Here is a 55,279-nt window from a genome sequence, read left to right on the forward strand (position 1 = left end):
CTGCGCGGTCAGCGTCCAGCGCGCCTTCGACCGCGGTCACCGCGGCGGCAAGCCCGACCTCCGGGTCCGGATCGGCATCCACCACGGCGACGTCGTCCACCGCGACAACGACATCTTCGGCCGGCACGTCGCCCAGGCCGCCCGGGTCGCGGCCCAGGCCGCGGGCGCCGAGATCCTGGTCAGCGACACCGTCGTCGAGGCGCTCCGCGAGTACGACGACCTGGTGCTCGAGGAGCCCCGGACGGTGGAGCTGAAGGGGCTCAGCGGCGAGCACCTCGTGACGCCGGTCTTCTGGGGCGACCGCGGCGAGCCCGCCTGATCTCCGACCCTGTGGAGAGCCCCGCCGAGTCGGCGCACATGTGCGCCGACTCGGCGGAGTCATCCACAAGCGGTCAGGAGCGGCCCTCGCGCAGGGCGGCGACGAGCTCGTCGTGCCGCTCCTGGGACTCGACGACCTGGCGGAGCAGCCACAGGCGCATCAGCTGCGACAGTGCGCCGGCGACGTAGAGGCCGACGCCGAGCACGGCGAGGGCGAGGAAGGCGGTCGCGAGGATCTGGGCGGAGACGCTGTCGCGGGTGTCCTCGTAGCCGAGCGAGAGCTGGTAGGCGACGAAGGCGCCCACGACGCCGACGATCATCGCCACCAGGCCGCCGGCCCTGACGGCCCCGTCGCGGGAGCCGCTGCCGGTCTTGAGCTTCTTCTCGGCGACGGCGGTCGTGAAGGTCTCGCTGCGCTTGCCGGGTCGGGCGCTCACGGTGGACTCCTGATCAGCGGTGGTGGTCATGGGTCGTCATCCCCCCAGGTAGGTGGTGGACAGGTCGGCGTCGATCTCGGCCGGGGTGCCGACGGCGGCGATCCGACCGTGGAGCATCACGGCGGCCAGGTCGGCGATCGGCAGGACCGTCCGCGCGAACTGCTCGGCCACGAGCACGGAGATCCCCTCCTCCACCAGCTGGGCGACCGTGTCGTACATCTGGCTGACGATCATGGGCGCCAGGCCCATCGACAGCTCGTCGAGGAGCAGCACCGCGGGATCGGTGGCCAGGGCGCGCGAGAGCGCGAGCATCTGCTGCTCGCCGCCCGACATCGAGCCGGCGAGCTGGTTGCGGCGGTCCTGCAGGATCGGGAAGCGGAAGTAGGCCCGCTCCTCGATCTGCTCGCGGGAGGCGCCGGTGCCGGTCGCGAGCCAGAGGTTCTCGCGGACCGTGAGGTTCGCGAACACGCCGCGGCCCTCGGGGATCAGGCAGACGCCCATCCCGGCGGCGGTCTCGGCGCTGATCCCGTTGACCTTCTGGCCGGCGTAGCGCAGCTCCCCGCCGGCCATCGGCAGCAGCCCCGCCGCGACCTTGACGGTCGTGGTCTTGCCGCCGCCGTTCGGACCCAGGAGCGCGACGACCTGGCCGGGGTGGACGGTGAGGTCGACCCCGTGCAGGACCTGGATCGGCCCGTACGCCGCCCGTACGCCGACCAGCTCGAGCACCGGCGGGATCGGCTCCGGCTCCACGGGCCCGGTCGCGCGGTCGGTCACGACGGACGTCATGCGAGCACCTCCCCGCCGATGTAGGCCGCGACGACCTCGGGCGAGGCCTGGACCTCGGCCGGGGTGCCGGAGGCGATCAGCCGGCCCTGGTCGAGGACGTGGATGGTGCTGCAGAGCTTCATGACCAGCGGCAGGTCGTGCTCGACCAGGCAGATGCCGAGCCCGGTCGCGGCCAGGCCGGCGAGCATCTCGGCGAACTCGTCGGTCTCGTGCTCGGTCTGCCCCGAGGCGGGCTCGTCGAGGAGCAGCAGCCGGGGCTTGGTCATCAGCGCCCGGGCCACCTCGACCACGCGCGCCCGGCCGGTCGGGATGTCCGAGACCTCCCGGTCGGCGATCGGGGTCAGCCCGGTCAGCTCGAGGAGCCGGTCGGTCTCGGCCTCGACGTCGATCGAGCCGCCGCGGAAGCGCCGGCCCGCGTTCACGATGTCGCCCGCCACCCGCACGTTGTCGCGGACGCTGAGGGTCAGGAACAGCTCGAGCCGCTGGAAGGTCCGGGCGATCCCGAGCGCCGCGCGCTTGGCGACCGGCCGGCCGGTGATGTCGGTGCCGTCGAGCAGCACCCGGCCCGAGGTCGGCCGCTGCATCCCGGTGACGGTGTTGAAGAGCGTCGTCTTGCCGGCACCGTTCGGGCCGATCAGCCCGGTCACGCAGCCGGGCGCGACGCTCAGGCTGACGTCGTCGACGGCCGTGTTGCCGCCGAAGCGCACGGTGATGCCGCGGGTCTCCAGGAGCGGTGCGCCTCCGGATGGCTCAGACACGGGTCGCCTCCAGGTCGGACGGAGTCTCGTCGAGGGCGGGCAGGGCCCGGGCCGGCAGGCCCAGGTAGGTGTCGAGGTCGTAGCGCTCCTCGGGGTCCAGCGGACCGTCGAGCGCCCGCAGCTCCGGCGGTACGACGGCCGCGCGGGAGCGGTGCTCGGCGAGCTCGGACTCGGTCAGCACCCGCTCCGGCATCCAGATCCGGCCGAGCACCGGCAACAGCACGACCACACAGAAGATCCCGATCGCGAAGCTCCAGTCGCCGATCACCTCGACCCAGTTCAACCCCAGCAGCACCAGGCCCGCCGCGACGCCGACGTACAGCACCGGGCGGGCGTTGCGCAGCGGCCGGTAGGACTCGCAGATGTCGTTGACGATGCCGCTGGGGTTGCGGTTGACGCCGATGCCGGTCAGCGCGATGGCGATCGCGAAGACGTGGCTCAGCGAGCCGAACAGGCCGGCGTACATGTCGCTGCCGGCCTCGAGGTTGCCGAACGTGCCGTTGATCAGCGAGAAGCCCATGCCGACCATGAACCCGCCGAAGAGCGCCCCGCTGACGTAGCTGACCCCGCCGACCACGGTGAGCATCACCAGGGCCAGGCTGGCGACGATGAGGAAGTTGTCGGGCGCCACCGAGCCGACCGCGGAGGCCATCAGGATGCAGCCCAGGCCGGCGATCGCGGCGGAGAGCATGAAGACGCTGAGCTTGAGCCGGACCAGCGACTGGCCGAGCATCGCGGCCGCGGCCGGGCTGTCCTTCATCGCGGCCAGGCGCCGGCCGTAGCCGCTGTTGCGCAGCGCCACCAGGGCGACCCCGAGCACGGCGAACAGGACGGCGAGGGCCATCAGGAAGGTCGCCTCGTCGTCGAGGTCGAGCGGGCCGGCGTCGAGGTGCGGCATCGCGATGACCGCCGCCGGGAAGATCGTGTTCTCCCCCCAGATCGGCCAGTCCCGTGGGGTGACCTCACTGAGCACCAGCGTCGAGACCAGGCCGCCGAAGGCCATCGTGGCCAGCGCGAGGTAGAGGCCGCGCAGGCGCAGCGCGGGCAGCGCGACCAGCCCGCCCACCAGGGCGGCGGCGACGGTGCCGATGAGCAGGCCCTTCCAGGCCAGCGTGGCGTCGAGACCGGTGCCGGAGACGCCGGTGTGGTAGGCCACGATCACCGCGATCGCCCCGAAGCTCAGCGGGACCAGGTTGATCTCGCCGGCGTACCCGGTCAGCGGGACCAGGGACAGCGCGATGATCGAGAACGCGAGCGCGGCGGTCCAGGGCCCGAGCATCAGCGGGTTCGCGATCTTGGTGATCACGAACATGATGGCCACGAAGGCCACCGCCCAGCCGGCGGCGAACCGCACCGACGGCACCCGGGTCCGTTCCCGGGTGCGCTGCTGGGCGCCGCGGAGCCGGTCCTGGGGCAGCACCAGCAGCACCAGGAAGAGCACAATCATCGGCAGCGCGGTCTTGACGTTGCCGATCCAGTCCCAGTCGGTCGGCGCGTAGCCCAGCAGGTACGTCGAGGCGAGGCCCAGGAACAGCGCGCCCACGAAGGTGCGCGGGATGCTCCGCAGCCGGCCGAACATGGCGGCCGCGAAGGTGTCGATCACCAGCAGCGTCAGGGTGTTGGCCTCCAGCGAGCCGCCCGCGACGGGGGTGACCAGCACGCCCGCGAGGGCCGCCAGCGACGCGCCGACCGCCCAGGACGCCATCGCGACCCGGTCGGGGTTGTAGCCGTTGAGGCGCAGCAGGTCGGGGTCGTCGACGACCGCGCGCATGGTGACGCCGACCCGGCTGCGGGTGAACAGCAGCCGCAGGCCGATCGCGAGCGCCGCGGCCGCGACCAGGCAGAGCAGCTCGTGGTAGCGGATCCGCACCCCGAGCAGCTCGAACGACGTCGAGTTGCCCCACAGCATCGCCACGCTGCGGGCCTCGGTCGGGTTCCAGATCCACTGCGACAGCGAGACCATGCCGAGCAGCACGGCCACGGTCACGACGACCTTGGTCACCTCGGCGACGTCGCGAAGGCCGTGCATCAGCGTCTTGTGGAGCAGCACGCCGGTGAGCGGCCCGAAGACCAGCACCACCAGCACGAACGCGACCGGCACGGGCAGGCCCCAGCCCACGCTCAGCTGCCAGTACAGGAACGCCGACAGCATCGCCTGCGCGCCGTGCGCGAAGTTGAACACGCCGGACGTGGTGTAGGTGAGCACCAGTCCGGAGGCGGCGATCGCGTAGACCGCGCCCATCACCAGTCCGACCAGCGTGTAGGTCAGGAACAGGTCCACGACGTCCCTCCCCAGGAACTGCGGTGGTGGTGCGGGGCCCGGCCGCGTTCGCGACCGGGCCCCGCACCGTCGTACGACGGTCTCAGCTCGACGGCGTCAGCACGTCGTCGGTGAGGTACTTCGTGGCGATCCGGTCGTCGGTGAGCTCGATGCCGCCGAGCTCGGCCTCGGTGCCGGGACGCGCCTTGTCGACGCAGAAGTACTCGCCCTTGGCCTCCGGGACGATCTGCTCGTAGGTCTTGCCCTTGACCTCGGTGAGGATCCCGCAGATCGGCGTGCGGTTGTCACCGGGGTTGCTCTCCGCGTGCAGCCCGCCGCCGGTCCACGACGTGACCTTCGACAGACCGTCGACCATGCACTGACGGGTCAGGTCCGAACCGCAGTCCTTGGCGACCTGCGCCCAGAGCAGGAACGACGAGGCCGTCTGCATGCCGAGCAGCGCCTTGACGCCGCCGAACTCGTCCATGATCGAGAGGTAGTCGGCGACCGCCGGCACCTCGTCGGCGTTCTCGAACGGCTGGAACTGCATGCCGACCTTCACGCCCTCGGTCAGGTCGCCGACGTTGGCGTCGCTGACGGCCTCGTTGTACCAGGTCGCCTCGGTGGCGAAGGTCAGGTCGAGACCCTCGACCTTCGCGGCCTCCAGGAAGGAGTACAGCGGCGGCGACGGCGGCGTGAAGCTGAACAGCGCGGTCACCCCGCACTCCTTGTACTTCTGCACGATCGCGCGGTAGTTGTCGCCGCCCGCCGACTTCAGGCTGACACCGCAGTCGTCGGCGTCGGCGCCGACCGCCTCGAAGTTGCCGAAGTAGCGCAGCAGGCCCTGAGCCACGGCCGGCGAGTCGCTGTTGACCATGCCGGTCTTGGCGAACTCCGGGTAGTTGTCCATCAGGATCTGCTGGGTCGACGGGTTGAACTCGTCGACCGGACCCGGGACCGCCTGGTAGTGCATCGGCCCCATCGAGGCGGCCGGCGAGATGGTGAAGCCGGAGACCGTCGGCATCTTGCACTTGATGCGGTCGGGCTCGGCGTTCTCGTCGAGGCCGAAGCCCTGGCCGACGAGCATGAAGTCCTGGCTGCACGACTCCTTCATCACCTGCGCGGTGTTGAAGATGGCCGCGTCGTAGCGGTTGCCCACGATCTCGCGGCCGTTGATGCCGCCGAGGCCGTTGCACCACTGGATGAACGCGTCCATGGCGTCGCCCATCTCCTGGTTGAGGCCCGGCGTGGCCGAGAACCCCTTGTCGTCGCCGTACCCGATCGTGATCGAGTCGTCGGTGACGCCCTGTTCGGTGGCGCCCGATGCGTCACCCTCCCCGCACGGCGACTCCAGGTCGCCGAACGTGTCGGTCGGCAGCTCCGCCTTGGGCGCGGCGCTGCTGTCGTCCCCGCCCGGGTCTGCGCTGTCGCGGTCCGACGAGCAGGCCGGCACGAGCAGCAGGATGCTGGCGGCCGCGGCTCCCGCCCGGACCAGTCGCTGATGACGCATCAAAGTCTCCCCTCCCTAAAGAAACCTCGGTGTAGAACGCGGCACATCAAACCCTCATTGAGGGCACTATGGGAATAGTCATTGAGGTGCCGATGTGAAGATCGCACACGGGAGGTCCCACCCGCACGGGTTTGCGTGATCACGATCACACAACGACCATCCGGACAATGGTGGGCGTGATCCCGGAGACCGGGACGCGGGAGTGGCAAAGCCTGGGGGAGGGCCGATGGACGAGAGCACGACAGGAGCAGGCGGTGCGGTGCTCAGCGCCAAGGGCACGCGCCTGAACCGGCGCGGCCTGCAGACGCGGCGGCACCTGCTGCGCGTCGCGCTGCACTGCCTGGCCGAGGGCGGCCCCGAGTCGGTGAGCGCCAACCTGGTCGCGCGCCAGGCCGGCGTCACCTGGGGAACGGTGCAGCACCAGTTCGGCGACGTCGACGGGCTGTGGGCCGCGGTCTTCGAGTACGTCGCCGTCGAGGGCGGTCCGCTGTTCGCCGACCTCCCAGAGCAGGTCGATCTCGCGGAGCGGGTCGAGGCGGTGGTCGATCTTCTCTGGAACGCCCTCGAGCTGCCGGTCTCCCGGGCGATCTACCAGCTGCGCACCGCACTCCCGCAAGACCGGACCGAGCTTGAGACGGCCTTCCCGCGGACCGCGAAGGCGATCGCCGCGTGGGACCTGCACTGGGCCGGCGCGATCGAGCACGCCTTCGCCGGCCTCGACGTCGACCGGGACCGGCTGGCCCGGGTCCGGGCCATGCTGCCGGCCGCGATGCGGGGACTGCGCGTCGAGCAGGCGATGAGCACCTACGTCGACATCGACGCCGCCCGCCTCGGCCTGCGCGAGGCGATCACGGTCTATCTGGCCTCAGACGGCTGAGCGTCGGCCCCGGGTCGCGCCCCACAGGCCCACGCCGATCCCGACCACCGCACCCCCGAGCCCGATCAGCTGCTGGGAGCGCGACATCTCGTCGTGCACGCTGATCCCGCCCAGCAGGTCGGCGGCGTCGGCCCCGCCGGAGGCGAGGAACCAGCCGCCGGTGTCCCGGCCGCGCACCGCGGCGGTGACCAGGAGGCCGCCGATCAGCGCGTCGCGGTAGCCCATCGAGCGCAGCAGCAGCCGGGTCGTGGGATCCGGCTCGGAGTGGTCGCCCCACCAGCGGTTGGCCCGCTCGGGGGCCACCAGGAACGAGACGCCGGAGGCCAGCCGGATGCCGCCCGCGAGGAGCGCGGCCCGATCGAGGGTCATGCCGCCGGACTGTAGGACGAGCGGTGCGCCGCGGCCAGGGAGGAGGCCACGGCGCACCATCGACCCGCAAGGGTCACGACGAGCCTAGGAGGCGCACCGGCGTACCGACGGGTAGGTGACCCGGCCCACAGGGACCGGTACGGTCCGGTCCCGTGAGCGCGCCCGACCCGCTGGCCGACCGGCAGGAGATCCGCGACCGGCTGGCGTCGTACTGCCACGGGGTGGACCGGCTCGACCTCGACCTGGTCCGCTCGGTCTACGCCCGCGACGGCGTCGACCACCACACCGGGTTCAGCGGGACGGCCGACGAGTACGTCGCCTGGCTGGCCCGGGGCCTGCCGCGGCTGGACGGGACGATGCACATCCTGGGGACCCACCTCTGCGAGCTGTACGGCGACGTCGCGCTCAGCGAGACCAACGGGACCGCCGTGCACTGGGGCTCGCCCCCGGACGAGCCGGCGCTGAACTTCACCACCGGCTTCCGGTACGTCGACCGCTGGGTGCGCGAGGACGGCTCGTGGCGGATCGCGGAGCGGTTCGCGGTGCGCGAGTGGACCCGCTCGGACGCCGGCCGCCGCCGCTCGGCGGAGGCCGGTGGACCGACCGGTCACCGGGACCGCCGCGACCCCTGGTACGTCCAGCGGGCGGCGGTCCTCGGCGATCTCGGCCTCGCAGAGGACTAGCGGCCGCAGCCTTCGCTCTCGTCGGCGAAGGTGTCGCCGGCGCGGAACGGATTGCCCGGCAGGGCGTCGTTGAGCGAGCGCGCGCCGGCCCTGGTCAGCTCCAGATCGGAGCCGCGGCTCCCGCCGCGACGGTCGAGGCCGCGGTCGCGTTCGGTGCGCAGCACGGTCGCACGGTCGCCGCCGTTGACCTTGGCGCTGATGGTGCCCCTCGTCAGGTTGACCCGCAGCCCGGTCCAGCGCGCGTCGGCGCCGTCCCCGATCACCCCGATGCCGCCGGCGACCCGAACCACCTTGCGGTAGCCGTCACCGCCATGCCGGGCGCGGCTCCGGCCCTGATCCTTCCCGCGGTCGCGCAGCGGGAACGACAGCGTGACGTCGCCGTCGTCCACGTCCTTGTCGGCCGCGCCGAGCGCGCGGATCCGGTAGCTGCCGGCGGTGAGCCGGTCGGTCGTGCGGTCGGTGAGCTCGAGGCTGACCGAGCCGTCGCGGTCGCCGTGATGTCCACCGCCGCCGGCGACGGCGCTGGGAGCCAGGCCGCCCGCGCCGAGCGTGAGGGCCGAGACGGCCAGGCCGACGACGGCGAGGCGGACGGTTCGCGTGTTCCCGAGAGTGTGCATGGTGCGGGTTCCTCCAGGTGGTCGGTTGCCCCTTCCCGCCGCTCCCGGTGGCCAGGCCGACCCCGGCTCAAACCCGCGGCCGGCGTGCCAGACTCGCCCCATGGCCGAGGACGACCTGCTGCGCGCGCTGGGCGCGGAGCTGCTCCGGATCGGACGGCTGCGCGCGGCGTCGTACCCCGGGTCGCGCCTCGACAACTCCGCCTTCCGGATCCTGTGGCTGCTCGTCGAGCGCGGTCCGGCCACCCAGCGCGAGCTCTCGGAGGACCTCCAGCTGGAGCGTTCGACGGTGACCCGGCAGGTCGCGGCCGCGCTCGAGCGCGGCCTCCTCGAGCGGTACGACGACCCAGGCCGCAGCGGTCGGGTCCTGCGCCCGACGGCCGCGGGCGAGGAGGCCTACCGCCACGACGGGCAGCTCCGCGCCGACCGGCTCTCCGCGGCCCTGGACGCGCTCGGCCCGGAGCGCTCGACCCAGATGGTCGAGGCACTCCGAGAGTTCAACGACGCCCTTGATCGGAGCGGCGCCTAGCCGTGGCCTTCGCGATGCTGGCGGGCGTCGCCCCGATCCCGGCCAGCAGCTACCAAGTCACCTCCGGTACAGCCTCGACCACTACGGCGACCGACAAGTCGACCGCGACCTGCACACGACCGTGCTGTCCCTGATCCGCTACGACATCGGCCACTCGCGACCAGGTTGCCCGACGCACCACCGAGGGCAAAGACGACCCGAGAGATCAAGCGCTCCGCCCAGCGCTACATCGCCCGAAACCTTCACCAACGACTCGACAGTCGGTCGGTCGGCTTGACGATCCACAGGAGCGTCGCGGTCTTCGACGTGGGCTTTCGCCATCCCGCTACGCAAAGCACTTGTCTATCCGAAGTCCTACGCGATCTGAGCGACCGGTCCATCTCCGCGAGTGACCACGACGACGTGGTCGCGGAATCCCTTGGGACGGGGAGCGGGCATGGCACACCCCTCCAGCGGCGACACACGTCGCCGTGAGGCACATCAAGGGGATAACCCAACGTTCGACAGCCCCCGACGAACCCCGGGCCCTCCGCCCTTACCTGGGCACCACCGCCACCTGCCGGAGAGCCACGACCTCATCCGAAGCTCCGCGCACACGCTCCGGCCGACCTAGAGTGTCCACATCTCGGAGGGATTCGAAGGCCATGGGACCTACGCACGACACATCTGCACCCCAACCGCATGCGCCCGAATCACAGCATGCTCAACCCGCCGCCCAAGGCCCGTCGAGCCCGGTCCCACTCTCCCGAGGATCGGCCGACGGTGACACCAAACGGGCGACCTCCGCAGTCGGCAAGCCAACACCGCCGCAGCCGCGAGCCCACCCGGCGACCACCGCGACCCCCCTGGCAAATCTGGTCCGACGCACGCGCTGGAACTTTAATGGCGGCAATTGGGTCGTGGGCGATGGCGGCTCCCGGGACACAGACACACATCCCTTGCCAGCTACATTTGCGGCCGCACGAGGGATTGTGCCGGAAGAAGGCGATTGGTACGAGCGGAACACCGGGGCCTACCACGCGCGCCAAGCGGACCTTCGCGACCGCCTCATTAGTGCACGCGAGAGAACACAACGCCGCCGCGACGTAGGTCTTGTCACGAACAGAACCGAGCAGTTCTCTGGCGAGGACATGACAGTACGCACGGATCCGACCTCCAAAAAGAAGAAGGCTCAGAAAAGGAAACGAAGCGTCCCTCGACCAACGGGCATCGGCCCACTTCCAGTTGAGACGCCATGGGGAGGCATGAACTTCTGGTCAAGCCCCCACGTTCCAAAACAGGGATTTGCCCGTTTCCCAAAACGAGAAGGAGACCCCGAACCCAGGCCCAAGAAAGCTAGAGGGGCGAAGGCGCCCAAAAAGGCGCCGAGCAATCCAGAAACTACCTACAACGAACTTTCCAAACATTTGGACAAGCTTCCGAAGGACCAGCGGAAAGACGTCGCCCGGAGGATGCTCGAGTATATGCGTGCGACCGGACCGGTCGCGCCTGCGCCGGCGCTCGGCGACAATCTCGCTCAGAAGTCGGCCGCTGCAACGTCGTCCCTGCTGACAGTTGCCGAACCGCATGCCGAAAGGAACGACTTCGGCGGGAAGCCCGAACGCGCCGCCTTGCGGGCAATCCAAGCAATAGGTGACTTCAGAACTGTTCTGAACAACAAGAACGGATACTATCCACCATCCTGGTCGACTAAAGGTGGCGCCAAGCACGCAGGGACATCCGCCTTCGCCAAGATGGTTAGACACGAACTCGATTTCCCACGAGAAACGCTCAAGATGCTGGAGGACTACATGTCAGATTCCAGCGATGAGGAGCCGGACGAAGATGAGGAGTACGCGGTAGACCACACGGAGCACGAGGACGAACACAAAAGCGACGTACTTCCGAAGGACGAGGACGAGGACGAGCCGCCCGGTGCCGGGTTCGGGGGCTTTGCTCCGGCACCGATCTCCGTCTAGTGCGGCGCGATGCCTCAGATCACCGGGCAGCCGGACCTCGTCAGACCCGGATGCCCCGCCTCAAGACGACAACCTCATGAAGAACCACCCCTAGGTGCGGGTCCCGGCGTGCTCGACCGCCACCGGTACGACGTCCGTGACGGAGCCCCGACCGCGCGAGATGGTGCCCGCGATGATCACGCCGAGGAAGGCCGCGGCCGCACCGACGAGGAAGCAGAGCTGGAACGCGCGCTCGGTGGGGAGTCCGCCGACGGCGGAGCTGGTGAGCAGGGCGGCCATCACCGCGGAGGCGAGGGTGGTGCCGACCGAGCGCATCAGGGCGTTCAGGCCGACCGCGGCGCCGGCCTCGGAGGCAGGGACGTTGTCCATGATCAGGGTGGGCATCGCGGCGTACCCGATGCCGACGCCGGCGGAGGTCACGCACGAGGCGAGGAGCAGCTGCCAGGCGGCGTCCATCAGCCCGAAGGCGACGAGGTAGCCGGCGCCGAGGACGGCCGCGCCGATCATCAGGGTGCGCTGGGCGCCGAGGCGGCCCATCAGCTTGCTGGAGATCGGGGCGAAGACCATCATCATCAGCCCGGCCGGCGCCATCCACAGGCCCGCGTGGAGGATCGACTGGCCGAGGCCGTAGCCGGTGGCCTCGGGCAGCTGCAGCAGCTGGGGTACGACGACCGACTGGGCCATCATCCCGAAGCCGATCGCGACCGCGGCGATGTTGGTCATCAGCACCGGCAGCTGCGCGGTGGTGCGCAGGTCGACCAGCGGGTCGGGCTGGCGCAGCTCGAACCAGCCCCAGGCGGCGAGCACGGCCAGGCCGCCGACGATGCAGCCGAGGGTCTGCGCCGAGCCCCAGCCCCAGGCGTTGGCCTTCGAGACGCCGATCAGGAAGGTGACCAGGCCGGCCGCGAGCAGGGCGGCGCCGGGCAGGTCGATGCGCGCGGGGCGGGCGTCGTGGACGTGCGGGATCAGGACGACGACGGCGACCAGGATCACCGCGGCCAGGCCGGTGGCGACCCAGAACATCGCGTGCCAGTCGTGCGCGTCGGCGATCCAGGCCGACAGCGGCAGGCCGATCGCACCGCCCACGCCGAGGGTCGCGCTCATCGACGCGATGGCGGTGGAGGTCAGGTGGGGCGGGGTGATCTCGCGCAGCAGGGAGATGCCGACCGGGATGAAGCCCATGGCCAGGCCCTGCAGCGCCCGGCCGACGAGCATCGGCGCCAGCGAGCCGGCCAGCGCGCAGACCGCCGAGCCCACGACCAGGATCGCGGCACTGACGGCGAGCACCCGCTGCTTGCCGAGCAGGTCGGCCAGCCGGCCGGCGATCGGCATCGCGACCGCCGCGGCCAGCAGGGTGATGGTGATGACCCAGGCCGTGTTGTCGGCGGTGCTGTCGAGGAGGGTCGGCAGCTCGCTCTGGATCGGGATCACCATCGTCTGGGTCAGCGCAGCACTGAGACCGCCGAGGCACAGGACGACGACGGAGACGATCGGGTTAGCCGGCACGGGAGCAGAGGGAGACGCCACCCGTCATGTGTAACATGCACATACTTGCCCGGGTCAACGACCTGTGCCCGACGCCACACCGCGCAGCAGGGGTACGTCGAGCCGGTCCGCGAGCTCGTCGTACGACAGGCCGTGGGTCTCACGGACGACGACGCCGTCGGGCCCGAGGTCGAAGGTGGCGACGTCGGTGTAGACCCGGTCGACGCAGCCCACGCCCGTCAGCGGGTAGCTGCACTCCCCCACCAGCTTGGGCGTCCCGTCCTTGGCGAACAGGGTCATCATCACGAACACGCTCCGCGCCCCGATGGCCAGGTCCATCGCCCCGCCGACCGCCGGGATCGCGTCCGGCGCCCCGGTGTGCCAGTTGGCGATGTCGCCGCCGGCCGAGACCTGGAAGGCGCCGAGCACGCAGACGTCGAGGTGGCCGCCGCGCATCATCGCGAACGAGTCCGCCGAGTGGAAGTACGACGACCCCGGCAGCTCGGTGACCGGCTGCTTGCCGGCGTTGGTGAGGTCGGGGTCGGCCTCGCCGTCGGCGGGGGCCGGGCCCATGTCGAGCATGCCGTTCTCGGTGTGCAGCACGACTCCGGAGCCGGCGGGAAGGTGGTCGGCGACGAGGGTCGGCTGGCCGATGCCGAGGTTGACGTAGGCGCCCCGCGGGATGTCGCGGGCCACCAGGGCGGCCATCTCGTGCTTGGACAGGCTCATACGGCCACCACCCGGTCGACGTAGATGCTCGGGGTCACGACGGCCTCGGGGTCGAGCTCGCCGACCTCGACGAGCTCGGCGACCTGGACGACCGTGGTACGGGCGGCGGTCGCCATCACCGGGCCGAAGTTGCGGGCGGTCTTGCGGTAGACCAGGTTGCCCTGGCGGTCGGCCCGGTGGGCGCCGACCAGGGCCACGTCGCCCCGGATCGGCAGTTCGAGGACGTAGGTGCGTCCGTCGATCTCGCGGGTCTCCTTGCCCTCGGCCAGCGGGGTGCCGACGCCGGTGGGGCTGAAGAAGGCGCCGATGCCGGCACCGGCGGCGCGCATCCGCTCGGCCAGGTTTCCCTGGGGCACCAGCTCCAGCTCGATGCGGCCCGCGCGGTAGAGGCCGTCGAAGACCCAGGAGTCGGACTGGCGCGGGAACGAGCAGACCATCTTGCGGACCCGGCCCTTCGCCAGCAGCGCGGCCAGGCCGGTGTCGCCGTTCCCGGCGTTGTTGGAGACCACGGTCAGGTCGCTCGCGCCCTGCTCGATGAGGGCGTCGACCAGCGCGACCGGCATGCCGGCCATGCCGAAGCCGCCGATCAGCACGGTCGCGCCGTCCTGGACGACGTCGACCGCCTCGGCGGCGGTGTCGCAGATCGTCGCGGTCACGAGACGTTCTCCAGCACCACGGCCAGGCCCTGACCGACGCCGATGCAGATGGCGGCGACGCCGTACCGCTCGCCGCTCTGGGCGAGGCGCTTCGCCAGGGTGCCGAGGACCCGGGCGCCGGAGGCGCCGAGCGGGTGGCCGATGGCGATGGCGCCGCCTTGGGCGTTGACGATGTCGGGGTCGGCCTTCCAGGCGTCCAGGCAGGCGAGGGACTGGACGGCGAAGGCCTCGTTGAGCTCGATCGCGGCGACGTCGTCCCAGCCGATGCCGGCGCGGGCGAGGGCCTTCTCGGCGGCCTCGACCGGGGCCAGGCCGAACTCCTGCGGCGCCAGGGCGTGGGTGCCGCGGCCGGCGATCCGGGCGATCGGGTCGACGCCCAGGCCGGCGTCCGCGGAGCCGAGGACGAGCGCCGAGGCGCCGTCGTTGAGGGGCGAGGCGTTGCCGGGGGTGATCGTGCCGTCGGCCCGGAACGACGGCTTCAGCCCGGCCAGCTTCTCGGGGGTCGAGCCGGCGCGGATGCCCTCGTCGCGGGTCAGCTCGCCGACGGGGACCACGAGGTCGTCGTAGAAGCCGGCCTCCCAGGCGGCGTCGGCCAGCTGGTGGGAGCGGGCGGCGAACGCGTCCTGGCGCGCGCGGGAGATCGCGAACCGGTCGGCCAGCTGCTCGTTGGCCTCGCCGAGGGAGACGGTCCACTCGGCGGGCATCCGCTCGTTGACCAGCCGCCAGCCCAGGGTCGTCGAGACGGCGGTGACGTTGCCGGCCGGGAAGGCCCGCGACGGCTTGGGCAGCACCCAGGGCGCCCGGGTCATCGACTCGACGCCCCCGACCACGACGACGTCCGCGTCACCGGACTCCACGGTCCGGGAGCCGATCATCGCGGCGTCGAGCGAGGAGCCGCAGAGCCGGTTGACCGTGGTCGCGGGCACGCTCACCGGGAGCCCGGCGAGCAGCACGGCCATCCGGCCGACGTCGCGGTTGTCCTCGCCGGCCTGGTTGGCGCAGCCCCAGACCACATCGCCGATCCGAGCCGGGTCGAGGCCCGGCACCTTCTCGAGGACACCGGTCAGCGCGGTCGCAGCCAGGTCGTCGGGCCGGACGTCGGCGAGCGCGCCGCCGAAGCGGCCGAACGGCGTCCGCGCGCTGGCGTAGAGGTAGGAGGAGGTCACTCCTCGACGGTAGGCAGGGCGGATCGATCACGTCCAATACTCTTTGAGCGGCGATTGATAACTCACGACCTATGATGCGGTCGTGGAGATCCGGCACCTGCGCGCCTTCGTCGTGCTCGCCGAGGAGCGGCACTTCGGCCGGGCCGCCGCCCGCCTGCACGTCGCCCAGCCCGCGCTCTCCCAGCAGCTGCGCCGCCTCGAGGACGAGCTCGGCGTCACCCTGCTGGACCGGTCGACCCGCCGGGTCGACCTCACCGAGGCCGGGCGGCTGCTCCGGGACCGGGCGCTGCGGCTGATCGCCGACGTCGACCGGACCACCGGCGACCTGGCGGCGCTGGCCACCGGGCTGGCCGGGACCGTGCGGCTGGGCTTCGTCGGGACCGCGACGTACGACGTGCTGCCGCCGGTGGCGCGCCGGGTCCGGGCCGAGCTGCCCGACGTACGTCTCGAGCTGCACGGGGAGCTGCTCGGTCCCGCGCTGCTCGACGCGCTGGTCGCCGGCGAGCTCGACCTGGCCGTGCTGCGGCCCGGGTCGTCGACGCCCGACGGGGTCGTGGTCCGCGAGCTGCGCCGCGAGCCGCTGGTGGCGGTGCTGCCCGCGCACCATCCGCTCGCCGACGCCCCCGCGGTGTCGGTCGCCGACCTGGCGAGCGAGCCGCTGGTCACCCATCCCTCGGGCCACCGGTCGTCGATGCAGCCGCGGGTCCTGGAGGTCTACCGGCAGGCCGGGCTGGAGCCCGAGCTGGTCGAGGTCGGTGAGACCGGGACCCTGGTGGTCTTCGTCGCCGCGGGACTCGGGGTGGGGCTGGTGCCCGCGTCGGTCCGGGCGCTGCGGCTGGACGGCGTCGCCTACGTCCCGCTCGCCGGCGAGCCGGAGCTGGTGCCGCTCGCGCTCGCGCACCGGTCCTCGCCCGGGGTCGCGGTCGCGCGGGTGGCCGCGCTGGTGGCGGAGGTCGCGGGCGGCCACCCGGCGGGGTGAGGGTGCCGCGACGGACGCTCGGATACCGGTCGGGTTCCTGACCGAACAGCGAACCGAGGGAGAACCCGTGCCCAGCGTCGAGCGCACCATCGAGGTCGACCAGCCCATCGCCAAGGTCTGGGACTACGTCTCGGACTTCCGCAGCACCGAGGAGTGGGACCCGCCCACCGTCTCCACCGTGCGTACGTCGGGGGACGGCGGCGTCGGGACGACGTACGTGAACACGTCGGCGTTCCTCGGCCACGAGACGCAGGTGGAGTACCGCGTCACCGAGTTCGTCCCGCAGTCGCGCCTGCAGCTGGCCGGCGACGCCGGGAAGTCGCTCGACCTGCTGGACACCATCACCGTCGAGTCGACGGCGACCGGGACCCGGCTGACCTACCACGCCGAGTTCACCACCAGCGGCGCGGCGAAGCTCACCGAGCCGCTGCTGCCGCCCGCGCTGAAGATCCTCGGCGACCGCGTCGCCGAGAGCCTGCGCGACCACCTCACCCGGCTCTGAGCCGGACCACCGACCCCGAGGAGTGACCATGACCGACGACCGCACCAAGCTGATCGAGCTGATGGAAGAGCTCCCCATCGGCATGCTCACCACCACCGGCGCCGACGGCAGCCTGCGCAGCGTGCCGATGGCCCGCCAGGAGGTCGAGCCCTCCGCCGAGCTGTGGTTCATCACGGCTCGCGACACCAAGCACGTCGCGGACATCGCCGCGCGGCCGCACGTCGCGCTCACCTTCTCCAGCCGCAGCTCGTGGGTGGCGGTCGAGGGTCGCGCGGAGGTCGTGGACGACACCGCCAAGCTGCGCGACCTGTGGACCACCTTCGCCGAGGCCTGGCTCCCCGGGGGCCCCGAGGACCCGAACGCCGTACTCCTGCGCGTCGACGTGACCGGCGGCGAGTACTGGGACACCCCCGGCGGCAAGGTCACCAGCGTGCTCAGCCTGCTGAAGACCAAGCTGACCGGCGACACGTACGACGCCGACCACGGGTCGACCAGCCTGTAGGCCTCCCGGGATGGGACCATCGCGGCATGTCCCACGGTGACTACAAGGACTTCTTCCGCGCGGCCTGCGACGGCGACCTCGAGCTCGTCCGCTTCCACCTGGCCCGGGGCGTCGACGTCGACTTCATCCATCCCGAGGTGATGTCGACCGCCCTGGTCGCCACGATCGAGGCGGGACGCTCCGACGTCGCCCTCGCGCTCCTGGAACACGGCGCCGACCCCGCCCTGGTCTCCCCGCTGGAGGGGTGCGGTCCGCTCGCCGCCGCCGAGGCGGCCGGGTTGGGCGAGATCGTCGCGTGGCTGCGCTCGCGGCTGCCGGCCGCGTCCGGCTCCTGACGCTCCGGGGCCGATGAGTCCCGCGGCGGTGGCGGGTCGGTACGTCGTACCTGCCCTGCGATCGACCCGGGAGACGCCTTGAAGCTGCTGCTCACGTCCGGGGGCGTCACGAACGCCAGCATCCACGCGGCACTGGTCGGGATGCTGGGCAAGCCGATCAGCGAGTCCGACGCCCTCTGCATCCCCACGGCGATGTACGGCCACCCCCGGGTCGGTCCGGGCGACCGGGCCTGGCAGTTCATCAGCGGGGAGTCCGAGAACCCGATGGTCGGCCTGGGCTGGCGGTCGATGGGCGTCCTCGAGCTCACGGCGCTGCCCAGCATCGACGAGTCGCACTGGGTCCCGCGGGTCAGGGAGGCGGACGCCCTGCTGGTCGCGGGCGGCGACGTGCTCTACCTCTGCCACTGGATGCGGGAGTCCGGCCTCGCCGACCTCCTCCCGTCGCTGACCGAGACGGTGTGGGTGGGGCTGAGCGCCGGGAGCATGGTGCTGACCCCCGAGGTCGGGGACGACTTCATCCAGTGGCGGCCGCCGTACGACGACGACCGCACGCTGGGCCTCGTCGACTTCTCAATCTGCCCGCACCTCGCGCCGGACGGCCAGCCGGGCAACACGCTCGCCGAGGCAGAGCAGTGGGCGGCCGGGATCGCGGGGCCGGCGTACGCCATGGACGATCAGAGTGCGATCGCCGTGGTCGACGGGCACGTCGAGGTGGTGTCCGAGGGGCAGTGGACGCAGCTGAAAGGCTGACGAGCGGACACGGATCGCGACCGTGGCGAGCGCCTGCGCGGATGATGTGGGCATGACCTCGCTCTCGCTGATCGGCTATTGGCGCTCCGAGGGAGACTTGACCTCCGCCTTCCCGGATCCGCGCGACTGGGTCGACCCCAGTTGGGATCAGGACGAGCGGGACGCGACGTCGTACTACTTCGCCGCCGGCACGCTCTTCCGCACGTTCATGGGCTACTCACCGTGCAGGATCTGCGGCGTCGACAACGGAGTCGTCGAGTACACGGATGGGACCTACGTTTGGCCAGAGGGACTCGCCCACTACATCGACGAGCACGCGGTGCGGCTTCCGGACGTGCTGGTCGCCCACGCCCGTGAGCGACTGAACGCCGTGGAGGACCGTGAAGCCGCGCCCGACTGGTGGCTCACCGCGACCGCGAAGACGTGATCACCGGCATCTAGTCGTCGTTCGTGAGTACGGCGGCCGTGGCACCCGCGCTCTCGAGCCGGTCGCGGACACGGTCGGCGCTCGCGGCGCTCAGGCGGCGGACGACGATGACGGGCGCGGACTCGACCGCGTTCTTGGCGTCCACCAGCCCCGCGCCGGTGACCTCCCGAAGCCCCTTGATCGCCTAGATGGGGCGCGCGCCGGAGCTCAGCAGCTCGACGCTGCACGGCCCCGGCTCGGTGAACTGCTGCGGCACGGTCCGGGCCGGGGGCTCTCCGGTGCGGACGTAGAACCACCACGTCACGGGGTTGGTCATCATGCTGAGCACGAAGACCACCACGCCCAGCAGGCCCACGACGCCCAGATCCGAGTCCCCCACGCCGATGAGGGTGAGACCGAGGATGCCGCCGAGGATCCGTGGGAGCGCTCGAAGGAGCGCTCCCCCGACAGAGTTCACCGACCCGGACACGGGCCGGAGTCTGTCACCACCGACTCGACGCGGTCCTTGTAGCGTCGGGTCCGTGCCCGACCGTCTCTCCACGCTCGAGGTCGTCGTCGAGCGATCGACCCCGAACTACCCGACGGTCCGCCTGCACGTCGACGGCGTCGACGTTCTGGACCCGGAATACCAGGAGAACGGCAACGACCCGGTCGACATCCTGGACACCGGCGCGCTGGTCCCGCAGGCCGAGCCGCGCCGCATCGCGTTCTACGGGTGCGGCTGCGGGACCTTCGGGTGCTTCGTCGTCGCGGGTCTGATCACCGAGAGCGCGGGTCGCGTGAGCTGGACCGACTTCCGCACCATCACCGGCGCCTACCACTCCGCGCTGCCCGACCCGAGGGACGGCCCGGACCCCGCTCGCAGCGTCAACACGATGCACGAGGGCCCGGACGACCGCCTCGATCTTCCGGACGTGCACTTCGACGCCGCGCAGTACGGCGCGGCCGTCGGCGCCGCGATGAGGGACCGCAGCTGGGAGTCACGGGCTCGCGCGGTCGCCCGCCTCGTTCGCGAGCAGCTGCCTGACCGCAACCTCGGGGCGGCGCAGCACGGCGACGTCATCCACCTCCACCGCCAGTACGACGGCGAGAAGTGGCCCGACCAGGTCGCCCTCGCCGTACCTTCGGGCTCCACGGTGGCGGTCGCGGACCGCCTTGTGACGTTGCTGGAGGAGGGTCGGGACCCTCGCCAGATCGTTCGCCGCCGGCTCTGGCGCTGACTGGAGCGTCTTAGAAGTAGTTCTCCGGCAGCGTCGCCAGCCACCAGACGAACAGGCTGACGACGAGGAGGAGCGCGCCCGCTGTCCACAACGCACCCCTGACCCACCGCGGCATCGAACCCTTAGCCGCACGCGGCGAGTCCGGGAGGAAGAAGGCCCAGGCGAGGTCCGGCATCTCGCCGGCCGCGAACGTCACGTCGCGGTCGGGGGTGCGAACCGTCCAAACATCGACGGAGTGACGCTGCACCGGTTGGGCGGGATGGGCGACCACGATCCGCCTGTCCAGGGGAACCCAGTCCTGGCCCCAGGGATCGATGCCGAGCAGGTCGAACTCCTCGCCCTCCCAACACAGGCCGACCGAGCTCCACCCGGGAGTCACAGGCGGCGAGGCGGACATACCGCGACGGTAGCGGCCCCGAGCCCTGGCTGACGCACATCGCCGACGATCCGGACCGACGTACCGGGAACCGCCCCGTCACTCAGGGACGTACGGCGCTGACGACGGGCCGCAACAGGGGACGCAGCACCAGGCCGGCGAGCAGCGCCCAGAACGCGGCGCCGACGCTGAGGATCGTGACCCCCGAGGCGGCGATCACGAAGCACACCACGGCCGCCTCGCGGTCGTCGTCGTCGGCGAGCGCACCGGCCAGGGAGGCAGCCAGGGTGCCGAGCAGCGCCAGCCCGGCCGCCGCCTGCATGACGTCTCCGGGAGCGGCGGCCACCAGGGCGGTGAGGGCACCGCACGCCAGGGCCAGGACCAGGTAGGTCGCCGACGCGGACACCGCCGCCACCCAGCGACGACCGCGGTCCGGCCCGGCCATCGGCCCGGCGGTCATCGCCGCGGTGATCGCCGCCAGGTTGATCGCATGGCCACCGAAGGGCGCCCCGACCAGCGTGCCGATGCCGGTGACGCTCATCGTCTCGCGCCACGGGACCTGGTAGCCGAAGCTCGACGTCACGGCCACGCCCGGCACGTTCTGCGAGGCCATCGTGACGACATAGAGCGGTACGGCGATGCTGACGACGGCGGCGACCGACCAGTGCGGCGTCGTCCAGGTGAGCGTGGGGATCAGGTCGCCAGGATCAACCGACGAGCCGGCGGAGATGATCACCACGACCAACGCGACCGCGAGCGCCACCGGCACCGCCCACCGCCGCGAGATCCGGTGCATGACCAGCCAGGCGAGCACCACCGGCCCGACGTACGCCGGGGAGTCCGCGAGGCCGGTGACCGGCTGGAGGCAGATCGGGAGCAGTACGCCGGCGAGCATCGCGCGGGCGAGCGAGGTCGGGATCCGGGCGATCAGGTCGCCGAGCGCCGGCACCAGACCGGTGAGGACGATCAGCAGTCCGGCGACGACGAACGCGCCGACCGCCGCCGGCCACCCGCCCGTGACCACCCCGGTCGACAGCAGCAGCGCCGCGCCCGGCGTCGACCACGCGAGGGTGATCGGCGTGCGGTGCCGCAGCGTCAGCCAGAGCATGCCGAGCGCCTGGGTCAGGAACAACGTCAGCAGGCCCGACGCCGCCTGGGTGGAGCTGGCGCCCACGGCGGTCAGCCCGGCGAGCACCACGACGAAGGAGCTGCTGGATCCGACGACCGCAGCGACGATCCCGGCGACGACCGGGGTGCCCTCGTGCGGTGACGCCGAGACCTGGCTCATGACAGACTCCGTTCTGTAAACAGAACGAAGGCTAGTGGGAGGGCGCCATGACGAGCCAACCGGGGATCGCCGTCGGCGCCCGGATCCGCGCCCTCCGCACCGAGCGCGGCTTGTCGCTCTCCGCACTCGCAGCGGCGGCGGGGATCGGGAAGGGCTCCCTCTCCGAGCTGGAGACCGGCCGCCGCAACCCCACCCTCGACACCCTCTACGCGCTCACCGGGCCGCTCGGCGTCCCGCTCGCGTCGCTGGTCGACTTCCGCGAAGGGTCGGTGGTCGCGGACGACGGCTTTGAGACCGTCCTCCTGCACACCGAGCGAACCGCGGCGGCTACCTCCGAGGTCTGGCTGTTGCGGGTCGACGCGGGTGTCACGCGCACCTCGGACGCGCACGCGCCTGGCGTCGTCGAGCAACTGATGGTCCTGACCGGGTCGTGCCGCGTGGACTACGGCGACGAGTCGGTCGAGATTACTGTCGGCGGTCACGCCGCGTGGCCAGCCGACGTCCACCATCGCTACACGGCGGTCGGGACTGACCTGAAGGCAATTAACGTCATCGTCACGCCCACCTAAGGACTTCCTTGGCCGTCCTGCCACGGAATGAAGTCCTCGGGTCGCCGCAGCAACGCTCCGCCCGCTCTGGCCTACGCCGAGGTCGCACCCTCCTACGCATAGACGCATCTGGATTCCCTCAGGGCGGCCGCGTCGGACCTGCGAAAACGACACCCCAAACGCGACGGCGCCCTTAGTGTGACCCTCATCCAATTGTTGAGGGGGAGTGGGCATGGACAGCGTGCGGGCCCTGGCCGCCAGGATCAATCCTGCTCAGACCGTCCTCCTGCTCGGGGCAGGAGCCAGCGTGCCCTCGGGCGCCCCTACTGGCGCGGAGTTCGCCGCATACCTCGCTCGTCGGCTGAGTCCGCAGCCACAAGGAAGCGATCTGTCGGAAATTGCGACAATCTTCGAACACCGCACGTCGCGGCGAGAACTGGTTGAGGCCATCCAAGAAAGACTGCGGAACCTCGAGCCCACCGGCGGCCTCCTCCTACTTCCCGAATTCGAATGGCGTTCTATCTACTCGACCAATTACGACCTACTTCTCGAAAAGGCGTATCGCAAGAGTGACCGCTCCCTCGCGGTCGTGAGATCAAACTACGACTGGCAGAAGGGCCTCGGCGGGACCGTCCTGTACAAAATTCACGGTTGCATGACCCAAGATATCGGACTCGGGAACAAGCACCGCATGGTTATCACAGACCGTGACTACGACCAAGTAAAGGATTACCACCAACTTCTTTTCACGTCTCTCGCCGCAGAGATGCTGACGTGCGACACTTTGGTCATTGGACAGTCGCTCGCCGATGCGCATCTGAAAGAACTGGCAAAGAAGGCTGCGACTTTAAACCAGTCGGCAGGAACACCGGGGCGCGTTTACCTATTAGTGTACGAGTCAGATCCCGATCGTGCGGTCCTTTTCGAGCAGTACGGAATCGACGTGACGTCGGGTTCACTGGAGACGCTCTTACACGCAATATCGGAGGTCCATGTACCCGCATCGAAGAAGTCAGAGGAGGACGAGGCCGCAGATCGGGATGCGCGCGAACTACCACTAGCACTACGAGCGTGCACGGTCGATTGCTCACATTCTGCCGGCCTGCGACCAGATGCGCGAACTCTGTTCAACGGTGGTGCCGCGTCCTACGGAGACATCGCCACCGGATTCACAATCGAGCGAGCTATTGAGAATCGACTCCTAGATTCGCAGCAGAACGCACGAATGCTGGCCACAGTACTTACTGGCTCTGCCGGGGTCGGCAAGACGACACTAGCGCGGAGATTGATGTCCAATCGATTGCGCCAAGATTTTATCTGCTGGGAGCATGTCAATACCTTTCAGCTCAACGTTGAGGCATGGATGAAGGTGGAGGAGCGGCTTCGCGCGAGTCAGCGCCAAGCATTCTTGCTCGTCGATGACGCGACCGAGCAGTTGGTTGCCATCAACCGGCTCGCGGATGCACTGGGCAAGCTCGAGCGACCGCACCTTCGTCTCGTACTAACCGCGAATAGCGCTCAGTGGCAATCGAGGCGGAAGAGTCCCGTGCTTCTTCAGCGATCGCATGTTGAAACGATGTCCAGCCTCACCCCATTGGATATCGATCGATTTGTGAATCTAGTTGAGCAGCAACAACCGATCCGAGAACTTGTCGAGGAGTCCTTCCTAGCCTTCACTCACGCTCAACGCATTCGCCATTTGCGGGATCGCTGCAACGCTGACATGTACGTATGCCTCAAGAATATCTTTGGTTTCGAAGAACTTGACGACATATTGCTGGCAGAGTACAAAGACCTACCTGAGGACCCTCAGGATATTTACCGCTACGTGTGCGCAATTCAGGCGATGGGCGGGAAGGTTCATCGCCAGTTGATCGTGCGCTTGCTCGGTATTGACGCAGGTCAACTGATGGCTCACCTGAAACAACTCGAAGGGATAGTCCAGGAGCACGACATTAGTGTTTCGCGAGGAATCTACGGATGGTCCACACGGCACGACGTGATCGCTACTGTGATCGCGACATACAAGTTCGGAGATCCCGACGAACAGGGAGAGCTCCTCGAAAACCTAATTCATGGGCTCAATCCATCCGTATGGATTGAGATGGAAACTGCGAATGCCCTCGCGACGAGCGAGATGGGCATCGACCGTCTCCCGAGCCACGAAGAACAGATTCGATTGCTCACTGAACTTGTCCGTGTTGTTCCTAGCGAGCGCACACCTCACCGTCGCCTGATCAGAAAGTACTTGAACGCCGAGGACACGATCGGCGCAAAGCAAGCCATCGAGGCTTCACTACGCGATCTCGGACAGGACGACATCGTCGATCGCTATCGCGTCCGGTTGATTGTGCTTAGAGCCGAGAAATCAACTGGCTTGATGCTTGGGGACAGAGTCTCACTCCTCTTTGAGGCGAGGTCGCAAGCTTCCAAGCTTCTCCTAAGACGCCCGGACGATCGCCACAACTACCGTCTACTGTGCGAGGTTGGCCTTAGTTTGATGCGCCTCAATGGCAACACGATGGTGCTATCGGAAGGCATCGACGCCTTCCGAAAGGCGGAGTCCGAGATTCCCGACCCAGAGTTCACCAATGACCGGAAACACTATGAACAACTCCTCCGTACCGCAGGACTTGGTTGAGCGAGTTGGGGGAGCTCGACTTTAGTTGGCGATTGCAACGGAAACATGGCAGCCATAGGGTTCGGCAGGGCGCCCACCTCCCGGGTCCGAAGGCGCCCGTAAGGGGCACCGCTCGGGCCGATCATGGGTCTTGCTGGACGAACTCCCTACGAGTCGGGTCTATGCCGCCAGCAGGTCCGAGTCCTCCAGCCTTCGCACCGGGTGCACTTGATACGCCGCTCCGCCGCCTATCTGCGGAGTCGGATCCGACTTGTCCTGGCTTTGCGGACGCCAGTCCCCGCCTAGAAACCTCAGGGGGTTCGAAGGGTCAGGCGATCCCGCCATTGGCCCGCACGACCTGCCCATTGACCCAGTGCCCGGCGGCCGACGCCAGGAAGCCAACCACCTCAGCAACCTCCTCCGGCGTACCGATCCGCTCCAGCGGCGCGAGCTTCGCGAGCCGGTCGAGGGTGGCGTCGTCCTTGCCGTCCAGGAAGAGGTCGGTGGCGGTGGGGCCGGGGGCGACGGCGTTGACGGTGACGTCGCGGCCGCGGAGCTCGCGGGCGAGGACGAGGGTGAGGCCCTCGACGGCGGACTTGGAGGCGATGTAGGCGCCGTACGTCGGGTGGCGGAGCTCGACCTGGGAGGTGGAGAAGGTGACGAGGGCGCCGCCGGGGCGGAGGCGGCGGGCGGCCTGCTGGGCGACGACGACGGTGCCGCGGATGTTGGTGCGGTGCATCGCGTCGAGCTCGTCGAGGTCCAGGTCGGCGATCGGGGACAGGTGCATCCGGCCGGCCGCGTGGACGACGACGTCGACGCCGCCGTACTGCTCCTCGGTGGTGTCGAAGAGGGCGGCGACGGCGTGCTCGTCGGCGACGTCGGCCCGTACGGCGGTCGCGCGGCCGCCGGCCGCCTCGATGTCGCCGACGGTCGCCTCGGCGGCCGCGGTGTTGCCGGCGTAGGCGAGGACCACGGGGTGGCCGGTGGCGGCGAGGTGGAGGGCGACGGCGCGGCCGATGCCGCGGGAGCCGCCGGTGACGATGGCTACTCGGTTCGTGTTCATGGCTCCACCGTCCTCGCCGCGGCGGGGCGGAACCAGAGTGTGCTCACCGGGGGGACGCCACCCCCTCCCTCAGCGCACCGGCCCGGAGGACACTGGGGGCGTGGACCTCAGCGAGCTCGGCGCCTTCGTGAAGTCGCGGCGCGACCGGATCCGGCCCGCGGACGTCGGGCTGCCGACCGGGCCCCGGCGCCGGGTCCCGGGGCTGCGGCGTGACGAGGTGGCGGTGCTGGCGGGCGCGTCGGTCGAGTACTACATCGAGATCGAGCGCGGCTCCGGCGTCCAACCCTCCGAGCAGATGCTCGCCGCGCTGGCCCGGGCGCTGAGGCTGTCCCGCGACGAGCGCGACCACCTCTACCACCTGGCCGGGCGGGCGTTGCCGGCCGACGGCGGGGCCGCGGCCCACGTCCACCCCGGGCTGCTGGACCTCCTCGACCGCCTGGCCGGTACGCCGGCGCAGGTGATCACCGACCTGCACGTGACGCTCGTCCAGAACCCGCTCGCCGCCGCTCTGGTCGGCTCCGAGAGCCACCTGCGCGGGCCGGAGGCCAGCTTCGTGTGGCGCTGGTTCACCGACCCGGCGTCGCGGGGCCTCTATCCGACCGACGACCACGACCGGCACGCGGCGTCGTTCGTGGCCGACCTGCGCGCGGCCGTCGCCCGGCGCGGGCCGCGCGACGAGGAGGCGACGACGCTGGTCGACGGGCTGCTCGCCCGGTCCGAGGAGTTCCGCACCCTGTGGGAGCAGCACGACGTCGCCGTACGACGGGCCGAGCGCAAGCGGCTCGTGCACCCCGAGCTCGGCGTGGTCGAGGTGAACTGCCTGACCCTGCTCAGCGACGACGGCCGCCAGCGGCTGCTGTGGTTCACGCCGGTCCCGGGCACCGCCTCGGTCGAGCAGCTGGAGCTGCTCCGCGTGCTCGGCACCCAGGACCTCGTCCCGGAGCGCTGAGCGGGCTCAGGCCAGCCGCTGGGCCAGGTTGGCGAGCACCCCGTCGTGGATGCGGGCGAGGCCCTTGGGGGCGAAGGTCCGCTCGAAGAAGCCGCCGATGCCGCCGGCGCCGTCCCAGGTGGTCGTGACGACCACGCGGCTGCCGTTGCCGGCGGGGCTGACGACGTAGCGGGTCACGAGGGAGGAGTTGCGGTCGGTCTCGATCACGCTGGTGGCGTCGGTCGTCACGTCGGCGACGACGTGGCGGACCCGCTTCTCGGTCGCGTGCAGCTGCCAGGTGACGACCGTGCCGTCGCCGACGCCGCCGCTCTGCACCGCGTAGTCGGTGTAACGGTCGGTGAGGATGGCCGGCCGGGTGTCGACGTAGTCGGCCAGCGCGACCAGCGCGGCCTCGGGCGTGACGGGCAGGGTCGCCTCGGTGGTGGCGGTGACCTGGGACATCGTGGCTGGCTCCTCGAGCAGGGGAAGGACGGAGGCCCATTCTCGCGCGGGCCCCGCGCGGGCGGTCAGCCGGCGTGGTGGACCCGGGCCAGCTCGGCGTACCCGTCGGCGTTGAAGCGGATGCCGGCCCGCTCCTCCTCGGTCGTCGTACGACGCACCTTCGCGGGCAGCCCGGCGACCAGCGAGCCGGGCGGGACGACCGTCCCCTCCAGGACGACGGCCCCGGCCGCGACCAGCGACCCGGTCCCGATGACGGCGCCGTTCATGACCACGGCGCCCATGCCGACCAGGACGTCGTCCTCGACCGTGCAGCCGTGCAGCACCGCGCGGTGCCCGACGCTGACGCCGGCCCCGATGGTCAGCGGGAAGCCGGGGTCGGCGTGCAGGACGCAGCCGTCCTGGATGTTGCTCCGCTCCCCCACGGTGATCGCGTCGCCGTCGGCGCGTACGACGGACGCGTACCAGACCGACGCGCCCGCCCCGATCGTCGTGGCGCCGACCAGGGTCGCGTCGTCGGCGATCCAGGCGGTGGGGTCGACCTCCGGGAGCCGGCCGGCCCAGGCCACCCGCCGCGCACTCACGACTCGCTCCGCGAGGCCAGCCAGGCCAGGACCGACGGTCCGTCGGCCCCCAGGCTCGGTGGGGCGGCGTGGTCGGTGCGGGCGTGGCTGTCGAAGCGCACCGGCGGTCCGGGCAGCTGCAGCGCCCCGAGGGCCGGGTGCTCGACGTCGAGCAGCAGCCCCTGCGAGCGGACCTGCGGCGAGGTGTAGACCTCGTCGAGGGTGCGGATCGCGCCGGACGGGACACCGGCCTCGTCGAGCGCGGCCAGCAGGTCGTCGCGGGTGCGGTCGGCGAAGGCCGCCTCGAGCAGTGCGATCAGCTCGTCGCGGTGCTCGACCCGCGAGCCGTTCGTGGCGAAGCGCGGTTCGTCGGCGTCGACGCCCGCCACCGCCGCCGTACGACGCCAGAGCGAGTCGTTGGCCGCGGCGATCTGGAGCATGCCGTCGGAGCAGGCGAAGGCGCCGTACGGCGCGATGGACGGGTGGTGGTTGCCCTGAGCCCGCGGGACCTGGCCGGCCACGGTGTAGCGGGTGCCCTGGTAGGCGTGCACCCCGACCAGCGACGACAGCAGCGAGGTCCGTACGACGTCGCCGCGCCCGGTCGTGTGCCGCGCGTGCAGCGCGGCGAGGATCCCGTAGACCGCGTGCAGGCCGGCGAGCAGGTCGCCGATGGGCACGCCGACCTTGGTGGGCTCGTCCGGTCCGGGCCCGGTCAGGCTCATCAGCCCGGCCTCGCCCTGGGCGATCTGGTCGTAGCCGGGACGGCCGCCCTCCGGCCCGTCGTGGCCGAAGCCGCTGATCGAGCAGACCACCAGCCGCGGGTTGCGCGCGTGCAGGGCCTCGACGGTCAGGCCCATCCGGTCGAGGACGCCGGGCCGGAAGTTCTCGACCAGCACGTCGGCCGCGTCGACCAGCTGCCAGAGCACGTCGAGATCGGCCTCGGCCTTGAGGTCGAGGACCACCGACTCCTTGTTGCGGTTGGCCGAGAGGAAGTAGGTGCTCACCCGGTGCTCGTCCTCGCCCACCCAGGGCGGGCCCCAGGCGCGGCTGTCGTCGCCCGCGGCGCGCTCGACCTTGATCACCCGCGCGCCGAGGTCGCCGAGGATCATCGTGGCGTGCGGCCCGGCCAGGGCCTGGGTCAGGTCGAGGACGACGATGCCGTCGAGGGGGCCGTCCAGAGGTGCTGTCACTGTCCGCTCCAGGTGGGGGTGGTCTTGGTGGTGAAGGCGGCCGCGCCGGCCGCGAAGTCCGCCGAGCCGTAGACCTGGGCGATCACGTCGTCGGCGTCGACCGTGCCGGCCGCCGCGTGCAAGCGTCGCAGGATCTCCTTGCCGGCCGCCATGGTGAGCGGCGCGTGGCCGAGGATCCGCTCCACGACGGACGCGGTCTCGGCGGTGACGTCCTCGGCGATCCGGCTCACGAACCCGGCCTCGCGGGCCTGCTCGGCGTCGAGGAGCCGCGCGGTCAGGATCATGTCGATGGTCCGCGCGTGCCCGAAGTGCCGCATGGTCAGCGCATAGCTGGCGGCGGAGAGCGTGTTGCCGAGGGTGCGGGCGATCGGGTAGCCGAACCGCGACCCGGGGTGCGCGACCCGGACGTCGGCGGCGGCCGCGATGGCCAGGCCCCCGCCGATGCAGAACCCGTCGATCGCGGCCACCACCGGCACCCGTACGGCGAGCAGCCGCCCGATGGTCGCGTCGATCTCCTCCTCGTAGGCCACGCCCCGCGGGCCGTCGAAGCCCGCGAACTGGCGGATGTCGGTGCCGGCCACGAACGCGGCGCCGCCGGCCCCCCGCAGCACCACCACGCGGACGGCGTCGTCCGCGTCGGCCCGCTCGCAGGCCTCGACCAGGCCCTCGTACATGCCGAAGGTCATCGCGTTGCGCGCCTCCGGCCGATTGAAGGTGACCCGCAGGACGGGGCCGTCCAGCTCGATCAGCAGCTCGCTCATCGGGCCTCCTCCAGCTCGGCCAGGACGGCGTCGGTGCTGTCGCCCAGCAGCGGACCGGCCCCGTCCCGGCGCACCGGCGTACGCGAGAAGCGCATCGGCGAGCCGATCTGCCGGACCGGGCCGAGGGTCGGGTGCTCGGCGTCCCAGAAGAAGTCGCGGGCGGCCAGAGCCGGGTCGGCGAAGACCTGGTCGTAGGTCTGGATCGGCGCGCACGGGACGCCGGCCTCGTCCAGGATCTCGACGACCCGGTCGGTCGGGAGCGTCGCGGTCACCGCCTCGATCGCGGTGACCAGCGCGTCGCGGTGGGTCATCCGACCGGCGTTGTCGGCGAAGCGGGGGTCCTCCGGCAGCGCGTCCAGGCCGAGGGCCGCGCAGAACCGGAGCCACAGGCCCGGGGTGTTGGCCCCGACTGTGACGTGGCCGTCGGCGGTGACGACCGCCTGGTACGGCGCCTGGCTCTGGTGGGCCGAGCCCTGCGGGCCGGGCACGGTGCCGTCGCCGAAGTAGCGCCCGGCCTCCCACACCCCGAGCGAGACGCCGGACTCGTAGAGGGAGACGTCGAGGTGCTGGCCCCGGCCCGAGCGGTCCCGCTCGCGGAGCGCGGCGGTGACCCCGAGGGCGACGTACATGGCGCACATCAGGTCGCAGATCGGCACGCCCACCTTGGCCGGGCCGGCGTCCGGGAAGCCGGTCACGCTCATCAGCCCGGAGCGGGCCTGGGCCATGATGTCGAGCCCGGGCCGGTCGGCCAGCGGGCCGTCCTGGCCCCAGCCGGAGGCCGACGCGTAGACCAGGCGCGGGTTCTCGGGCGCCAGGTCGGCGTACCCCAGGCCCATCCGGCGCATCGCGCCCGGGCGGAGGTTCTCCACCAGCACGTCGGCCCGTCGTACGAGGGCGCGGAACGCGTCGCGCCCGGCCTCGGACTTCAGGTCCAGCTCGACCGACTCCTTGTTGCGGTTGAGCCGGACGAACGACGAGCTCTCGCCCCCGACGAACGGCGCGTTGCCGCGCACGAAGTCACCGGTCCCCGGCGTCTCGACCTTCACCACCCGGGCGCCGAGGTCGGCGAGCTGGGTGGCGGCGTACGGCGCCGCGATGAAGGAGCCGACCTCGACGACGAGGACGTCGGCGAGCGGTCCGGGGGTCTGGGCGTTCATGATCCTCCTGAGTTGGTACTCGGTATACCGTACGCAAACTACGTGCTGACCGTCACCCGCTAAGGTTCGGCCCATGGAGCCCACCGCGGACCGGCGTCTCGTCGCCCCGCCGAGCATGGCCCAGCTGGCGTCCGACGCGATCCGGGCGATGATCCTGGGCGGGGAGCTGGCGCCCGGCGACCGGCTGGTCGAGGCCCGGCTCACCGAGCAGCTGGGCGTCTCCCGCCCGCCGATCCGCGAGGCGCTGAAGGACCTGCACCACGAGGGCCTGGTCGTCTCGCACCCGCGGCGCGGGATGGTCGTGCGCGAGCTGACCCGGCACGACGTCTACGAGCTGGTCACGCTGCGCGACGACCTCGAGGCGATGGCGCTGCGGCTGGCCCTGCCGCTGGCCGACCCGGACCGGCTGGAGCCGGTGCGGTCCGCGCTGGCCGACTTCGAGCGGGCCGGCGAGCAGGGCGACGGGGGCGCGACCCTGGTCGAGCTGGGCCTGCGCTTCCACCAGGCCGTGGTCGCGCTGGCCCACCACGAGCGGCTGCTCGCGACGTACCGGAGCCTGCAGCTGCAGATGGAGCTGTGCATGAGCCTCAATGTCGCCAGCCGCACCCAGGAGTCGCCGGCCGGCAACGCCGCCCGGCACCGGGTGCTGGTCGACGTGCTGGAGGCCGGCGACCTCGACGCCGCGCTCGAGGCGTTCGCCAGCCACGGCCACCGCAGCTTCCTGCCCGCCGTCGAGCAGCTCGGCGGCGGCTCGCCCGAGTCGGACGCGTGGCTCGCCCGCCTCCAGGATCTCGACCACTAGAGCACCAGGCTCATCAGCAGCACCACGCCGAGGCCGACGACGGAGGCCACGGAGGTCGACGTACCGACGGTCTTGACCGCGCCGCTCGTGGTCATCCCCAGCAGGTTCTTGGCCATCCAGAAGAAGTTGCTGTGCACGGTCATCAGGAAGAGCGCGCCCGCGGCGGCGGCCAGCGCGATGAGCATCGGGTCGATGCCCGAGCTCTCCGCCACCGGCGCCAGGATGCCGGCCGCGGTGATCGCGGCGACGCTGACCGAGCCGATGGCCACGTGCAGCACGACGGCGATCAGCCAGGCCAGCAGGATCGGCGGGCCGGAGCTGGAGGCGAAGAAGTCGCCGAGCACGTCGCCGAGGCCGGTCGCGCGGACCAGGCCGGCGAGCGCGCCGCCGAGGCCGGTCAGCACCAGCACCTCGCCGAGCGAGGAGAAGCTGGTGCCGAGCGCCCGGCCGACGCCGTCCTGGCCGCGGTAGAAGCGGACCAGCATGATCGCGCTGAACGAGCCGATGAGCAGGGCGATCGTGGGCGCCGCCAGGAAGGCGAGCACGGCGTTCTCGACGTCGAAGACGTCGGTGATCGAGCCGGCGGCGACCAGGACCAGCGAGACGATGACCGGGGAGACGGCGAACAGCAGCGGCACCCGGCGGCCCTCCTGGACCTGCTCGGTCGCCACGGCGGCCGCGCCCGCACCGGTCCCGTCGAGGCCGTCGAGCGCGTCGAAGGTCGCGCGGTCCTCGTCGGTCTCGGGCTTCCAGAACGGCGTCCGCTCGATCAGCACCGTCATGATGAAGACGGTGACCAGGATGGTCACCGCGCCGGCGATGCCGCCGAAGATCAGGTAGCGCCACAGCGGGATGTCGATGACGCCGGCCAGGGCCAGCGAGCCGACGCTCGGCACCATCATCGTCAGGCCGACCAGGATGCCGGCGACCAGGGCCGAGGCCACCCGCGGGATGCCGTTCGGGCCGGAGGTGCGGGCCAGGCCGCGCGCGACCGGGGCGGTGACGACCAGCATCACGTCGGCGAAGATCGCCTGCAGGGCGGTCCCCGCGGTCACCCCGAGGGCGTACGGCGACTTCCGCGGCCCGAAGATGCGCATCAGCCCGCGCACGATCCGGTCGATCGCGCCGAGCTCGTGCATCGCCGTACCGAGCGTGACGCCGAAGGCGATGAGCAGGCCGATCTCGGCCAGGATCTCGCCGAAGCCCGTCGTCAGGGTGCTCAGGGTGTCGTCGAGGCCGAGCCCGCTGGCGATGCCGAGGTAGAGCACGCCGGCCAGCAGCGAGTACACCGGGTGGATCTTCAGCACCACGATCAGCGCGATGATGCCGACGATCGTGATCGCGGTGTGCAGGAGGAGCAGGTTGTCGTGGGTCATGGAGGGTGCTGCCGCCGTTCTGTCCCGATGGGATGGGTGTGATGCGGGCAACACCATAAGGTATTCGGTATACCGACGTACAGCCTTCCGTATGACTCAGGTCACCGGCGCCGTCACCGGCGCGCTGCGCCCCCGTCCTGGTGGTCGAGGAACGTGCCGAACCCGCTGCGGTGGAAGACCAGCGGGCTCCCGACCGCGCCCTCGTGCTCGACGGCGTGCAGCTCCAGCAGGACCAGGACGTGGTCGCCGGCCTCGACCTCGCGGTAGACCGTGCAGTCGAAGCGGGCCAGACCCTCGTCGAGGGTGACCGCGCCGTCCGGGCTGACGGTGTAGGCGAGGTCGTCGAAGCGCCGGTCGACCGGCCCGGCCAGCGCGCGGCAGACCGAGGCGTGGTGCTCGGCGAGCACGGTCACGCCCAGGTGCGACGACCGGCGCAGGTCGGGCCAGGTCTTGGAGGTGTTGGCGAGGTTCACCGACACCAGCGGCGGGTCCAGGCTCACCGAGGTGAACGAGCTGGCGGCGAGGCCGACGGGCCGGCCGTCGACCTCGGCCGCGAGCGCGACGACGCCGCTGGGGAAGATCCCGAAGGCCTCGCGCAGGGCGCTGGGGTCGAGGTCCTGGTTGGTCGTGAGGCTCATGCGGCTCCGTTCAGGAGGGCGGCCACGACGGGCGCCGTGGCGGCGAGCCAGTCGGCGTACGCCGCGGGGTCGTCGTGCCGGGCGTCGACGACGTAGAGGCCCCGGCCGGGGACGGTGCCGCCGATCTCGGTGAGCACCGGCCGCAGCAGCAGCTCCGGCGCGAGCGCGTGGGCCGGGCTCCCGCCCAGCATCAGGGGTACGGAGACGCCGGACAGACCCGTCCCGCCGGCGAACCGGTCGAGGAACAGCTTGAGCAGCCCGGTGTAGGCGCCCTTGTACGTCGGGCTGGCCACGACCACGAGATCGGCCGCTCCCACCTGCCTCACCAGGTCGGCGACGGTCGGGTCGGACCAGTCCAGGATCGCCGGCCCGAGGGTGGCCAGGTCGACGACCAGGTCGGGCTCGGCGCCGCTGAGCTCGCGGGCGACGTGGGTGGCGGCCGCGAGCGTGCGGCTCTGCGGCTTGGGGTTGCCGACCACCACGGCGGTCGTGGTCATCGGCCGGCCGCCGCGGGGACCAGCACGGGAGGCAGGTCACTGCCGAGCTTCAGCGACTCCAGGAAGAGCACGACGGTGGCCGCGACCGAGCGGTGCGAGGCGTCGTTGAGCACGTCGTGGCGGCCGCCCTGGACCAGCCAGACCCGCGCCTGCGGCGCGTCGACGTACGGCGCCACCGCGTCGTCCGCGGGCGTGATCCGGTCGGTCGAGCCGTGCACCACCAGCACCGGCTTGTCGGGCGCGGTCAGCTCGAGCGCGTCCCAGGGCAGCGGCCGGGTCAGCGCGCCGCGCTCGAAGTCGGGGTCGGCGTCGAGGACCGAGCGGTGCACCGGACACGCCGTACGGGCGTCGACCTCGTCCTCCCAGGTCGCGCCGCCGGTCGAGCCGGGCAGCGCCAGGCCGGCGACCACGGCCGCGTCGGCGTCCACCTCGCCGACCAGGGTCGCGGCCAGGGTGGCGCCGGAGTCGGTGCCGACGAGCACCTTCGGCGACGGCAGCGACTCGTCGGCGATCAGCTTCTCGACCTGCGTGCGGGTGCCCTCGAGGTCGTCGAGGTCGACGGGCACCAGGCGGACCCGGTAGGCGTCGGCCGACAGCCGCTTGCCGAAGCGCTGGTACGACGCATCGGTCTCGCCGCGGCCGGGCAGCACGATCAGGGTGCCGCGCGGCGTCGCGCCGGTCGGCTCGTCCCAGGTGGTGACAGTCATCTTCAGGCTCCTGTGTCGTGGTGGTCGGCCCAGCGCGAGGTGAACCAGTGCACCGCGCCGGTGTCGGGGTCGTAGCCGCGGCGCGGCAGGGTGCCGATGTCGGCGCCGTACACGTGGATGCCGACCACCGGCCGGTCACCCCCGCAGCGGACCTGGTGGACGTCGTCGTCGGTGGTGCAGCAGACGGTGACCTGGCCGGCGGTCCACTCGTCGGTCCCCTCCCGCACCAGGGGTACGTCGGGCTCCGCCGGCTTCTCGTAGCGGGTCTCGACCTCGACCCCGCTGTGGATGCCGACGACGCCCCAGGTCTCGTGGCCGTGCACGGGCGTGCCCTGGCCGACGTCCCAGACCGCGCTGGCGATCGAGAAGCCGCCGTCGGCGGCGACGTGCAGCGGATACATCACGTAGCGCACCGGGTCGGGCCGGGTCACCTCCTCCGGCAGCTCCAGGCCGGCGGCCAGGGCGGCCTCCAGCTCGTCGCGGATCCGGGCGGTCAGGGTCCGCTCGTCGAGGCCCTCGGCGACGAGGCCCGCGACGGTGTCGGCGAAGGTCGCGATCCCGGGGACGGTCTGGGTGCTCATGCGGGCTCCTTCGTGAGGGTGCGATCGGCGTAGGCGGCGATCCGCCTCCGGAGACCGGGGGCGGCGACCGAGCGGGCCAGCGCGGCCAGCTCGGCGTCGGCGTCGTGGGGAGGGCGGGTCGGGGACGGTCCGGCCAGGACCGCGGGCAGGTCGGCGGGGACGCCGGTGACGAGCCGGTCGCCCAGCGCGGCCCGTCGTACGACGCCGAGGGCGACGCCGAAGGCCGAGCCCGGGAAGCTCAGCGTGACCGCCGGGTCGACCAGCCGGTGGTCGCAGGCCAGCACCAGGTCGGCGCCCGCCCCGACCGCGGCGCCCTCGGCCACCGCGACCGTCGGGTACGGCGCGGCCAGCAGCCGCTCCAGCAGCAGCCCGACGCGCAGGAAGCGCAGCGCCAGCGACGCGTCGGTCTCCGCCCCGAGCCCGCCCAGGTCGAAGCCGGCGGCGAAGTGCCGGGCGTTGCCGCGCAGCACCAGCGCCCTCGGGCGGGCGGCCTCGGCCTCGTCGAGGACGGCGTGCAGCGCCTCGACCAGCTCGGCCGAGAGCGCGTTGGCCCGCTCGGGGCGGTCCAGGGTCGCCGTCCACACCTCGCCGCGGTCGAGTCGCACGCTCACGCGGGCACCCACTCGGCGTGCACCTCGGGATGGCCGCCCAACGCGGGGGCGCCACGGTCGAGCCGCGGCCCGAGCCCGGAGATCCGGACCGGGTAGACCACGGTCGACACCTCCCCGGCGACCGGCACCTCGACCCGGCCCACGAGGCCGGTGGCCTCGACGTGCGGGTCGGCGAGCACCTCGCCGAAGGTGTTGACCGGGCCGCTGGGCACCCCGCGGGCGCGCAGCTCGGTGAGCCAGTGGTCGCGCTTCTCCTCGGCGAACCGCTCCTGCAGCAGCCCGGCCAGCTCGCGCTGGTGGGCCACCCGGTCGGCCTGGGTGACGAACCGCGGGTCGGTCACGAGCTCGGGCCGCCCGACCACGTCGGCCACGGCCGCCCAGAGCCGGTCGTTGCCGGCGGCGACGGTGAAGTCGCCGTCCGCCGCCGAGAACCCCTGGTACGGCGCGTTGCGCGGGTGCGCGGTCCCGAGCCGGCCGGGCTCGCGGCCGGAGCCCCAGTACTCGCTGGTCTGCAGCGCGGAGACCCCGAGCAGGCAGTCGAGCATGGGGACGTCGAGGCGCACCGAGGTGCCGGACCCGCGGACCTGCGGCAGCATCGCCGCGATCGTGTAGGCGGCGTAGAGACCCGCGGTGAAGTCGCCCACCGGCACGCCGGCCTTGACCGGTCCGCCGTCGGGCTCGCCGGTCACGCTCATCAGCCCGGACATGCCCTGGACGACCACGTCGTAGGCGCCGTCGTTGACGTAGGGGCTGGTCAGCCCGTAGCCCGAGATCGACGCGTAGACCAGGCCGCGGTGACCGGCCGCGACCTCGTCGTACCCGAGGCCGAGGCGGTCGAGCACACCCGGGCGGTAGTTCTCGACCACCACGTCCGCGGCCGCGACCAGCGCTTGCACGGAGGCCAGCTGGTCGGGGTCCTTCAGGTCCGCGACCACGCTGCGCTTGTTGCGGTTGACCGAGGCGAAGTTGTGGCTGAACGAGCCCCCCGAGCCGTCGTGGGCGAACGGCGGCCAGGCCCGCATCTGGTCGCCCGTGGGCGGCTCGACCTTGACCACGTCGGCGCCCAGGTCGGCCAGGAGCATCCCGGCGAACGGCCCGGCCGCGACGTGAGCCAGCTCGACGACCCGGACGCCGGCGAGGGGGAGCTCAGGAGGCACGCGCGGTCGTGGCCCGGTGGGCCAGCTCCTGGCGGACCAGCGGCAGCAGGTCGCGGCCGTAGTCGATCGCGTCCTGGAGCGGGTCGTAGCCGCGGATCAGGATGGTGTTCACGCCGATCTCGACGTAGTCGACCAGCGCGGCCGCGACCGTCTCGGGCGAGCCGACCAGGGCGGTGGAGTTGCCGCCGCCGCCGACCGCCTTGGACGTGGGCGTCCACAGGCAGCGGTCGTGCAGGTCGCCCTGCTCGGCCACGGCCAGCAGCCGCTGCGAGCCGGCGTTCTCGGGGCCCTTGCCCGGCGGGTGCAGCTGGCCGACCCGCTCCTTGAAGTGCGCGCCGACGACGCCGTTGATGGTGTCGAGGATGCCGTGCGCGCGCTCCCACGCCTCGGCGTCGGTGCGGCCCAGGATCGGGCGCAGCGACACCGACACCCGCGGGCGGCGGGTCCGGCCGGCCTTCGCGGCCTCGGCCTCGATGGTGGCGATCTGCTCGGAGGTCCCGGCGAGCGGCTCGCCCCAGAGCATGTAGGTGTCCGCGTGCTTCGCGCCGACGGCGTACGCCGGGACCGAGCTGCCGCCGAAGAACAGCTCGAGGTGGCGGCCGTCGTACGGCATCACCTGGGGGGTGAAGCCCTCGAACCGGTAGTAGGTGCCGTCGAAGTCGCGCGGGCCGGGGGTGTCCCAGGCGCCCCGGAGGATCTGGAGGTACTCGTCGGTGCGGGCGTAGCGCTCGTCGTGGGGGACGTAGTCGCCCTCGCGGCGCTGCTCGACGTTGCTGCTGCCGGTGACGATGTTGAGCGCCACCCGCCCCTTGCTGAAGTGGTCGAGGGTGGTGAAGGTCCGCGACGCCAGCGTCGGGTGCACGACGCCGGGCCGGTGGGCGACCAGCAGGCCGAGCCGCTCGGTGTGGGCGGCGGCGTACGCCGCGACCTGGGTGCCCTCCGACCAGCCCGAGCCGTAGCCGATCAGGACCCGGTCGAAGCCGCCCTCCTCGTGGGCCTGCGCGAACCGCGCGGTGTAGTCGGCGTCGATGACCGGGCCGCTCGCGGGCCGGATCTCGGAGCCGTCGGCGGTGCCGATCATGCCGAGGATCTCGACATCGTCGTACTGCGTGGTCATATCAGCTTCTCTCTTCGTGGAGGAGTGGAAACGGTGGTTGAGGAGGTCGCCCTGCGACCGTCTCGAAACCCGGTGAGCCGGGAGTCGGCGGCGATCAGAGCCCTGGGTCGGGTGCGGGGGTTTCGAGACAGGACTTCGTCCTTCCTCAACCACCGTCGGTGGTGTCGTCGGAGGTGAGCTGCTCGCGCCAGCGGCCGGCGACGTGGCAGGCCGCCTCACGCTCGCCGTCGAGCGGCACCGGGTCGGGCTGCTCGGTGCACGCGTCGTGCGCGAACCGGCAGCGGGGGGCGAAGACGCAGACGCCGTGGGCCGGCCACTCGCGGCCGCCCGGCTCGGGGCGCAGCTGCTCGGGGCGGAGCCGGTCGACCCGTACGACGCTCGGCGCCGAGGCGGTCAGCAGGCCCGTGTAGGGGTGCGCGGGCCGGCCGAGGACGGCCTGCACCGGACCCTGCTCGACCACCCGGCTGCGGTAGAAGACCGCGACCCGGTCGGCGATGCCGGCCAGCGAGCTCAGGTCGTGGGCGATGATCACGACCGCGAGGCCGAGCTCGGTGCGGAGCCGGTCGAGCAGGTTCAGCACCAGGTTGCGGTTGGAGACGTCGAGGGCCGAGACCGGCTCGTCGCAGAACAGCAGCTGCGGCCGGGTCGAGATGGCCCGGGCCAGCGAGACCCGCTGGCGCTGGCCGCCGGAGAGCTCGCGCGGCCGGCGGCCGGTCACGCTCTCCGGGTCGAGCCCGACCAGGCGCAGCGACTCGGCCACCCGGTCGGCCCGCTCGCGGCGCGGCAGCGTGCCGGCGACGTCGAGCGGCTCGCGCACGATGTCGCCGATGGTCAGGTCGGGGTCCAGGGAGCGCAGCGGGTCCTGGAAGACCAGCTGCACCTGCCCGGACCGGCGGAAGTCGCGCAGCGCGCGGCCGCGCAGCCCGCCCATGTCCTGGCCGGCGAACTCGATCCGCCCCGCGGCGGGCCGGACCAGGCCGACCGTGGCCCGGGCCAGCGTGGTCTTGCCGGAGCCGGTCTCGCCGACGATGCCGACGATCTCGCCGGGCCGGACCTCGAGGCTGGCGTCGGTCAGGGCCGCGCCGGTGCCGAGGTTGACCCCCTTGCGCGGCGGCGCGTAGGACACCGACAGGCCCGTGACCCGCAGCAGCGGCGGCACCGGCGGGGTCGACTCCACAGTGGCGGACACCTCCTGGGTCGCGGTCATGCGGACACCTCCTCGAGAGCGGACTCGGTCAGGACCTCGCCGAGCCGGGCGCAGCGCGCGGACCGGCCCTCGGTCTCCAGGTCGACCAGCGGGACCGGGCCGGCCACGCACGCGGCGGCGGCGTACCGGCAGCGCGGGGCGAAGCGGCAGCCCGGCATCCGCTCGCCCGCGGCGGGCGGCTGGCCGGGGATCACGTCGAGGGTCCGGCGCTCCCAGTTGCCGATGGTCGCGACGTCCATCAGCGCGCGGGTGTAGGGGTGCTGCGGGTCGCCCAGCACCTCCGCGGTCGGACCGCTCTCGACCACCTGGCCGCCGTACATCACGAGGATCCGCTCGCAGGTCTCGGCGACGACGGCGAGGTCGTGGGTGACCAGCAGCAGCGAGAGCCCGTGGGTCTCCCGCAGCCGGCGCAGCAGCTCGAGGATCTCGGCCTGGATCACCACGTCGAGCGCGGTGGTCGCCTCGTCGGCGATCAGCAGCTCCGGCTCGCAGGAGACCGAGATGGCGATCAGGACCCGCTGGAGCATGCCGCCCGAGAGCTCGTGCGGGTACTGGTGGAAGACCGACTCCGGCTCGTGCAGGCCGACCTCGGTGAAGAGCTCCACCGACCGCCGGTGCGCGGCAGCACGGGACAGGCCGGCCTTGACCCGCAGCTGCTCGGCGAGCTGGTGGCCCACGGTCAGCGAGGGGTTGAGGTAGGAGGCGGGGTCCTGGAAGACCGCGCCGAGGCGGACCCCACGGACCTGGTCCCAGGTCGACCGGCGCGCGCCGGTCAGCTCGACGGCGTCCGCGCCGTCGCCCAGGACGATCCGGCCGTGGTCGATCTCGCCGGTGGTGGGCAGCAGGCCGAGGACGGCGCGGCAGGTCAGCGTCTTGCCGCTGCCGGACTCGCCGACCAGGCCGACGGCCTCGCCACGGCCGATCTGGAACGAGACGTCCTGGACGGCGACCAGGTGGTCGCCGACCGAGACCTGGAGGTCGCGGACGTCGAGGACGCGCTCAGGAGACAACGGCACCGGACCGCTCCTTCCGGGAGGTCGCAGGGGTACGGCGGCGCCGGCGCGCGGAGGTGCCCGCCCCGGTCGCGTCGCGGATGGCGTCGGCGAGCAGGTTGAGGGACCCGACGGTCGCCATCATCAGCAGGCCGGGGAAGACCGGCGCCCAGGTCTGCTGGGTGAGGTAGCCGAGGTCGGAGGCGAGCATCCCGCCCCAGGTCGGCGCGGGCGGCGTGACGCCGAGGCCCAGGAAGGACAGCGACGCGACCACGAGCAGCGCGGCGCCGGCGGCCTGGGCGGAGGTGACGGCCACGTTGGGGAGCACCTTGGTCCAGATGTGGGTGCGCAGCGTCCACCACTGCGAGGCGCCCATCAGCTCGGCGGCCTCGACGTACTGCTGGGTGCGCAGGCCGAGGGCGACCGCGCGGGTGACCCGGAAGAAGATCGGGCTGATCAGCACCCCGATCGCGAACATCGCCTGCTGCAGCCCGTTGCCGAGCGTGCCGGCGACGGCGATGGCGAAGACGGTGAAGGGGAGGATGACCAGGGTGTCGCTGATCCGCAGGGCCAGCCACTCCAGCCGGGGGCCCACCCAGGCCGAGGCCAGGCCGGTCGGGACGCCGAGGACGGCGCCGATGACGACCGCCTCCGCGGCGCCGATCACCGACAGCCGGGTGCCGGCCATCAGTCGGCTCAGCACGTCGCGGCCGAGGTAGTCGGTGCCGAGCAGGTGGTCGCCGCTGGGGCCCTCGAGCACCCGGTCGGTGTACTGCTTGAGTGGGTCGTGGGGGGCCAGGGCCGAGCCGAAGACCGCGAGGAAGGCGACCCCGGCCAGCACGACCAGGGCGAACCTGGCGGTCGGGATGGCCCAGAGACGGCGCAGGGTGCTCATCGGGCCGCCCTCCTCGCGCTGCCCTGCCGGGCCAGCGGGTCGAGCGCCTTCTGCAGCACGTTGATGACGAGGCTGGCCGCGACCACGATCACGGCGGTCACCAGCAGCGTCCCGAGCACGACGGGTACGTCGCCCTTCTCCGCGGACTGGAGCGCGAGCTGGGCGATGCCGGGCAGGCCGAAGAGCTTCTCGGTCATCACGGCGCCGCCGATGATCAGCGGGATGGCCAGGCCGATGACCGCCAGCGTCGGACCGGCGGCGTTGCGCAGGACGTGGCCGAAGAGGACCCGGGAGCGGCCGAAGCCGCGCATCTGCGCCCCGACCGCGTAGTTCTCCCGCAGCGAGCCGACCAGCGAGGTCCGCAGCTGGCGGGCGATGGAGGCGGCGACGTCGAGGCTCAGCGCGAGCCCGGGCAGGATCGCGAACCGCAGCCACTCGAGCGGGTCGACCGTGATCGGCACGTAGCCGCCGGCGGGCAGGGCCTGGAGCTTGACCGCGAAGACCACGATCAGCGCCATGCCGATGACGAACGGCGGCAGGGTGCCGAGCAGCGAGCAGACCAGGGTCACGGCCCGGTCGAAGATCCCACCGTTGCTCAGCGCGGCGCCGATGCCGGCGCCGCCGCCGATGAGGATGGCCAGCACCAGGGCCAGCGCGGCGATCGACAGGTCGACCGGCAGCGCCTGCCGGATGCTGTCGGAGACCGGGATCGTGGTGAACCAGGACCGGCCGAGGTCGCCGCCGAGCGCGTTGCCGACCCAGGAGAAGTACTGCACGACGAGCGGCCGGTCCAGGCCGAACTCGGCGTTCAGCCGGTCGATGTCGGCCTGGGTCGCGGTCTCGCCGAGCGCGGCGGCGGCCGGGTTGCTGTCGCTCAGCGCGCCGAGCGCGAAGGTGATCACCGAGGCCAGGAACAGCACGGTCACGGTCACGAGGGCCGTGCTCGCCAGCGAGCGCAGGAACGGGAGCGCCCGGCGCGCGCGGGAGTCCGCGCGCACCGCGCCGTCGCCCGGGACCGGCACGCCGGGTGCCGGCTCGGTCGCCGGCGCGGTCACGGTCAGGCTCACGACACGGTCACGCCCTCGAAGCGGCGCAGGCTCGGCGACGCCGGCAGCTCGGAGACGCCCTTGCGGATCACGATCGTCGGCATCAGCTGCAGGAAGGTGTTCGGGAAGGTCGTCACGGCGATCCTGGTCGCCTCCTGCAGCAGCCCGGCGTACTCGGGGCTGTCGGTGGGGGTCTGCTTGACCTTCTCCAGCTGCGCCTCCAGCTTCGGGTCGGTCTGCCGCGCCGGGTTCATCAGGCCCTCGGCGCCGAACAGCACCTGGAAGGCCTGCACGGGCGACTCGCGGCCCGCGAAGCCGTCGTACGTCAGGGCCTTGGAGTGCTCGAGGTAGACGAGCTGGGTGTGCTGGGTCTGCGGGATCGTCTCGATGGTCGCGTCGATGCCGACGTCCTTCAGCTGCGCCTGGATCAGCTCGACCGCCGGGGCGGACTGGCCGGAGCTGGTGAAGACCGCCTTGACCGGCGAGGTGTGACCGGCGTCGGCGAGCAGCTGCTTGGCCTTCTCGGGGTCGTAGGCGTAGACGTCGGCCAGCTCCTCGTTGTAGCCCACGTAGCCGGGCGGGAACGGCTGGTAGTTGACGTCGCCGACGCCGAAGCCGACGACCTCCTTCAGCTTCTCGCGGTCGATGGCGAACTTCATCGCCTCGACGACCGCCGGGTCGTCGAACGGCGCCATCGAGGCGTTCACGTCGAGCACGCTGACGAACATCGAGTCGATGACCTGGACGTCGAGCCCGGCGGCCTCGGCCGCCTCGACCTGGGCGCCGCTGATCCGGGCCAGGTTGAACTGTCCCGACTGCACGCCGGCGACCACGGTCGCCGGGTCCTGCTGCGGGTAGAGCTCGAGCGCCTTGATGGTGATCTCGTCGGCGGCGAAGAAGTTCGGGTTCCTCTTCAGGCTCGCGTGGTCGTTCTGGACGTACGACGTCACCGCGAACGGTCCCGAGCCCGCGGGCTGGGTGGCGAGCGCGTCGACGTCCTTCTCGAACGCGGCCGGGTTCACGACCATGCCGGTCTTCCCGGCGAAGAGCAGCGGGTACTGGTAGTCGACCTCGGTCAGCTCGATCACCACGTCGAGCTCGCCGGAGGCGGCGACCGACTTGATGGACTTCATCTGCGGCGCGATCAGCGACCCGTCCTGGCTGCGCCCGCGCTCGATCGACTTGGCGACCGCCGCGGCGTTCAGCGGGGTGCCGTCGCTGAACTTCAGGCCGGAGCGGAGCGTGAAGGTCACGGTGGTGCCGGCGGCGTCGTACGCCCAGGACTCGGCGAGCCACGGGACGGCGTTGCCCTGCTCGTCGAGCGCGGTGATCGGGTCGTAGGCGAGGGCCAGCATCTGCACGTCGGAGCCGGCCGAGGAGGTCACCGGGTCCCAGGTGGTCGGCAGCTGCCAGGCCCAGGTCAGGGTGTTCGTGCCGGAGCCGCCGCTGCTGCCGGACGAGCCGCCCCCGCAGGCTTCGAGGCTGAGGACCAGGCCCGCGGCGAGGCTGAGGCCGAGGAAGCCCCGGCGGGACTGGGTGGCGGCGAGGGGCGTGCGGGTGCGCGTCATGGTGCGGCGTCGGCCTTTCGATCGGGTGGAGGAGGACGGGGCTGTCAGGCGGGGTTCGCCGCGCGGGCGGCGGTGTGCCGGTTGACAGGCACGGGCAGCCCGAGATGCCCGCGCAGGTGGGTGGAGTCGTAGTCGGTGCGGAAGACGCCGCGCTCCTGCAGGATCGGGACGACCTCGTCGACGATCCGGCGGAAGTTGGCGGGGTGGTCGAGGCCGATGTTGAAGCCGTCGCAGGCGCGGGCCTCGAACCACTCGACGAGCTTGTCGGCGACGGTCGCGGCCGAGCCGACGAACTCGCTCTTGCGGAAGCCGCGGGTGGCCTCGACGGCCTGCCTCAGCGTCCAGCCGTGGTCCTCGGCGCGCTGGGTGATCGCCTTGGCCTGGGTGTAGAACGACCGCTCGCCGTGCACCAGGGCCTCGGCCGGGAACGGCGCGTCCAGGTCGTACTGGGTGAAGTCGTGCCAGCCGAAGGGCCGGCCGAACTCGCGCAGCGCCGCCCCGAAGGTGTGGTCGCGGTCGTTGTTCGCGGCCTCGATCTCGCGGGCCTCCTCGTCGGTGTCCCCGACGACGACCTTGATCCCCGGCATCACCACGAGGTGGTCCGGGTTCCGCCCGAACCTGTCGCGGGCGCGGGTCTTGATGTCGTCGTAGAACGACTGGCCGCTCGGGATGTCGGGGGCGAAGGTGAAGATGCCCTCCCCCACGCTGGCGCCCAGGTCGCGGCCCTGGTCGGAGTCGCCGGCCTGGAAGATCACCGGGCCGCCCTGGGCGGAGCGCTCCAGGTTCAGCGGCCCGCGGACCTTGAAGTAGGTGCCCTCGTGGTTGAGCACGTGCTGCTTGTCGGGGTCGAGGAAGCGGCCGGTGGCGCGGTCGCGCGGGAAGGCGTCGTCCTCGTAGGAGTCCCACAGGGCGCGCGCGAGCTCGACGTACTCGCTCGCGCGGCCGTAGCGGGTGTCGTAGTCGTAGTGCTCGTCGAGGCCGTAGTTGCCGGCGGTGCCGGCGTCGCCGGTGGTGACGACGTTCCAGCCCGCCCGGCCTCGGCTGATCAGGTCGAGCGAGCCGAGCCGGCGGGCCAGGTTGAAGGGGCTGTTGAAGCTCGTCGTGGCCGTGCCGACCAGGCCGATCCGGCTGGTCTGCGTGGCCAGCGCGCTCAGCAGCGTCAGCGGCTCCAGCCGGTTGAGGTAGTGGGGCGGCGAGAACGGGGTGATGAACTGGCTGTCGACGATGAAGACCAGGTCGAACCGCCCGCGCTCGGCCAGCTGGGCCATCTCGACGAACCAGTCGATGTTGACGCTCGCGTCGCCCGGGATCTCGGGGTCGAGCCAGAGCGTGTGGCCGCCCGGGCCCCCGGTGCCGTACGGCACGGCGCCCAGGTGGATCTGCCTCGTCGCGGTCATGTGCACCCTTCCTGACCTCGAATGAACTTTCTCTATCAATCTAGTCGGGTTTGAGCAGGCACTCCAACGCCGGTTCGTGATGCGATCCATCACCGGGCGTGATCAATAACCGTAGTAACCTGATGGACATGGATCGCTCGCTCGACATCGGACCGCTGCGCAGCCTCGTCGCGGTCGCCGACTGCGGCGGCTTCCAGCGGGCCGCCGAGCGGCTGCACCTCAGCCAGGCCGGCGTCAGCCAGCACGTACGACGCCTCGAGGCCGCAGTCGGTCGGCCGCTGGTCGAGCGGCACGGCCGCGGCTCACGGTTCACCGCCGACGGGGAGCGGCTCCTCGACCGCGCCCGGCAGATCCTGGAGCTGCACGACGAGACGCTGCGCGGGTTCGTCCTGGGCGCCCAGCAGGACGTGCTGATCGGCTCGACCGAGCACGCCGCCGCGCACCTGCTCCCGACCCTCTCGGCCGCTCTCGAGCGGGCCAGCGACTACCGCTTCCGCTACCGGATCGACCGCGGCACCCAGCTCCGCGAGGGCCTGGCCGCCGGCCAGGTCGACCTGGCCCTGCTGCTCAACGTGGTCGACGACCCCCGCGCGGTCCACGTCGGCGAGCTCGAGCTGACCTGGTACGCCGCCCCCGGCTGGCGGGTCCCGACCGCGCCCGACCCGGTCCCCGTGGTCGCCTTCTCCAGCCCCTGCGAGCTGAGGAAGCGGGCCCTCGGGACGCTGGCCGAGCACGGCGTACCGGCCGAGATCGGCGCCGAGGCGACCCAGCTGGCCGGCGTCCAGGCCGCTGTCGGCGCCGGGCTGGGCGTGGCGCTGATGGCCACCATGGGCGAGACCCCCGCCGGGCTGGTCCCCTGCGACGCGCTGCCCGTGGCCGAGCCGCTCGCCCTCTACGTCTGCCCGCGCGCCGACCTGGCCGACGAGGTCGTGCAGGTCGCCGTCGACACGATCCGGCTGCTGCTCAGCGGCCCGCGGCTGGCGCTCGCCCAGTAGCCGCCGGGCACCGCGTCAGCCGGTGACGCAGTGGTGCCAGAAGAACTGGCCACTGGCGTTCGAGACCGAGAATCCCAGTCGGTCGAAGGCGATCGGCGTGAAGGGGTTGGCCCCGGTGTAGTCGGACGTGAACTCGTACTGGTTCGCGCTGCCGTCGGCCCAGCCGTACTCGTCGTGCGCGGCGATCCACGTCAGCTCCAGGGTGGTCGGCAGTCGCCCGTCGCGCCGGTTGCAGTCGTCGATGGCCGCCTGGAAGCTCGACGGACCGGATGCGGCCCGGCGCACGCAGCCGCCGAAGACGCGCTCCTCGCCGGCCGCACAGGCGGTGGCCAGCCGGGATCGGGGCACCGAGCCGGCGGCCAGGTCGGCGCCGGACAGCGTCCCGTCCCGTACGTCGGCGCCGGTGACGCTCCCGTCCCGGAGGTCCGCCCCGGTCACCGAGCGGTCGCGCAGGTCGCGGCCGGTGACCGTGCCGTTGCGGATGTCCTGGCTGCGGATGGTGTTGTCCGCGATCTGGCGCGAGGTGATCAGGCCGGCGGCGTACCCCGTGCCGCTGGTGGCGACGACGAGGGCGAGGACGGCGACGACGAAGGAGGGCGAGAGACGGGGGCGCATCTCGGCACCCTAGGAAGCCGGTCCGGGAGCCCGATATGGCCCGGACGGGTCATGCGCGTCAGGCCCGCTTGGTGGCCAGGAAGTCCGCGATCCGGCCGATCGCCTCCTCCAGCACCTTCGCGTCCGGCAACGTGACCAGGCGGAAGTGGTCGGGGCGCGGCCAGTTGAAGCCGGTCCCGTGCGTCACCAGCAGCTTCTTGGCCCGCAGCAGCTCGATCACGAACGACTCGTCGTCCTCGATCGGGTAGACCTCCGGATCGAGGCGCGGGAAGCAGTAGAGCGCGCCGCGCGGCTCGACACTGCTGACGCCGGGGATCTCGTTGAGCAGCCGGCTGGCGAGCTTGCTCTGCTCGTAGAACCGCCCGCCGGGGACGATCAGCTCCTCGACGGACTGGTAGCCGCCGAGCGCGGTCTGGATGGCGTGCTGCGCCGGCACGTTCGCGCACATGCGCATGTTGGCCATCAGCACCAGGCCCTCGAGGAAGTCGGCGGCGACCTCGCGTGGACCCGAGATCATCAGCCAGCCGGCGCGGTAGCCGCAGACGCGGTAGGCCTTGGACAGGCCGCTGAAGGTCAGGCACAGCACGTCGGCCCCGCCGTACGTCGCCGCATGGTGGTGGACCGCGTCGTCGAACAGGATCTTCTCGTAGATCTCGTCCGCGAAGACCACCAGTTGGTGGCGCCGGGCGATGTCGACCAGGCCGCGGACGACGTCCTCGCTGTAGACCGCACCGGTCGGGTTGTTCGGGTTGATGATCACCAGGCCCTGGGTGTGCTCGGTGATCCGCGACTCGACGTCGGCGAGGTCGGGGTTCCAGCCGTTGGTCTCGTCGCATTCGTAGTGCACGGCCGTGCCGCCGGCCAGGGTGACCGCGGCCGTCCACAGCGGGTAGTCCGGCGCCGGCACCAGGATCTCGTTGCCCGGGTCGACGAACGCCTGCAGCGCCATCGTGATCAGCTCGGAGACGCCGTTGCCGATGAAGACGTCCTCGACCGTCACGTCCTTCAGGCCGTGGCCCTGGTAGTAGTGGGCGACCGCGGTCCGGGCCGAGTAGATGCCCTGCCCGTCGCTGTAGCCCTGGGCGTCCGGCAGATGGTGCACCATGTCGGCGACGATCGCGTCCGGCGCCGCGAAACCGAACGGCGCGGTGTTGCCGATGTTGAGCTTCAGGATCCGGTGGCCCTCGGCCTCCAGGCGCTGGGCCTCCACCAGGATCGGTCCCCGGACGTCGTAGCGGACGTTCTGCAGCCTGCGGCTCTGCCGGATCTCACGCACGTCGTCATCCTCCCAGCCCGGGGGCCGGGGATCGGCGCTACCCCAGGCCGAGGAAGGCCGCGACGGTGCCGGCCACGGGGATGACCCAGAGCAGGGCGGTGGCGAAGAGGTCGCCGTCCACCCGAGGTCGCTGGTCGCCGTTCGCTCGCTGCGGGTGGTGCTCGAGGGCCGAGGTGGTCATGACGCCTTCCGTCGCTGTCGTGGTGCCGTCGGAGGGCTCGGTATCCGCACGGCCGACGATCCACGCGCCGCGGCTCCCGAACCACCCGTGCGGGCGAGGCGGGGTCGCACCATCACGACCCGGGGTGCGCCCTCCGGTAGAGCTCGTAGACGAACCGGGGCAGCCCGCCCTTGGGGGCCACCTGGATGCCCTGCTGCAGCGCCCAGGCCCGGACCAGCCTGGTGTCGGTGCCGGCCCGCGCCTCGTCGTACGGCGTCGGGGCTGACGCTCGCTCCATCCTGACCTCCTCGGTGACGAGAGGGAGGGCCCCACCGACGGCGGTGGGGCCCTCCCGGGTGTTCCGTGCTCGCCGGGTCAGCGGCGCTTGACGACCTTGACGGTCACGGTCGTGCTGCTGGCGGCGACGTTGCCGTTGCCGGCGTACCGGACGGTCAGCTTGCGGGTGCCCCTGCTCAGCCGGGGCAGCCGCAGGGTGACCTTGCCCGCCTTGACCGTGCCGGCGGCCAGGGTCTTCCCACCCCGCAGGACCACGACCCGACCGGTGGCGGCGACCCCCGGGACGGTCACGGCGACCGTCACCCGGGGACGGGTCCCGGCCTTCGGCCGCTTCGGCGCGACCTTGGCCTTCACCGAGGAGCGAGCCTTCGCGATCGCGACGGTCGTGGAGGACGACGACGCGGCGTGGGCGTCGTCACCGCTGTAGGCGACGGTCAGGGCGTGGCTGCCCGCGCCCAGCGCCGTGCCCGGGACGGTGATCCGGGCCCGGCCGCCGGCGACGGCCGCCGTACCGAGGACCCGGTCGCCCTCCCTGAGGGTCACGGTGCCGGTGGGCGTCGTGCCGCTCACCGTGGCGACCACGGTCGTGGCCCGGCCGTAGGTGCCGCGTACGGCGGGCGCGGACACGGTCGTCGCGGCTGGGGCGACGTACTGCTTCTCCACGAACGGCACCAACCTGGCCTGCTGCGGACCGTGGGCCAGGTACTTGATGTCGTTCTTCCAGAAGCCGCGGTTGTTCTTCGCCTCCCGGACGATCCCGCGATCGATCTGAACGTTGGCCAGCGCCGAGGAGTACTCGATGACGATGTCGTTCTTGCCGTCGACGAGGTAGTCGCTCACGTCGGCGACCGGCTTGATCCAGCTGACGCCACCGGTGTACTCGTCGGCGCCCACGAGCGGGACCTGGGTGCCGGTGCCGTCGTCGATGGTGGGCTTGCCGACCCCGCCGACGTCCTTCTTGACCTTCGTCGGGTTGGTCGAGACGTGACCGCCGACCTTGGTGCCGTTGATCCACACCTCCATCGACTCCTCCAGCGTCGGGCCGAAGTCGAGGTAGGCGCCCGACGCGGTGTCGGCGTCCCAGTCGAAGCTGGCCTCGTAGTGACCCGTGCCGGAGACCGCCTTGCCGACCTGCGGGATCTGGTCCCACGTCTTCAGGGTGCTCAGCTCCACGTCGATGTCGGTCTTCACCGTGGAGGTCTTGCGGTTCGTCGTGGTGAGCCCGTCGATGGTCTCGGTGCGGGTGAGGTCACCCGCCGTGGCGTTCGGACGCCACGAGGAGACGGTCAGGTCCCAGTCGGTGATGTCGCGGGCCGCGGGAACGGTGACGGCGTCGGTGTAGGTCCTGCCGTCGCTGAGCCGGGTGGTGACGTCGCCGCTCTCGGTGGCTCGTACGGCGACGCCGCCGCCGACCGCACGGGCCGAGTCGGCGTTGGTCGAGACGATGTGCAGCTGCTCGGTGTCGACCTTCTCGAAGGCCAGCAGGTCGATGTCGTTCTGGTCGACGTCGACCGGGACCACGGTCCGGCCGTCCTCCCAGCGGTAGTCGGCCAGCTCGGTGACCTCACCGGTCCAGGCGTCGATCCGGTAGGGCACGAACTGCCCGTCGACCTCGACGTCGGTCTTGATGTTCTTCCCGAACTTCAGGTTCCGGATCTCCGGGCGGTGGCTGTACTGGTGGTACTCGTCGTCGCCGTAGTTGTAGAGGTAGACGAAGCGGTTGCCGTCCGCGTCCTCGCGGGTCTGGTTGAGCAGCTGCAGGTTCGGCTCCTCGTAGCCCGTGTACGGCTCGACCCCGAGCTCCTGCAGCTTCTCCAGGACGTTGTCGTCGTACCCGCCGGGGACGGCCTTCTCGATGTCGATGTCGTCGTAGATCGTCGCCACCCGGACGGTGTCGAGCGTCTTCAGCTCGTCGACGACCTTCTTCAGCGCGCCGTCCTTGCCGTCGTTGTACGGCGTCCGCGAGGCGGCGTCCTCGAGGATGACGACCTTCAGACCCTTCTTGCCCCAGCTGAGGAGCCGCTTGGCGCCCTCGAGGTCGAGCCAGTCCTGGTAGAGCACGACCGCCTGGTAGCCGGCCTTCTCGATCGTCTTGGTCTCCTCGTCGAACGAGACGTCGTCGTCGAAGAGGAACCGCGGGCTGAAGTAGTCGTAGGTGTAGCCGTTGTCCTGCAGCTCGGTGGACCGGTAGTAGATGCCCTGGTGTGCCAGCTGCCAGTTCATCTGGCTGATGTCGCTGCCGACCCCGTTGCGGAACTGCGAGCCGTGCACCCACTTCTGGCTGATGAAGCCGACGTCGGTCCGGCTCCGCCCGGTCTGCATCAGCTGCTGGACGCGGCCCAGGTGCGCGTTGAACTCGTCGTAGTCGCGGGAGCCCGGGTTGCGCGAGCCGAGGTTGTGGAACGTCGAGGCGCCGAAGCGTCCCGCCGTGTAGCCCGGCCACTGGAAGTTCCCGTAGCCGTAGCCGGCGCCCCAGATGTGCCAGATCATCCGCTGGAAGCCGGCGGCGTACGTCGAGTAGGCGTCGCGCAGGTGCAGCTGGCGCGTCGCGTTGTACGACGGCACGCCGGCACTGGACTCGGACGAGAGGACTTTGTTCTCGAGCTTCGAGCCGCCGGTCCACTGCCGGAAGACGTCGACCTGGTTGTACTGGTTGAGGTTCTCGGCCTCGGGATAGTCCACGTCCATGATCGGCTCGGACATCTCGATCTCCTTGCCGTAGGAGATCTGTGCGCGGGTCTCGATGCCCACCGAGTTCAGCCACTTCTTCAGCGGCTGGAGCATCCGCTCGCGGTAGAGCTGCGTCTGCACGTCCAGGAAGTCGTTCACGATGCCCTGGCGGCGCTGCTCCGCGTCGGCGAGACGGTAGGTGCCCTGGGTGGCGACCGAGTTGTACGGCAGGTCGAAGGTGGACACCACGCCGTTGATGAGGAAGAGGTACGGCCGGACGTCGTAGCCCTTGCGCTTCTGGAACTCCGTCGCCATGTCCTCGGACCAGAAGGTGAAGCCGGACCCGTGCTCGATCTCGAGCGAGTCCATGAACAGCTGGACGTCGCCCTTCGCGATCTTCTCGCGCAGCGCCGGGTCGGCCAGGTAGTGCTCCTCCCAGAAGGCCTTCAGCGCGTCGACGCCCCGGGTGTCGAAGTAGTTGGTCGTGTAGCTCGGCACCGCGGCCGGGCTGGAGGTCTCGTAGGTGCCCTGCGTCCAGGTCGCGAAGACGCGGTAGGTGCCGTCGGCGGGCGCCGTCCAGCTCAGCCCCTGCGTCCAGACGTCCGCTCCCTGCGTCGCCGTGAGGTTGACGTAGCTGTCGGGATCGACGGTGTTGCCCTCGGTGACGCGGTAGGCGTAGGCGTTGACGAACTTCGCGCCGTCACGTCGACCGCTCACCGCGGGTGCCGGCAGGGCCGTCAGGGAAGCCCCCGGGGCCACGGTGGCGGTGCCCTGGATCAGGCCCTGCATGGCGGACTGGCTGGCCGGGTCGAGACCCGGCACGTTGGACGTGGCCCAGTTGGTGCCCGAGGTCAGGTAGACCGCCATGCCCAGGTCGAGCATCTTGTTCATGACGAGGTTCCACTTGTGGGTCCACATCGCGGAGCCGTAGGCGTAGTCGGCGTCCGGCGCGTTGTCGGTCTGCATGCACAGCTCGACCCCGCGGAAGCCGGCGTCGTACAGCGCCTGGATCTCCTCCAGGAGCGTCTCGTCGGTGTGCGCGGCCTCGCCGAGCCACCAGCGGACGTCGCTGCTGTAGACCCGGTCCGGGTCGACGTACTGGCTTTCGAGGTGCTGGGCGAACGCCGAGCTCTCGGTGCTGGCGGCCGTCCGGATCCCGCTGGCCGCCGACGACGCGAACGCCGTGGCCGGAGCGGGCGGGGCCGCGGTGGCCCCTCCCGGGCTCCCGAGGGTGAGGGCCGAGAGGCCCAACGACAGGGTCAGCGCCGCCGCGCCCGTCGCTCGTGTCCTGCTGCGCATGCTTCGTGCTCGCTCTCTACTGAGGTGAAACGTTCGGGCCTTCAGGGCGTCGTGCGCGATCAAATCCGACCTGGACTGCGCAGACATGATTTGAACGTTTCAGAGGTGCGGCCAGCGTGACGGCCATCACCCCACCTCGGCAATGCCGCCCGCGACAGAGTCCGGGCGCTCCGCTGTCGCCGACGACAGAGTCGGCGGCGAACGCCTTGGCCCCGGGTCGCGGACGAGTAGGGTCGGACCTCCCTCACGTGCCGGACCTGACCTGGGAGGCTCTCCGCGCCCATGGCAGTCAGCTCCGCCGCCACCTCCGACGCTCGACCGACCTGGCGTCCTCACCTCGTCGACACGGCGCGCGCGCTGGCGGTCCTGGCGACGACCTTGGTCGGCCGCAGCGCCGACGACACGCTGCGCCTGGCACTTCCGTCCACCTGGATCCAGTGCCTGGTCTTCGTGACAGCGGCTTTCGTGCTGGTGGCTCGACGGCTCCCTCTCGTCGCGCTCGGCGCCACCGCCGTCCTCGACGCACTGCCGTTCTGGCTGGACATCGGGGGAGCCGGCTACCACCTGGCCCTGATGATCGCGGTGTACGTCGTGGTCGCCCACGAACCGTCGCGCCAGGCCCGTCGCGCGTTCGGCCTGGTCCTGGTCCTCCAGGTCGTCCTGATGGCCTGGGACATGGGCTGGCGCTGGAACTCGATGTTCGTCGTCCTGGCCGCGCTCTCCGTCACCTTCCCGGCCGCCCTCGGGCTGGCGGCACGATCGCGCAGCGAGGCCACCGAGGCGCTCCGCCAGCGGGCCGTGGCCGCCGAGCGCTCCCGGGACGCCGACGCCCGCCAGCTCCTGGCCGAGGACCGGCTCCGGACTGCGCGCGACCTGCACGACTCGGTCGCGCACCAGATCGCCGTCATGAACCTCAACGCCGGGGTGGCCTCGCGGTCCCTGCGCGAGCGTCCCGACGACGCGGAGCTCGCGCTCGTCACGGTCCGCGAGGCCGGCCGGGCCGTGATCTCGTCCATTTCCGACCTGCTCACCAGCCTGCGCGAGGCGTCGTGGCACGACGTCGTACCCCGGCACGACCTGGCCGACCTCCGAGTGCTCGTTGACGAGTTCGGGACCCTGCTGCCCGGCCTCTCCGTCTCGTACGACGACGCGGCGCCCGACCCCACGCAGGCGGTGGATCCTGTCCTCTACGCCGTCGTCCGCGAGGCGCTGACCAACGCCTACAAGCACGGCCGGCACGAGGCGGCGGTCGACGTCCGGGTCCGCCTCGGCCGCCGGTCGTCCTGCGTCCGGGTGACCAATGCGTCCCTCGATCGGAGCCCGACCATCACCGAGGGGTTCGGCCTGCGCGGGATGCGCGAGCGGGTCGTCGAGGCGGGCGGCAGGCTGTCCGCGACCACCGACGGCGACCACTTCACCCTCGAGGCCGAGGTGCCCGGGAGCGGGGAGGGACCGTGATCGAGATCCTCGTCGTCGACGACCAGGGGCTGATCAGGAACGCCGTGCGCGACCTGGTCGCCCAGGAGGCCGACCTGCGACTGGTCGGGTCCGCCGAGAACGGCATCGAGGCGGTGCGGATGACGCGGGACCTACGACCCGACGTCGTGGTGATGGACGTCCGGATGCCGCTGCTCGACGGCATCGAGGCGACCCGGATGATCACGCACGACCCGGAGCTGGGCGACGTACGGGTGCTGATCCTCACGACCTTCGACGACGACCCCGACTACGTGGTCCGCGGGGTGCAGAGCGGCGCGTCCGGGTTCGTCGGCAAGAGCGCCGAGCCGGACGTGCTGGTGGCGGCGATCCGGACCGTCCACCAGGGCGACGGGCTGCTGTCCCCGCGCGCGACCCGGCACCTGCTCGACCGGCACGCGGGCGCCCCGGTCTCCGGCGAGGTGCACCCCGACCTGGCCCGGCTCACCGAGCGCGAGCTCGACGTCCTGCGCCACGTGGCGGAGGGTCGGACGAACCAACAGATCGCCGACCGGCTCGGCATCACCGTGCTCACCGTCAAGACCCACATCAACCGCACGATGGCCAAGGTCGGGCGGCACGACCGGTCGCAGCTCGTGGTGCTGGCCTACGAGACCGGGCTGGTCATCCCGCACTACCGGTGAGCTCGTCGAGCACCGCCGGCGCCAGGTCGACGACGGTCAGCGCGGCCCAGGTCTCCAGGCGCGACTCCTGCAGGCGCCGTCCACGCAGGCGCTCGAACCGCTCGACCCGGTAGGCCACCGTCGTCGGGGCCATCCCCAGCTCCTGGGCGACCGCTTGGCGGCTCCCGCCCGAGCGGAGGAACAGCAGCAGGGTCTGGCGGAGCTCGACCGACCGGGCGTCCCGGCCCAGGACGCCCGTGAGCTCGCGGGATACCAGGTCCCGGGTGGCGGCTGGATCGGCCAGTAGGGCGGACACCAGCAGCACGTCCGCGTGCAGCGCCGGCCCCGGCCGCTGGGCGACGGCGGCGACGCTGGCGGCCCGCCGCGCCTCGGCGTACCCCTGCGCGACACCGGGGGCTCCGGGATGCGGGTCGCCGAGGGCCACCGTCAGTCCGTCGGGTACGACGACCGCGC

60 protein-coding genes (2 of these 60 cut by a window edge) are annotated in these 55,279 nt (G+C 71.5%); 19 read left to right on the plus strand and 41 right to left on the minus strand.

Annotation, left to right across the window (positions count from 1 at the left end):
- Positions 1–319: the end of an adenylate/guanylate cyclase domain-containing protein gene (locus BLT76_RS21810; protein WP_211753148.1), read on the plus strand. 512 nt of this gene lie to the left of the window's left edge; 319 of the gene's 831 nt are visible here — the last part of the coding sequence; its start codon lies beyond the left edge, outside the window; it ends in the stop codon at positions 317–319.
- A 73-nt stretch (positions 320–392) separates the two neighbouring features.
- On the opposite strand, the gene BLT76_RS21815 is transcribed toward BLT76_RS21810, so the two are convergent.
- The 5 genes from BLT76_RS21815 to BLT76_RS21835 form a co-directional block, all read right to left on the minus strand.
- Positions 393–755, minus strand: a complete 363-nt coding sequence (locus BLT76_RS21815; protein WP_090860504.1) for a hypothetical protein — start codon at positions 753–755, stop codon at positions 393–395.
- A gap of 36 nt (positions 756–791) precedes the next feature.
- Positions 792–1,541, minus strand: a complete 750-nt coding sequence (locus BLT76_RS21820) for an ABC transporter ATP-binding protein (protein WP_090860418.1) — start codon at positions 1,539–1,541, stop codon at positions 792–794.
- The gene (locus BLT76_RS21825; RefSeq protein WP_090860419.1) at positions 1,538–2,299 is read right to left on the minus strand and encodes an ABC transporter ATP-binding protein; all 762 of its coding nucleotides are present in this window, start codon (positions 2,297–2,299) and stop codon (positions 1,538–1,540) included. Before BLT76_RS21825 ends, BLT76_RS21820 begins: the two co-directional genes overlap by 4 nt.
- On the minus strand, positions 2,292–4,580 hold the full coding sequence (locus BLT76_RS21830; protein WP_090860420.1) for a branched-chain amino acid ABC transporter permease: 2,289 nt from the start codon (positions 4,578–4,580) through the stop codon (positions 2,292–2,294). Before BLT76_RS21830 ends, BLT76_RS21825 begins: the two co-directional genes overlap by 8 nt.
- Positions 4,581–4,662: 82 nt before the next feature.
- Positions 4,663–6,069: an ABC transporter substrate-binding protein gene (locus BLT76_RS21835; protein ID WP_090860421.1), complete on the minus strand. Its 1,407-nt coding sequence runs from the start codon at positions 6,067–6,069 to the stop codon at positions 4,663–4,665.
- Between the two features lie 226 nt (positions 6,070–6,295).
- Between BLT76_RS21835 and BLT76_RS21840 the strand changes: the two genes are divergently transcribed.
- Positions 6,296–6,946, plus strand: coding sequence for a TetR/AcrR family transcriptional regulator (locus BLT76_RS21840; protein ID WP_090860422.1), 651 nt, complete (start codon positions 6,296–6,298; stop codon positions 6,944–6,946).
- Here BLT76_RS21840 and BLT76_RS21845 read toward each other — a convergent pair.
- A complete protein-coding gene (locus tag BLT76_RS21845; RefSeq protein WP_090860423.1) occupies positions 6,935–7,315 on the minus strand; it encodes a DUF4267 domain-containing protein in 381 nt (126 codons plus the stop codon). The two genes, BLT76_RS21840 and BLT76_RS21845, sit on opposite strands and share 12 nt — an antisense overlap.
- Before the next feature lie 152 nt (positions 7,316–7,467).
- On the opposite strand from BLT76_RS21845, the gene BLT76_RS21850 reads away from it, so the two are divergent.
- Positions 7,468–7,998 (plus strand): nuclear transport factor 2 family protein, encoded by a 531-nt coding sequence (locus BLT76_RS21850; RefSeq protein WP_090860424.1) that lies wholly within the window; start codon positions 7,468–7,470, stop codon positions 7,996–7,998.
- Here BLT76_RS21850 and BLT76_RS21855 read toward each other — a convergent pair.
- Complete coding sequence (locus BLT76_RS21855; RefSeq protein ID WP_090860425.1) at positions 7,995–8,615, minus strand: hypothetical protein; 621 nt, start codon at positions 8,613–8,615, stop codon at positions 7,995–7,997. The genes BLT76_RS21850 and BLT76_RS21855 overlap by 4 nt on opposite strands.
- Positions 8,616–8,715: 100 nt before the next feature.
- Between BLT76_RS21855 and BLT76_RS21860 the strand changes: the two genes are divergently transcribed.
- Both BLT76_RS21860 and BLT76_RS25490 read left to right on the plus strand, forming a co-directional pair.
- The gene (locus tag BLT76_RS21860; protein ID WP_090860426.1) at positions 8,716–9,141 is read left to right on the plus strand and encodes a MarR family winged helix-turn-helix transcriptional regulator; all 426 of its coding nucleotides are present in this window, start codon (positions 8,716–8,718) and stop codon (positions 9,139–9,141) included.
- Positions 9,142–10,112: 971 nt separating this feature from the next.
- Complete coding sequence (locus BLT76_RS25490) at positions 10,113–11,099, plus strand: hypothetical protein (RefSeq protein WP_139175778.1); 987 nt, start codon at positions 10,113–10,115, stop codon at positions 11,097–11,099.
- Positions 11,100–11,189: 90 nt separating this feature from the next.
- On the opposite strand, the gene BLT76_RS21870 is transcribed toward BLT76_RS25490, so the two are convergent.
- The 4 genes from BLT76_RS21870 to BLT76_RS21885 are packed head-to-tail and all read right to left on the minus strand — an operon-like array spanning position 11,190 to position 15,135.
- Complete coding sequence (locus tag BLT76_RS21870; RefSeq protein ID WP_244509519.1) at positions 11,190–12,605, minus strand: MFS transporter; 1,416 nt, start codon at positions 12,603–12,605, stop codon at positions 11,190–11,192.
- 54 nt (positions 12,606–12,659) lie between these two features.
- A complete protein-coding gene (locus BLT76_RS21875) occupies positions 12,660–13,313 on the minus strand; it encodes a 3-oxoacid CoA-transferase subunit B (RefSeq protein ID WP_090860428.1) in 654 nt (217 codons plus the stop codon).
- Positions 13,310–13,969, minus strand: coding sequence for a 3-oxoacid CoA-transferase subunit A (locus BLT76_RS21880; protein ID WP_090860429.1), 660 nt, complete (start codon positions 13,967–13,969; stop codon positions 13,310–13,312). Before BLT76_RS21880 ends, BLT76_RS21875 begins: the two co-directional genes overlap by 4 nt.
- Positions 13,966–15,135, minus strand: coding sequence for a thiolase family protein (locus BLT76_RS21885; protein ID WP_090860430.1), 1,170 nt, complete (start codon positions 15,133–15,135; stop codon positions 13,966–13,968). Before BLT76_RS21885 ends, BLT76_RS21880 begins: the two co-directional genes overlap by 4 nt.
- A gap of 82 nt (positions 15,136–15,217) precedes the next feature.
- Between BLT76_RS21885 and BLT76_RS21890 the strand changes: the two genes are divergently transcribed.
- The 6 genes from BLT76_RS21890 (at position 15,218) to BLT76_RS21915 (ending at position 18,630) form a co-directional block, all read left to right on the plus strand.
- Positions 15,218–16,114 (plus strand): LysR substrate-binding domain-containing protein, encoded by an 897-nt coding sequence (locus BLT76_RS21890; RefSeq protein WP_090860431.1) that lies wholly within the window; start codon positions 15,218–15,220, stop codon positions 16,112–16,114.
- 67 nt (positions 16,115–16,181) lie between these two features.
- Entirely contained in the window at positions 16,182–16,616 is a 435-nt protein-coding gene (locus BLT76_RS25960) for an SRPBCC family protein (protein WP_170867198.1), read from the plus strand.
- 28 nt (positions 16,617–16,644) lie between these two features.
- Positions 16,645–17,118: a pyridoxamine 5'-phosphate oxidase family protein gene (locus BLT76_RS21900; protein ID WP_090860433.1), complete on the plus strand. Its 474-nt coding sequence runs from the start codon at positions 16,645–16,647 to the stop codon at positions 17,116–17,118.
- Positions 17,119–17,144: 26 nt separating this feature from the next.
- On the plus strand, positions 17,145–17,453 hold the full coding sequence (locus BLT76_RS21905) for an ankyrin repeat domain-containing protein (protein ID WP_090860434.1): 309 nt from the start codon (positions 17,145–17,147) through the stop codon (positions 17,451–17,453).
- A gap of 78 nt (positions 17,454–17,531) precedes the next feature.
- Positions 17,532–18,203 (plus strand): Type 1 glutamine amidotransferase-like domain-containing protein, encoded by a 672-nt coding sequence (locus BLT76_RS21910; protein ID WP_090860435.1) that lies wholly within the window; start codon positions 17,532–17,534, stop codon positions 18,201–18,203.
- A 52-nt stretch (positions 18,204–18,255) separates the two neighbouring features.
- Complete coding sequence (locus BLT76_RS21915) at positions 18,256–18,630, plus strand: hypothetical protein (RefSeq protein ID WP_090860436.1); 375 nt, start codon at positions 18,256–18,258, stop codon at positions 18,628–18,630.
- A 10-nt stretch (positions 18,631–18,640) separates the two neighbouring features.
- On the opposite strand, the gene BLT76_RS21920 is transcribed toward BLT76_RS21915, so the two are convergent.
- Both BLT76_RS21920 and BLT76_RS21925 read right to left on the minus strand, forming a co-directional pair.
- Complete coding sequence (locus BLT76_RS21920) at positions 18,641–18,811, minus strand: ribosomal protein L7/L12 (protein WP_090860437.1); 171 nt, start codon at positions 18,809–18,811, stop codon at positions 18,641–18,643.
- Positions 18,812–18,814: 3 nt separating this feature from the next.
- On the minus strand, positions 18,815–19,009 hold the full coding sequence (locus BLT76_RS21925; RefSeq protein ID WP_139175780.1) for a hypothetical protein: 195 nt from the start codon (positions 19,007–19,009) through the stop codon (positions 18,815–18,817).
- 142 nt (positions 19,010–19,151) lie between these two features.
- On the opposite strand from BLT76_RS21925, the gene BLT76_RS21930 reads away from it, so the two are divergent.
- Positions 19,152–19,850, plus strand: a complete 699-nt coding sequence (locus BLT76_RS21930) for a hypothetical protein (RefSeq protein WP_090860439.1) — start codon at positions 19,152–19,154, stop codon at positions 19,848–19,850.
- A gap of 10 nt (positions 19,851–19,860) precedes the next feature.
- On the opposite strand, the gene BLT76_RS21935 is transcribed toward BLT76_RS21930, so the two are convergent.
- Complete coding sequence (locus BLT76_RS21935) at positions 19,861–20,247, minus strand: hypothetical protein (RefSeq protein ID WP_139175782.1); 387 nt, start codon at positions 20,245–20,247, stop codon at positions 19,861–19,863.
- Positions 20,248–20,329: 82 nt separating this feature from the next.
- Positions 20,330–21,514, minus strand: a complete 1,185-nt coding sequence (locus BLT76_RS21940) for a benzoate/H(+) symporter BenE family transporter (RefSeq protein ID WP_090860441.1) — start codon at positions 21,512–21,514, stop codon at positions 20,330–20,332.
- A gap of 47 nt (positions 21,515–21,561) precedes the next feature.
- On the opposite strand from BLT76_RS21940, the gene BLT76_RS21945 reads away from it, so the two are divergent.
- Positions 21,562–22,083 (plus strand): XRE family transcriptional regulator, encoded by a 522-nt coding sequence (locus BLT76_RS21945; RefSeq protein WP_090860442.1) that lies wholly within the window; start codon positions 21,562–21,564, stop codon positions 22,081–22,083.
- 211 nt (positions 22,084–22,294) lie between these two features.
- Positions 22,295–24,703 (plus strand): SIR2 family protein, encoded by a 2,409-nt coding sequence (locus BLT76_RS21950; RefSeq protein WP_139175784.1) that lies wholly within the window; start codon positions 22,295–22,297, stop codon positions 24,701–24,703.
- A gap of 307 nt (positions 24,704–25,010) precedes the next feature.
- Here BLT76_RS21950 and BLT76_RS21955 read toward each other — a convergent pair whose 3' ends face one another.
- Positions 25,011–25,745 carry an SDR family oxidoreductase gene (locus BLT76_RS21955; protein ID WP_090860444.1) on the minus strand — a complete coding sequence of 245 codons (735 nt, stop codon included), beginning with the start codon at positions 25,743–25,745 and terminating at the stop codon, positions 25,011–25,013.
- A gap of 100 nt (positions 25,746–25,845) precedes the next feature.
- Between BLT76_RS21955 and BLT76_RS21960 the strand changes: the two genes are divergently transcribed.
- The gene (locus BLT76_RS21960) at positions 25,846–26,694 is read left to right on the plus strand and encodes an MmyB family transcriptional regulator (protein WP_170867200.1); all 849 of its coding nucleotides are present in this window, start codon (positions 25,846–25,848) and stop codon (positions 26,692–26,694) included.
- A gap of 6 nt (positions 26,695–26,700) precedes the next feature.
- On the opposite strand, the gene BLT76_RS21965 is transcribed toward BLT76_RS21960, so the two are convergent.
- From BLT76_RS21965 to BLT76_RS21985, 5 genes are all read right to left on the minus strand, one after another.
- Entirely contained in the window at positions 26,701–27,135 is a 435-nt protein-coding gene (locus BLT76_RS21965) for an SRPBCC family protein (protein WP_090860446.1), read from the minus strand.
- 65 nt (positions 27,136–27,200) lie between these two features.
- A complete protein-coding gene (locus BLT76_RS21970; RefSeq protein WP_244509520.1) occupies positions 27,201–27,716 on the minus strand; it encodes a gamma carbonic anhydrase family protein in 516 nt (171 codons plus the stop codon).
- The gene (locus BLT76_RS21975; protein WP_244509521.1) at positions 27,713–28,885 is read right to left on the minus strand and encodes a CaiB/BaiF CoA transferase family protein; all 1,173 of its coding nucleotides are present in this window, start codon (positions 28,883–28,885) and stop codon (positions 27,713–27,715) included. The genes BLT76_RS21970 and BLT76_RS21975 overlap by 4 nt, the downstream gene beginning before the upstream one ends.
- Positions 28,882–29,646 (minus strand): enoyl-CoA hydratase, encoded by a 765-nt coding sequence (locus BLT76_RS21980; RefSeq protein WP_090860448.1) that lies wholly within the window; start codon positions 29,644–29,646, stop codon positions 28,882–28,884. The genes BLT76_RS21975 and BLT76_RS21980 overlap by 4 nt, the downstream gene beginning before the upstream one ends.
- Positions 29,643–30,803, minus strand: coding sequence for a CaiB/BaiF CoA transferase family protein (locus BLT76_RS21985; protein ID WP_090860449.1), 1,161 nt, complete (start codon positions 30,801–30,803; stop codon positions 29,643–29,645). The genes BLT76_RS21980 and BLT76_RS21985 overlap by 4 nt, the downstream gene beginning before the upstream one ends.
- Positions 30,804–30,876: 73 nt before the next feature.
- Between BLT76_RS21985 and BLT76_RS26640 the strand changes: the two genes are divergently transcribed.
- A complete protein-coding gene (locus BLT76_RS26640; RefSeq protein ID WP_090860450.1) occupies positions 30,877–31,605 on the plus strand; it encodes a GntR family transcriptional regulator in 729 nt (242 codons plus the stop codon).
- On the opposite strand, the gene BLT76_RS21995 is transcribed toward BLT76_RS26640, so the two are convergent.
- The 14 genes from BLT76_RS21995 to BLT76_RS22060 all read right to left on the minus strand — a co-directional run bounded on the left by BLT76_RS21995 (position 31,602) and on the right by BLT76_RS22060 (position 45,394).
- A complete protein-coding gene (locus BLT76_RS21995; protein WP_170867201.1) occupies positions 31,602–32,981 on the minus strand; it encodes a GntP family permease in 1,380 nt (459 codons plus the stop codon). The genes BLT76_RS26640 and BLT76_RS21995 overlap by 4 nt on opposite strands.
- 113 nt (positions 32,982–33,094) lie before the next feature.
- Positions 33,095–33,619: a flavin reductase family protein gene (locus BLT76_RS22000; RefSeq protein ID WP_090860452.1), complete on the minus strand. Its 525-nt coding sequence runs from the start codon at positions 33,617–33,619 to the stop codon at positions 33,095–33,097.
- Positions 33,616–34,116 (minus strand): NADPH-dependent FMN reductase, encoded by a 501-nt coding sequence (locus BLT76_RS22005; protein WP_090860453.1) that lies wholly within the window; start codon positions 34,114–34,116, stop codon positions 33,616–33,618. The genes BLT76_RS22000 and BLT76_RS22005 overlap by 4 nt, the downstream gene beginning before the upstream one ends.
- Positions 34,113–34,823 (minus strand): alpha/beta hydrolase, encoded by a 711-nt coding sequence (locus BLT76_RS22010; RefSeq protein WP_090860454.1) that lies wholly within the window; start codon positions 34,821–34,823, stop codon positions 34,113–34,115. The genes BLT76_RS22005 and BLT76_RS22010 overlap by 4 nt, the downstream gene beginning before the upstream one ends.
- 2 nt (positions 34,824–34,825) lie before the next feature.
- Positions 34,826–35,404: a cysteine dioxygenase family protein gene (locus BLT76_RS22015; RefSeq protein ID WP_090860455.1), complete on the minus strand. Its 579-nt coding sequence runs from the start codon at positions 35,402–35,404 to the stop codon at positions 34,826–34,828.
- Positions 35,401–36,015, minus strand: a complete 615-nt coding sequence (locus BLT76_RS22020; RefSeq protein ID WP_170867202.1) for an enoyl-CoA hydratase/isomerase family protein — start codon at positions 36,013–36,015, stop codon at positions 35,401–35,403. The genes BLT76_RS22015 and BLT76_RS22020 overlap by 4 nt, the downstream gene beginning before the upstream one ends.
- Positions 36,012–37,172, minus strand: a complete 1,161-nt coding sequence (locus BLT76_RS22025; RefSeq protein WP_090860457.1) for a CaiB/BaiF CoA transferase family protein — start codon at positions 37,170–37,172, stop codon at positions 36,012–36,014. Before BLT76_RS22025 ends, BLT76_RS22020 begins: the two co-directional genes overlap by 4 nt.
- Positions 37,162–38,289 (minus strand): LLM class flavin-dependent oxidoreductase, encoded by a 1,128-nt coding sequence (locus BLT76_RS22030; protein ID WP_090860458.1) that lies wholly within the window; start codon positions 38,287–38,289, stop codon positions 37,162–37,164. Before BLT76_RS22030 ends, BLT76_RS22025 begins: the two co-directional genes overlap by 11 nt.
- Before the next feature lie 145 nt (positions 38,290–38,434).
- On the minus strand, positions 38,435–39,496 hold the full coding sequence (locus tag BLT76_RS22035) for an ABC transporter ATP-binding protein (protein WP_090860459.1): 1,062 nt from the start codon (positions 39,494–39,496) through the stop codon (positions 38,435–38,437).
- Positions 39,493–40,512, minus strand: a complete 1,020-nt coding sequence (locus BLT76_RS22040) for an ABC transporter ATP-binding protein (RefSeq protein WP_211753150.1) — start codon at positions 40,510–40,512, stop codon at positions 39,493–39,495. The genes BLT76_RS22035 and BLT76_RS22040 overlap by 4 nt, the downstream gene beginning before the upstream one ends.
- Positions 40,496–41,383: an ABC transporter permease gene (locus BLT76_RS22045; protein ID WP_090860461.1), complete on the minus strand. Its 888-nt coding sequence runs from the start codon at positions 41,381–41,383 to the stop codon at positions 40,496–40,498. Before BLT76_RS22045 ends, BLT76_RS22040 begins: the two co-directional genes overlap by 17 nt.
- The gene (locus BLT76_RS22050; protein ID WP_211753152.1) at positions 41,380–42,450 is read right to left on the minus strand and encodes an ABC transporter permease; all 1,071 of its coding nucleotides are present in this window, start codon (positions 42,448–42,450) and stop codon (positions 41,380–41,382) included. The genes BLT76_RS22045 and BLT76_RS22050 overlap by 4 nt, the downstream gene beginning before the upstream one ends.
- Positions 42,447–43,997 (minus strand): ABC transporter substrate-binding protein, encoded by a 1,551-nt coding sequence (locus BLT76_RS22055; RefSeq protein ID WP_090860462.1) that lies wholly within the window; start codon positions 43,995–43,997, stop codon positions 42,447–42,449. Before BLT76_RS22055 ends, BLT76_RS22050 begins: the two co-directional genes overlap by 4 nt.
- A 44-nt stretch (positions 43,998–44,041) precedes the next feature.
- Positions 44,042–45,394, minus strand: coding sequence for an LLM class flavin-dependent oxidoreductase (locus BLT76_RS22060; protein ID WP_090860463.1), 1,353 nt, complete (start codon positions 45,392–45,394; stop codon positions 44,042–44,044).
- A 128-nt stretch (positions 45,395–45,522) separates the two neighbouring features.
- Here BLT76_RS22060 and BLT76_RS22065 point away from each other — a divergent pair, with 128 nt between their 5' ends.
- Positions 45,523–46,389, plus strand: coding sequence for a LysR family transcriptional regulator (locus BLT76_RS22065; RefSeq protein ID WP_090860464.1), 867 nt, complete (start codon positions 45,523–45,525; stop codon positions 46,387–46,389).
- A 15-nt stretch (positions 46,390–46,404) separates the two neighbouring features.
- On the opposite strand, the gene BLT76_RS22070 is transcribed toward BLT76_RS22065, so the two are convergent.
- From BLT76_RS22070 to BLT76_RS22080, 5 genes are all read right to left on the minus strand, one after another.
- Positions 46,405–47,004 (minus strand): hypothetical protein, encoded by a 600-nt coding sequence (locus BLT76_RS22070; protein WP_090860465.1) that lies wholly within the window; start codon positions 47,002–47,004, stop codon positions 46,405–46,407.
- A 58-nt stretch (positions 47,005–47,062) separates the two neighbouring features.
- Complete coding sequence (locus BLT76_RS22075) at positions 47,063–48,280, minus strand: pyridoxal phosphate-dependent aminotransferase (RefSeq protein ID WP_090860466.1); 1,218 nt, start codon at positions 48,278–48,280, stop codon at positions 47,063–47,065.
- 37 nt (positions 48,281–48,317) lie between these two features.
- A complete protein-coding gene (locus BLT76_RS25965; RefSeq protein ID WP_170867203.1) occupies positions 48,318–48,461 on the minus strand; it encodes a hypothetical protein in 144 nt (47 codons plus the stop codon).
- Between the two features lie 112 nt (positions 48,462–48,573).
- Positions 48,574–48,738, minus strand: a complete 165-nt coding sequence (locus tag BLT76_RS25970) for an Lsr2 family DNA-binding protein (RefSeq protein WP_170867204.1) — start codon at positions 48,736–48,738, stop codon at positions 48,574–48,576.
- A gap of 77 nt (positions 48,739–48,815) precedes the next feature.
- The gene (locus tag BLT76_RS22080) at positions 48,816–52,706 is read right to left on the minus strand and encodes an Ig-like domain-containing protein (protein ID WP_139175786.1); all 3,891 of its coding nucleotides are present in this window, start codon (positions 52,704–52,706) and stop codon (positions 48,816–48,818) included.
- Positions 52,707–52,988: 282 nt separating this feature from the next.
- On the opposite strand from BLT76_RS22080, the gene BLT76_RS22085 reads away from it, so the two are divergent.
- Together BLT76_RS22085 and BLT76_RS22090 are read left to right on the plus strand one after the other, a co-directional pair.
- The gene (locus BLT76_RS22085; RefSeq protein ID WP_090860468.1) at positions 52,989–54,164 is read left to right on the plus strand and encodes a sensor histidine kinase; all 1,176 of its coding nucleotides are present in this window, start codon (positions 52,989–52,991) and stop codon (positions 54,162–54,164) included.
- Positions 54,161–54,826, plus strand: a complete 666-nt coding sequence (locus tag BLT76_RS22090; RefSeq protein ID WP_090860469.1) for a response regulator — start codon at positions 54,161–54,163, stop codon at positions 54,824–54,826. Before BLT76_RS22085 ends, BLT76_RS22090 begins: the two co-directional genes overlap by 4 nt.
- Here BLT76_RS22090 and BLT76_RS22095 read toward each other — a convergent pair.
- On the minus strand, positions 54,807–55,279 hold the 3' end of the coding sequence (locus BLT76_RS22095; protein ID WP_090860470.1) for a helix-turn-helix domain-containing protein. 814 nt of this gene lie beyond the right edge of the window; only the last 473 of its 1,287 coding nucleotides appear in the window; its start codon lies beyond the right edge, outside the window; the stop codon is at positions 54,807–54,809. The two genes, BLT76_RS22090 and BLT76_RS22095, sit on opposite strands and share 20 nt — an antisense overlap.

The sequence above is a fragment of the Nocardioides lianchengensis genome, assembly GCF_900101465.1.
GTDB lineage: Bacteria > Actinomycetota > Actinomycetes > Propionibacteriales > Nocardioidaceae > Nocardioides > Nocardioides lianchengensis.

Bases quoted from the DNA above. Each gene is read 5' to 3' on its own strand.
- BLT76_RS21820 (WP_090860418.1), bottom strand. From the start codon at position 1,541: ATGACGTCCGTCGTGACCGACCGCGCGACCGGGCCCGTGGAGCCGGAG.
- BLT76_RS21835 (WP_090860421.1), bottom strand. From the start codon at position 6,069: ATGCGTCATCAGCGACTGGTCCGGGCGGGAGCCGCGGCCGCCAGCATC.
- BLT76_RS21840 (WP_090860422.1), top strand. From the start codon at position 6,296: ATGGACGAGAGCACGACAGGAGCAGGCGGTGCGGTGCTCAGCGCCAAG.
- BLT76_RS21845 (WP_090860423.1), bottom strand. From the start codon at position 7,315: ATGACCCTCGATCGGGCCGCGCTCCTCGCGGGCGGCATCCGGCTGGCC.
- BLT76_RS21855 (WP_090860425.1), bottom strand. From the start codon at position 8,615: ATGCACACTCTCGGGAACACGCGAACCGTCCGCCTCGCCGTCGTCGGC.
- BLT76_RS21860 (WP_090860426.1), top strand. From the start codon at position 8,716: ATGGCCGAGGACGACCTGCTGCGCGCGCTGGGCGCGGAGCTGCTCCGG.
- BLT76_RS21875 (WP_090860428.1), bottom strand. From the start codon at position 13,313: ATGAGCCTGTCCAAGCACGAGATGGCCGCCCTGGTGGCCCGCGACATC.
- BLT76_RS21900 (WP_090860433.1), top strand. From the start codon at position 16,645: ATGACCGACGACCGCACCAAGCTGATCGAGCTGATGGAAGAGCTCCCC.
- BLT76_RS21905 (WP_090860434.1), top strand. From the start codon at position 17,145: ATGTCCCACGGTGACTACAAGGACTTCTTCCGCGCGGCCTGCGACGGC.
- BLT76_RS21915 (WP_090860436.1), top strand. From the start codon at position 18,256: ATGACCTCGCTCTCGCTGATCGGCTATTGGCGCTCCGAGGGAGACTTG.
- BLT76_RS21935 (WP_139175782.1), bottom strand. From the start codon at position 20,247: ATGTCCGCCTCGCCGCCTGTGACTCCCGGGTGGAGCTCGGTCGGCCTG.
- BLT76_RS21940 (WP_090860441.1), bottom strand. From the start codon at position 21,514: ATGAGCCAGGTCTCGGCGTCACCGCACGAGGGCACCCCGGTCGTCGCC.
- BLT76_RS21945 (WP_090860442.1), top strand. From the start codon at position 21,562: ATGACGAGCCAACCGGGGATCGCCGTCGGCGCCCGGATCCGCGCCCTC.
- BLT76_RS21950 (WP_139175784.1), top strand. From the start codon at position 22,295: ATGGACAGCGTGCGGGCCCTGGCCGCCAGGATCAATCCTGCTCAGACC.
- BLT76_RS21955 (WP_090860444.1), bottom strand. From the start codon at position 25,745: ATGAACACGAACCGAGTAGCCATCGTCACCGGCGGCTCCCGCGGCATC.
- BLT76_RS21965 (WP_090860446.1), bottom strand. From the start codon at position 27,135: ATGTCCCAGGTCACCGCCACCACCGAGGCGACCCTGCCCGTCACGCCC.
- BLT76_RS21980 (WP_090860448.1), bottom strand. From the start codon at position 29,646: ATGAGCGAGCTGCTGATCGAGCTGGACGGCCCCGTCCTGCGGGTCACC.
- BLT76_RS21985 (WP_090860449.1), bottom strand. From the start codon at position 30,803: ATGAACGCCCAGACCCCCGGACCGCTCGCCGACGTCCTCGTCGTCGAG.
- BLT76_RS26640 (WP_090860450.1), top strand. From the start codon at position 30,877: ATGGAGCCCACCGCGGACCGGCGTCTCGTCGCCCCGCCGAGCATGGCC.
- BLT76_RS21995 (WP_170867201.1), bottom strand. From the start codon at position 32,981: ATGACCCACGACAACCTGCTCCTCCTGCACACCGCGATCACGATCGTC.
- BLT76_RS22000 (WP_090860452.1), bottom strand. From the start codon at position 33,619: ATGAGCCTCACGACCAACCAGGACCTCGACCCCAGCGCCCTGCGCGAG.
- BLT76_RS22005 (WP_090860453.1), bottom strand. From the start codon at position 34,116: ATGACCACGACCGCCGTGGTGGTCGGCAACCCCAAGCCGCAGAGCCGC.
- BLT76_RS22010 (WP_090860454.1), bottom strand. From the start codon at position 34,823: ATGACTGTCACCACCTGGGACGAGCCGACCGGCGCGACGCCGCGCGGC.
- BLT76_RS22015 (WP_090860455.1), bottom strand. From the start codon at position 35,404: ATGAGCACCCAGACCGTCCCCGGGATCGCGACCTTCGCCGACACCGTC.
- BLT76_RS22030 (WP_090860458.1), bottom strand. From the start codon at position 38,289: ATGACCACGCAGTACGACGATGTCGAGATCCTCGGCATGATCGGCACC.
- BLT76_RS22035 (WP_090860459.1), bottom strand. From the start codon at position 39,496: ATGACCGCGACCCAGGAGGTGTCCGCCACTGTGGAGTCGACCCCGCCG.
- BLT76_RS22045 (WP_090860461.1), bottom strand. From the start codon at position 41,383: ATGAGCACCCTGCGCCGTCTCTGGGCCATCCCGACCGCCAGGTTCGCC.
- BLT76_RS22055 (WP_090860462.1), bottom strand. From the start codon at position 43,997: ATGACGCGCACCCGCACGCCCCTCGCCGCCACCCAGTCCCGCCGGGGC.
- BLT76_RS22060 (WP_090860463.1), bottom strand. From the start codon at position 45,394: ATGACCGCGACGAGGCAGATCCACCTGGGCGCCGTGCCGTACGGCACC.
- BLT76_RS22065 (WP_090860464.1), top strand. From the start codon at position 45,523: ATGGATCGCTCGCTCGACATCGGACCGCTGCGCAGCCTCGTCGCGGTC.
- BLT76_RS22070 (WP_090860465.1), bottom strand. From the start codon at position 47,004: ATGCGCCCCCGTCTCTCGCCCTCCTTCGTCGTCGCCGTCCTCGCCCTC.
- BLT76_RS25965 (WP_170867203.1), bottom strand. From the start codon at position 48,461: ATGACCACCTCGGCCCTCGAGCACCACCCGCAGCGAGCGAACGGCGAC.
- BLT76_RS25970 (WP_170867204.1), bottom strand. From the start codon at position 48,738: ATGGAGCGAGCGTCAGCCCCGACGCCGTACGACGAGGCGCGGGCCGGC.
- BLT76_RS22080 (WP_139175786.1), bottom strand. From the start codon at position 52,706: ATGCGCAGCAGGACACGAGCGACGGGCGCGGCGGCGCTGACCCTGTCG.
- BLT76_RS22085 (WP_090860468.1), top strand. From the start codon at position 52,989: ATGGCAGTCAGCTCCGCCGCCACCTCCGACGCTCGACCGACCTGGCGT.